We start from the raw sequence: 57,106 nt of genomic DNA on the forward strand, positions 1-57,106 counted from the left end.
GCGTATCTGTGCCTTTACATGACGGAGCTGCTAAATTCTACAAAGAAAAAGGAATGAAAATTCCTGAATTTTAAGAGATAAACATATAAAGTCCATGAAAGGGGGCTTCCTGGTATCAGGAAGCCCCCTTTCTCAAGTAAGGACAAAAAGGATCCTATTATCTATTTACAAAATAAACCTGAAGTTCCTCTACCCATCGAGCAAGGTACGTACATTGAGCCTTCCCGCTCACCCAATCTTTTCGTCCGCCGCCTCTGATCCCTAACGTCCTATTGTTCTTCACAAAACCCTGAAGATCAAGGGATGTTTTTTCTCCTCCTCCTAAAAGGAAATGACATCCTTCCTCGGCTGGTACTATACAAAGACAAATCGCCTCTGGTATCTCTTTAAGTTTTCGACTTACACAGGAAGAAACTACTTCTATAGGAATATTTGGAAGTTCAAAGGAATACAGAGGATGCCCCCCCATAGACTGCTCTACCCAGGGGAAGGAAACATATTCTTTAAGATGATCCAATCCTTTGATAAGAGCTTTGTTTCCCATTTGAAGTCTTTTAAAAACTTCTTCGAGTTTTTCAAGAGGACAACCAATGGTACGAAGCAATTTTCGCATAACATAGCTCTCTTTCCTCATTGCCTCTTCTCTATGGACCGTAAAGCGAAACTCCCATTCAGGAGCTCTGCCGTTGAATCCTTCTATAAAAACACCTCCAATATCGGAAGTTCTGCAAACGTGGGTCCCTGAGCACGCAATCATATCGAAGTCGGGGATAGTCACCACACGAACCAAATCATTTTCCCCTATACGCTCCCAGTTTGCTTTCAGATCTATCATCTTTTTTGCATCTTCAGGAGACAATACATTCACAGTGACAGGAAGATCTTTTTTAACAACTTCATTTGCGTCTTCCTCGGCCTTAAAAAGAATTTCCCAGTTCAATTCGTGAGGATAACGCAAATATACCGCTGTGGATTCTGTTCCTACGTCAACTTTATAAATATGCAGTTCTGGGTATGTGTTCTCAAGTACCTTTGAAATAACATGTTCCCCGGAATGCATCCGCGAAAGAAGCCACTGGCGCTCCAAGTCAACAAAACTTTCAACTTGCATATTTTCATGGATGGTACCACTTTTGACTTTTATATAAAGGACAATCTCTTCTCCTTCTTTTTGGCAATCTATGACATGGGCAAGAAAATTTTCAGCCCTTAAACAACCCGTATCTCCTGGCTGACCTCCTCCTGCAGGGTGGAAAGGATTGGGATCAACTATAATTTTTATTACTTTTTCAGTAGAATCTATTATTTTCATAATCTTGGTCTGCCCGATCATAAAAATCACCTCCGTAAACAAATACCTAAGCCAGAGAAAGACGCTGAAACTAAAAGTCCAAGAAAAAGCGGGGGGACATTAGTAAATATAAAAGGCGCTATCAATACTGCCAATAAGCCTCCACCAGCAGAGCATAATGCCCAACAGGGAGAAAGCTGAAGGGGGAACAGAAGGGCAACGATGAAAGGGAAAAAAGTTCCAGCCCCCCGCAGGCTCATACTTAAATAACTCCACTGAAGAATCATATCACCACTAAACAACTCTCCCATATAAGCTGCGCTTAGAACTATAAAAATCACAGCTGCCCTACTCATAAAAAGAGCTCTTTTTTCATCCATTTTCATATATGGCAAGGCTTTCAGAAAATCTTGCACTAGATTTGTAGCAATACCAAAAGAAAGACCTGCAGCAGCACCAACTACAGTTATCAATATTCCTGCCCAGAATATTCCACCCAGGATGGGAGGAAAGTACAAGCGTATGAACATTGGCAGAGCTTGTGACGGTACAATAGAAACACCAGCAGTCCTCATAAAAAGACCTATGTAAATCCCCATTAAGCCAAGGGGAGGAATAAGGATACCAGCTAATAACGTCCCCTTACGAGCCGTGTCTGGATTTGAAGCTGCAAAAACTCCTTGTATATAAATTTGAGTACAGAAAATACCAACTATCATCGACAGAAACGCTCCCAGTCCCTTTCCCACGCCAAATCCGAAGGGGCTGAATAAAGTTTTATTTCCAATATTATGATAAAGCCAGGAGGGGGTTACTCCTTTACCCATACCAAGTAATACCGAAACTGTCAGAATAAGGAAGAGCATCGCTATCTTTGCTTTCCCTATAACGCTGTAACTTTTCAGACCGCCTAAACACAGAAATCCAAGGATCAGACAAGCTACACCAATGGATGCAACAAAAGAAGGGAAAGGAAAAACTGTCTGCAACAAAGCAACACCTGAAAGAAATTGAGCAACCACAGAAATATATGTTCCAACTGATGATGCCACCATGGAAAGCATGCTGACTGATCTGCCATAATGTCTTTTAAGAAATTCTGGAATGGTCACAACACCAGAACTTCGCAAAGGAGATGCAAATCCCCATCCCAAAATGAGACACCCTATGCCGCCACCCAGAGTGAACCACCATGCTGAAAGGCCATATTCGTAAGCCATCTGAGCGGTTCCCACCGTAGAAGCCCCTCCAATAAGAGCCCCCATAATAACACCCGCGACTCCGCTTACCCCTGCTTTTCGTCCTGCAACTGTATAATCACTGGCTTCCTTTATTTTACGGGCAACGATCGTACCAAGTCCGAGAAAAACAAACAGCACAAGCAATGCTGAAGCAGTAAAGAGTTTCACCCTAATCATTTCCTTTTCAATCCGGCTTACGTCACAAAATGATGTGCCTGCGAGGATTTGAACCCCAGACCTTTATTTTCAGAGCTTCGTTTTTTTCAAAGCACTGATTAACGGCTTTCTTCATATGAATCATAGTCAAAAATTAAAAAATCACATTACATGTTTCTTTTCTTTACGCTGCTAAAATAGAAAAATTTAAAAAGAAAACATACGCCATATTAAAAATCAAGGCTACTAATTTACCCCAAAAAACTTGAAGTCACGACGTATTCTTGAATTTCGTAAATCGTAGTTTGAGACACTCAACTTGGAGGCTCTTATTTTGTCTACCAGGTTGAAGATGCAATAAAGGAGCCACCTACTCTATCTGTTTATAAAGACTCACACAATCTATTTAATATATAGTATTCATTTAAATTACGATCAAGCAAAACTGGATTATTAAAGCGACATTCTCTTACATCGTCCAAGTCTATCTCTGAAAATATTATCCTCTCTTTTTCATCTACCTTACCTGAAACAACATATCCCTTGGGATCAATCACGGCAGACCTGCCAAGAAACTCCCTCTTATCATTAGCGGGGCCTATCCTGTTCACTGCCGCCACAAACACAACGTTATCAATAGCTCTACATACAATGTTCACATCCCACCATTCCTTGAGGTTGTCCCCTTTTCTCCAAGCCGCTACAACCACAATAAGTTCTGCCTCCTACTAAATGCTCTTTGTCGCAAAATTAAAATGTAGATTGATCTCTTCTTTTATGTCCAAAACAGCAGAAATAATTTTCTCGTTAACATCTTCTGTGGCACGTGAGTCTGGTAAAACTACAGAAATGCTCGCATAGTTCTGTTCATGAGGAAAATAAAGTCCGGTTGCTATACCAGTAACACCATCATCCTTTTCCCCAAAGCTTATGACATAGCCCTTTTCTTTTGCTTCAGCGTATTTCCTTAGAAGTTTTTGCGGATCAATCAACGTGCGTGCTGTATAAGTTTCAAATTTACGTGTATTAAATATTTGCGCAACCATTTGAAAAGGCATTGTAGTAAGAACCGCAAAGCCAGATGCTCCCGCATGAATGGGGAAAGATTGATTCAACTTCGGTGTGACGCTAATTTGCTGAGATGCTTCAATTTTGTCGACACAAATAACTTCGTTATTATTCCACACGTTAAGCAATACCGTTTCTTTAGTAATATCGGCTAGCTTGCATAAAAAAGGGTGAACTTCCCGACATGAAGCAAACTCCTCGCGCGCTATCCATGAGAGGGTGACAAACTTCATTCCCAAGCAATACTTGTCGTTATCAGGCAATCGTTTTAACCACCCTCTGCTCTCTAATGTCAAAACTAACCGATGGGTTGTACTTTTGCTTAACCCTGTCAATCTACTAATCTCACCTATTCCAAGGGGAGTTTTTTCTTTACCAAGGGCTTCAACTATCAAAAGTGCCCGCAAAAGAGACCTGTTAAAATATTCTTCGCGCGCCATGAGGGCACCTTCTTTTTATTGCAAATATGTAATCGTTGTCCATGAAGCTTTCTCCTAATTATTATTCGCCATTTTTTCCCATAAGCTCAAGAAGCCGGAGCTCAAGGACCTGTGAGGGGTCGAAGTCTGCAATTTGTAAGTAATAAGCTGCACTATCAATAAGAGCCTTGGCTGGAATCATACCATAGATTTCTGTCTCGAGAACCGACACACCCCAACGCTTTGCTTCCATACGAATTGTTTCGAGTACCCTGTAAAGAGAGTTTGCCTCGTAGTCAACCAAATTCATACTGACTTGTGTAATTCCACGCTCTTCAAGTGCAAGGCCAATGCCTTTAACATGACAGAAGCCACCTGAAGACGCACGAACAGTGTTTGCGATCTTCTTTGCTATCTCAACATCTTCTGTCTTAAGGTTAACGTTAAAGGCAACAAGAAGTTTTCTTGTTCCCACTGCCGTTCCTCCAGCTGTGGGATGAAGCCCTGGCCCACCAATATCAGGATAACGATCTGGATTATTCTTTGCCTCATCCTTAAGAACCTCGTACTGCCCCTTTCGGACAACTTCCAATTTCTTTCTTGCAGGCATCTTTGCCGCATCTTCGTAAAAGTAAACAGGAATACCTGTATTTTTAAAATAGCACTCACCAAAAGAGTGTGCCAAGTCGACGCACTCTTTCATAGTGATACCTTTAAGCGGAGTAAAAGGAATGACATCAACTGCGCCAATGCGAGGATGCCCTCCATGATGTAAATTCATGTCAATATGTTTCAGTGCAGTTTTTGTTGCTTCGATAAGGGATTCTTGGATCGGAGCCGGTTCGCCCACAAGACTGATAACAAGGCGGTTGTGATCTTCGTCAGCTCTGTAGTCCAGAAGATAGAGTCCTCTCTTACCGCGAAAAGAATCAACGATTGCCTCGATAACATCCTTGCGGCGACCCTCACTAAAATTAGGGACACACTCAATCAATTGCGTTGTCATAACATACCTCCTACAATCTTTATATTTATAGTTATAGTTATAGTTATAGTTTTGAAAAGTATTTATTGTGTTCGCATAGAAATTAGCGGATTCATATCTGCCACCCAACACTCATAAACTTAAAATAAGGCCAATAATACTAATGGCGTACCATCTCGCGGGACACTATCCCATTAATTTAATACAAAGTATAGGCATGGATACCTGAAGTGTCAACGTTGATGGCACACCGGGCAAAAAGTCATCTGTTATTTTATAATTTAAAAAAGGGGGGCTTTTCTTACCCATGGAAGAAGCAATGAAAGTGGCACTTCGTGACAGGATTGTGAAATAAGGGCAAGTAGCTCAAGTTGCTGCTATACAGGCTATACATAAGAACATAATAAAAAAACCGGCCCGCTTAAGCGACCCGGCTATTTTATTAAATGGCGTGCCTGCGGGGATTCGAACCCCAGACCTTTGGCTCCGGAGGCCAACGCTCTATCCGCTGAGCTACAGGCACCTAATGAACGTCGAAAATATTACCACGTGCCAGGATTTACTGCAACTGAGTAAGTCTGAACATTATTACTTTTTAAAAGTTACAATTGTCACCCCATGCCCGCCCTCGCCGGGGCCGCCAAGACGATAGCTTTCAACATAACTTAGATGTGCACAAAATTGGTGAACTTCCCGACGGAGAATGCCTTCTCCTCGGCCATGTATAATTTCTACACTCAGATATCCTGCGCGCATTGCTCTGTCAAGATATTGCTCTACCAGAGGCATGGCTTCGTCTACTGTCATCCCCCTGATCATCAAGGAAAGGGGCACGCCCTGAGGCTTAGTTGCGCTCATGGCTGGGCTTTCCGGCAAGGCGTCTCTGACCTTTTTTGACGTTGGTGTCAAAGAGATCAAGGGAACATCCATACGTGCAGCACCTGCCTGCACTTCTGCTTTATTTCCTTTCAGAGCCAGTATAGTGCCTGTTATAGAGGTCCCCGCAATTGAAACAGCATCACCTATTTCTAAATTGCGTTTTTCATCCTTCATTTTTTTAATGAATCTCTTTTCCTCTTTTTGCTCAAGTTCTTTTCTTTTTTCCCGTATGTTCTCTCTTTTCCCATGTAAATTCCTTTGAACCACAGACCTGGCTGCTTCGTCCAGGTCACGTATCATCCGCCTTGACTCTTCTTCTGCTGATGCAAGAACAGTTGCAGCCTGTTGTTCTGCTTTGGCTATTATTTTCTCTCTTTGTTCTTCAAGCGCCTTCATTTTTTCAGAATACTCCTTGCTCAAAAGGTCGGCCTTTTGACGTTGCTCTTCCATTTTTTCCCACTCATGGTTTAGCAGAGCCTTCCTCTCATGAAGATCTGCAATGACTTCCTCCATGGATATTTCCTGCTCTTTAAGGGTCGCCCTGGCCTTCTGAAGCACTTCTGACGGCATGCCGTAACGCTCTGCAATATAAATGGCATTACTTCGCCCCGGGATGCCCATGAGAAGATGATACGTAGGCGCCAGGGTCTCTACGTTAAATTCCATGCTCGCTGTTTCCACATGGGGAGTAGTTAAAGCGTAGCTTTTAATAGGATTATGGTGGGTCGTCGCTAAAGTAATGCTTTTCTTTTCCCGTAAAGTGTCTATGAGAGCTATTCCTAATGCCGCTCCTTCCTGAGGGTCGGTCCCAGCCCCAAGTTCATCGAGAAGAACAAGAGAAGATCGCGTTGCTTCTGAAAGAATATGGATAATGTTTTTAAGATGAGCGCTAAATGTAGAAAGATTCTGCTCAATACTCTGTTCGTCCCCTATGTCTGCAAATACGTTGTCAAGATTACCAACTACAGTTCCTTCCTTTGCTGGAAGGGGAAAACCGCACCACGCAAGGATTATGCCCATACCAACAGTTTTAAGGGCTACTGTTTTACCACCAGTATTTGGCCCAGTAACAACAAGGACATGGAAGCTTCTCCCGCATTCAATTGTAAGAGGGATTCCCTTTTCACCCAAGAGTGGGTGAAGTAGATCATAAAAGACAAAAAAAGGCTTTTTTGAGAGTTCCGGAAGAGTCCATCCATATTTTCCCATAACGTCAGTAAGAGCATAGAGTATATCTATCTGACCTAGAACACCTTCTGCGTCGACTATTGCTTTTTCTCTCCCAAGAATCATTTGAGTGAGTTCTGATAATATTCTCCTCTTTTCCTCTTCTTCATCCTGTATAAGAAGTACAAGGCGGCTATTAAGCTCTGCAAGACTTCGAGGTTCCATGTAAACAGAGTTACCGGAACCAGAGCGGTCGATAAACGTGCCGGGGAAACGAGATGCGAATTCTTGCCGGACAAGAACAGTAAATCTATTCTGTCTAAAAGTGAGCAAACGTTCCTGCAACATATTATTTATTCGGGAATTAGCGAAAAGGGCCTGTGCCCTTAATCGAATTGATTGACGAACTGCCTCTTCACTTTTTCTAATTCGCAACAAAGTCGGAGTAGCAGAATCAAAAAGGTTTCCATCTTCATCCAAGACGGCAAGTGATTCAATCTCGTATTTGAAATCTCGTATTTTCTTAAGCACGCCTGCAAAAGGAGCGAACTCATCTTTCACTTGGTTTAAAACATCTTTGATTCTGGTCGCAAGCAACAGAAGCATGCGGACAGCAACTAGCTCCTGACCTGTCAAGAGTGCAGTTTTTCGAGCAGCATGTATTTCTTCCGCAACACTGCTTACATTCTGATTCCAAGGAAAATCTCCATAACGATCAACATAATCACGATAAGCAATCAGGAGGTTCTGGCGGTTGCGAAGGGTGTCTATTGTTTCACAGGGAGTTATAGCTGTGAGAACTGATAAGCCAAGATCGCTGCGTAGTGATTTAGCAAAGATAGAAAGAATTTTATCGATTTCAAGGAGATTCCAAACTTCCTTACGTACTTTCATGGGATAGGTTATCCCCTTCCGCAGAATAAAGAAATGTATTGACATACGGCCATGCCTGAGAAGCTAGTTTCATAGCAATGCTCTCCTTAAACCACTGAGGAGATATAAAAGAGGAAAACGCCATCAATACTGCATAGAGGAAAAGGACAAGGAAAACTCCCTTCAGAGCTCCAGCCATCCCCCCAAGAATCCTATCAATGAAGGATAAGGCAGACCATCTTAAAAAAATCTGAACCATACGGCATGCAAGGGTCGCAATGACAACAACAAGAATAAACAGCAGGGCCATTGAAATGACAAGAACAATCGAAGGGTTACCGGCCCATTTCTCTAAATACCAGCTGGAAAGGGCAGGGCCTAAATGCCATGCAAGAAAAGCCCCCCCAATTACTCCACCAAGAGAAAACAACTCACCTGTAAGCCCCCGGAAGAGCCCACGTAAAGAGAGAAAGATCAATACAAAAACAATTGAAATATCAATACCTAACGCCAGAGTCATGGTCTGGAATTTTCCCCTGGAGAATATTTTTGAATAATATCTTCAAAAGTCTCATTGGCGTGGTCAAGACAATAGGCAAGATGGAGACTTACCAGAAGCAAAAGATGCTCCTGGCCAGTCTCTTTGCCAATCTTATCAGCAGACTCTTTCAACAATGAAACAACTCGCCCATATGATTCCTCGTTCAATGTTGTTTTCAAGTGGTATTCCTTTTTACCGAGCTTGAGCGTTACATCCCGCACAGGGATAGACAAAGCATTCAGCTCCTCTGTTAGGAATTATGACCTTGTTCTGATTGTTCTGGTAACAAGGCATTCAGTTTATCGTAAACGCTCTTCATCTGATTGTCTAGCTGAGCCTTTTCTTTTTGCAACATCATTCTCTCTCGCTCAAGTCTTTCTATTGTTCGCTGAAGCTCTTTCGTTTCTCGTATATGCTCCAGATCTTTTTCTGACACTTTTTGCCTGAGAGAGTGAGCTTCTTTTTTTAACTGCTCGTTTTCATCTTTTAACTTTGTTAGCAATTCTGCTAAACGATTAGCCAGTTGTTCGATAGAATTCAGAGTTATCATAGCCAGTGCCTCCGTTCCTGAACTCATCATTTAGCGAAGAGTATACCCTTTTGACGCCATTTCTTCCCTTACTCTATTATGCACTGCATCAACTTCTTCATCGCTAAGCGTGCGTTTCATATCCCTATAGGCAAGGGAGAAAGCCAGGCTGCGCGATCCTTCCGGAACGCCATGGCCCTTATACACATCGAAAAGACGAAGGTTCCAAAGCAAAGAACCTGCTGCTGAACGAATTTCATCTTCTACTGTCTTTCCTTCTTTATTTTCAGGCACTAAAAGAGATATATCCCGGTGGACAGCAGGATATGGCGGATTTTCGCAGAACAAAGGATGGACATCCTCAATAAGTGGATCAAGGGATATCTCAAAAGCATATATAGGGGACCCCATGTCCAGTTCTTTTTCAAGGGATGGTTTAAGCCGGGCAATGTAGCCAACTTTTTCATTGCCAATACATATCTCAGCTGTTTGTCCCCCGTGTCCGAAGGGTTCTGCCCCCAACCTTAAGATGTAATTTACGCCCCTGCTCTGAAGAAAAGCTTCTACATCGCTTTTGACAGACATAAAATCTTCTACTAGACATTCTTTATAAACATTACGTATGTCACGGCCTGGGTAGATAAGCCCTGCTAACCTCTCTACTTCTTTTTTCCCCGCGTCTGATTCTGAATCCCGCAGGAATACCCTGCCCAGTTCAAATAGGCGAACAGCCTCTCTCCACCCGGATCGGAGTGAAGAAGCAAGAGCGTTAATCAGGCCTGGAAGCATCAATGTCCGCATTGCCGAAAGGTCTGCGCTAAGAGGATTGGATAAGACAAAGGGGTGTGCCCTTTCATCATCTTCCGGCAACCGAAGAAGTTTTATATAAGACGGTGACAGGAAAGAGTATGTTACAACCTCAATGTATCCTCTTGCCAACGCTATTTGGCGCAGACCTGCCTGGAGTTCCGTCCATGCCCCTCTTTCTCCTGGATGGCTCATCTTTTGAGGGAGACGACTTGGCATATCGTTATATCCCCGAATTCTGGCCACTTCTTCGATAAGATCTTCCTCTATTGAGATATCTGGCCTGTAAGAAGGGATTTTAAAAATACGCATGTTCTCTTTTTCTTTTGACACCTCTCTGATACCAAGACGCCCAAGAATTTGAGAAGACTCTTGAAGATCATCCCATAACAATAGTTTATTGAGTTTTTCCCGGGTCAATACTACTTCACGGCCGCTGATGGATCCTGTTGTTGCTTCAAGGACTTCCCATTCCGTGGTAGCGGCGCCCCACTTCTTCAGTAGAGAAATAACATAGGCCATAGCTGGGTATACGAGTTCTGGATCTACTCCCCTTGAGTACCTGAAAGCCGCTTCACTATTAAGCCCAAGGCGGCGAGAAGTGCGGCTAACCCTTATTGCATCAAAATTAGCGCTTTCTATGACAACATTGCGAGTCGTTTCACAAATTTCAGTATTCTCCCCTCCCATAACTCCAGCAATACCAATGGCTGATCCTCCACTTGTAATGAGAATATCAAGGGGATCAAGGACTCTTTCTTTGCCGTCAAGAGTAATGATCTTTTCTTCTGGCGTGGCAGAGCGAACTGTAATTTCGTTCTCTGGTAAACGGTCTAGATCAAAGGCATGGAGAGGCTGACCCATTAAAAGCATGGTCAGGTTGGTAGCATCGACTATATTGGATATGGGGCGCATACCCATAAGAGATAGTAATATGCGTATAGGCAATGGAGATGGTTCGATCTTGACATCTGTAGCAAGTCCCAACAGATAACACCGACAACCTTCGTCCTCCAAAGATATAGAGCGGAAATTAACAGGCCACTCCATACCTTCATTTGAACGATTCTTAAAGTTTTTCCTGCCTACAACATCTGGGAAAAGAGCGTACACTTCCCTGGCGATGCCAAGAGCACTCAACAAATCCCCTCTATTCGGTGTAATAGAGATATCAAGAACCGCATCGTCCAGGCGTAGATATTTCTTTACGTCTTTTCCGACAGGAGCATCCGAAGGTAGGCGTAAAATGCCAGATTCATCAGCTATATCAGGGAGACCAATTTCATCAGCCGAAAGCATCATCCCCTGGCTCACCACACCATCAAAATCCCTTTCTCCAAGCACTGTTCCATCAGCAAGTACGGCACCTGAAGGCCCATAAGGTACAAGATCTCCAATTTTTAAATTGGTAGCAGCTGTGACACAGACTGCTGCCCCCTCCCCATAATTGAGAGAGGCTACTCGAAGGGAATTTTTACGAGAATGCGGTTCGAGAGCAATAACCTGGGCAACCCGCACACCTGATAACCTTTCGCATGGACGAGTTATTGCCTCTACTTCGCAACCAGTGAGAGTAAGTTTTTCCGCAACCTCTTCAAGAGACGCGGGAATAGATACAAGGCCATTAAGCCAATTCCAGGACACTAACATGATTTGCACCTCCCAGAAAGAAGATAGGGGACATTCCCCTCAAAAAGAACGCGGAGGTCTGTCAGTTTGTACTTTAGCAGAGCAAGGCGATCAAGCCCCATTCCCCAGGCAAAGCCGTTGTAAACATTAGGATCAATACCACCAGCTCTCAAAACATTCGGGTGAACCATACCGAGACCGCCTATTTCAAGCCAGCCCGTACCTTTACAAATACGGCACTGGGGATTCTTCCCAGAGCATTCAACACACTCTACGTCCAGTTCAAGAGAGGGTTCGGTGAATGGGAAATAGCTAGCTCGATATCGCGCTTTGAGCGGCCGACCAAAAATACTGTTAACCAGCACTTCTAAGCATCCCTTTAAGTCAGCAATGGCAATATCTTTATCCACAAGAAGGCCTTCCAGCTGATGGAACATGGGTGAATGAGTCGGGTCACTATCCCGTCGATAGACCTTTCCTGGACATACTATTCTAAGAGGTGCCCCATATTTCAGCATAGAGCGAACCTGCACTGGAGAAGTATGTGTTCTAAGCAAATGTTTTTCATCAAAATAAAAAGTATCCTGCATATCCCTTGCCGGGTGAAAAGATGGAATATTAAGGGCCTCAAAATTATGAAAATCATCCTCGATCTCGGGGCCCAAAGCAACAGAAAAGCCTAATCCTGAAAGGATATTTATGACATCAATAGTAACCTGTGCCACTGGATGAAAAGCACCCCACGTCCGGCCGCGAGAAGGGAGGGTCACATCAATGAACTCTTTCTGTTCTGCTTCCTCCCATTCTTTTTCTTCCAAAAAAGTTTTGCGTATTGAAAGCTGTTCTTCTATTTCATCTCTCAGCTTGTTGACCAACTGCCCCACCGCTGGCCTTTTCTCTGGAGGCAGTGATCCAAGAGTTTTCAAAAGCGACGTGACTTTCCCTTTTTTACCAAGGTACTTCACTTTCAGATCCTGAATTTCATCAGCAGAACTGGCCTGTTCAAGCTGATCCAGAAATTCAACACGACACTTTTCTATATTGTTATGAATTTCGCTCACGCTCCATTACCCTCCCTTTCACGTTCTTCCTCAATGGCCAATAAAAGTTTATCCAAATCATTCTTTTTACCGGCGATAAGAAGGAGATCGTCTTTATTTATAACCGTATCTGCCGACGGCAAAAATCGTGACCCTTTCCTATCAAAAAGCAAAACCATTGCATTATATTTCTTCCGAAAATCCAGTTCGGCAAGGCTTTTCCCCAACATTTCACGCAATGGCATAACTTCTCCCACCAAATAGTCTCCACCCGGAAGTTGAGAGAAACTTGAAAGCCAAGGATGGACAAACTGTTCCGCTACTTTTTGCCCCATATCCCGTTCTGGGAAAATAACTCTATGTGCCCCGACCCGCGAAAGGACTCTGGCATGAAGTGCCGTCTGAGCACGAGCTACAACAAGGGGGATATTAAACCCCTTGATTATAGTGGTTGCAAGAATACTAGCCTCTATGTTTTCTCCTATGGTAACGACAGCGATGTCCGCTTCTTTCGCCCCAACTTTTATAAGAGCATCTTCATCAGTAGCGTCAAGCTGAGCTGCTAAAGCTATAATATCTGCTACTGCTTCAACTTTGGCCGGGTCTGCATCAACTCCAACTACATACTGCCCCATAGCAGCCAGCTTTTCACATAAGGAGAGGCCAAAACGTCCCAATCCAACCACAAGGACCATTTTTCTTTTCTCAGCCATACCCATTAGCCTCCTAGCCTACCGGGATGTTTGTTGCAGCGTAATTCACATTATCCCGTGTTTCTCGAGTTATTACTACGTACATAAATGTAAGGATACCAACCCTTCCCCAGAACATCAACATTATAAGAATAATTTTACCCATTGTAGAAAGGGACGACGTAATTCCCAATGAAAGTCCCACCGTGCCCATAGCGGAGAAGGCTTCAAAGATCAATGTGTGGAAGGGAGCCGTTTCCGTAAAAGACAATAACACTATACTCAAAAGGACGGTACTAACGTACAGAAGGCTTAACGAAAGAGCTCTGCGCACATTATTAAAGGATATATTACGATTAGCATAAACAATGTTATTTCTTCCCCTCATCTCACAAAGAGCCGAATAGACTAAAAGTCCCAAGGTCGTCGTTTTGACCCCACCACCAGTAGAGCCAGGAGAAGCCCCTATGATCATCAATAGGCAGGTAACAAAAACCCCCAAAGCTGTAAAGTTCGCTGTTCGTATAGTATCAAACCCCGCAGTGCGAGGGGTGACGCTCTGAAAAAGAGCGTTCCATACTTTAAGAGTTGGAGATAGTCCTCTAAATGCCCCGTTCCAGTCAGAAATAAGAAATAGAAAAGCTCCGCCAATGATCAGGATACCTGTAACCTTTATGACAAGGTGGCAGTGAGGTGTCAATGGTTCACCCCTTCTCATATATCGGGCTATTCCCAAAAGAACAAGAAAGCCTGCACCACCTAAAATAATTAGAAGCATAATAGTGGCGGGAACAAGAAAAGTATGAGCATAACCTTGCAAGCCCGTTGAGAAAGGAGAAAAACCTGCGTTGCAGAAAGCACTAATGCTATGAAATAAAGCCAGATATAAAGCCCGCGCCGGGTTGTAGTCCCGAACAAATGCTATGAAAAGGGGGACGGCCCCAGCCACCTCTATTGCAACAGTCATCTTCAATATGAGGATAAGAAGCTTAATGGCTCCTGCCGGCGTATCGAGTCCAAGACCTCCCGCAAAAAGCAAACGTTGGCGTATCCCTATTTTTTGTCTGAAAAGTAGTAGAAGGGTCGTAGCGGCAGTCATAACCCCAAGTCCTCCCAGTTGTATAAGGACAAGGACAACCCATTGAGACAATAACGTCAGATCTTTACCGGTGTCTACAACAGTCAATCCTGTAACACAAACAGCAGATGTCGCCGTAAATAAAGCGTCTACAACTGCGATAGAGTGCTCTCCCTCCAAATTAAAGGCCCATATAAGCAGGGTTCCTATCACTATCAGCGATAGGAACCCTGCTACAATGGTTCTCTCTACTCGGAGAGAACTATACGTTTTCAAAACTACTGTCCTAACGCATTACGGGCTTGTTCAACCAATTTTGCAAAGGCCGGCATATCGTTGATGGCCAGTTCTGAAAGCATTTTTCTGTTAATTCCAATGCCCGCTTTTTTAAGTCCGGCTATAAGCGAACTATAGCTCATCCCCTGGGCCCGCGCAGCCGCATTTATACGAGTGATCCACAAACGCCTAAAATCTCTTTTCTTCAGTTTGCGGTCATCATAGGCTCTAGACAGAGATTTAAGAAAAGCTTCCCTCGCTCTTCTATAAACATTCTTCTTTTTGCCCCAATACCCTTTTGTGATGGAAAATAGCTTTTTCCTTTTTTTATTACTAACGCTACCACCCTTAACACGAGGCATAGCATGTCACCTCTCTTAATCATAAATTCTTTATTTTATACGTGAAATCGACCCCTAGCTATAGGGAAGCAGCTTTTTTAGATCTCCAGCCAATGTTTCTGGAACATACCCCGTTTTACGGAGACGACGAAGACGACTTCTGCTCTTTCCTGTCAAAAGATGCCCTCTTCCATTTTTTCTATAGCTGAACTTGCCTGTTCCGGTTGAAGAGAATCTCTTTTTTGCTCCTGAATGAGATTTCAACTTAGGCATAGTAATACCCTCCTTTCACACTGTTAAGTATACTAAAACACTACACCAAAGAGTTGTTCTGTAAGATTATTACTCTGACTGTTCAACTTCTTCCTGATTTTTATCCTGTTTGTTTGTTTCCTTTGTTTTTGTCGGCCCTAAAGGTGTGAGCATCATTCTCATATAACGACCTTCCATACGAGGTTCTGCTTCTACCTTGCCTAAACTCTCTGTGTCATGAACCACTCTTGCAAGGACATTGCGCCCTTTATCAAGGAAAGCCATCTCACGACCTCTGAAAAAAATAGAAACTTTTACCCGGTGTCCGCATTTCAAGAAATTCATAACAGCCTTAACCTTAAAATTATAGTCGTGTTCATCGATTTTCGGACGCATTTTGATTTCTTTTAGGGTTTGTCCCTTCTGTTTCTTTCGTGCATCTTTTTCTTTTTTCTGCAGTTGATAACGATATTTGCCATAATCAAGGATACGGCAAACTGGCACTTTAGCCTGGGGAGCCACCTCAACTAGATCAAGATTTCTCTCTTCTGCCATACGTAAAGCATCCTCTATTTTGGTGACACCTATTTTGACTCCGTTATCGTCAATCAATAACACTTCACTCACAGTGATTTCATCATTGACGCGGGGTTCCCCTGCTTCTCTTTTGGCTATAACACTTCACCTCCGTGATAATATAAAAAAGGGCCGATGGATTTCCACCGACCCTCACACATACAAAGCAATACTCTCAAAGAGTGTTATGGTTTCGACCAGACAACAACGCCTTGCGTCGTCAGGTGAGAGGGTGGGCCTCTTCTTTAGACTAAGAAACTATATCACAGCTGCTGAAATCTGGCAATTACTTGTTAAGTAGCGGATTCTTTTCTTCCATTAAAACATCAATAAAACTGTTGATTGACATTGCACCAAGATCCCCTCTGCTCCGCTCTCTAGGCGCGACCTGATCGCTGGCAACTTCTTTTTCTCCGATAACGGCCATGTATGGGATTTTCTGAATCTGGGCATCTCTGATCTTCTTCCCCAGCTTTTCATCTCTGCTATCTATTTCAACCCTGATATTATTAGCAACCAATTTCGCCTGAACCAATCGTGCATAATCAAGAAAATCTTCCGAGATAGGAAGCAAACGGACCTGTACAGGCGCTAACCAATAAGGAAAAGCTCCAGCGAACTGTTCTATGAGTATTCCGAAGAACCGTTCCAGACTTCCCAGAATTGTTCTGTGAAGCATTACGGGCCGATGTTCTTTTCCGTCAGCTCCGACGAATGTCAAGTCGAATTTTTCAGGCATCTGGAAATCAAGCTGAATTGTTCCACACTGCCATGTACGTCCGATACAATCCTCAAGGTGGAAATCTATCTTGGGACCATAAAAAGCGCCGTCACCAGGATTGACGCGATATTGCATATTAGTTTCTTCCAGAGCTTCTTTCAAGGCAGTTTCAGCTATATTCCACTGTTCTTCTGACCCCATGGAGTTCTCAGGACGGGTAGAAAGCTCCATTGTATATTTAAAGCCAAAGATATCCCTATATATGTACTGGCAAAGATACATAATCCCTTTGATCTCATCTTTAACCTGCTCTGGTGTGCAGTAAAGATGAGCATCATCCTGCGTAAAACAACGTACTCGCATTAAACCATGAAGAACACCTGATCGCTCGTGGCGGTGGACTATCCCTAATTCCGCCATCCGCAAGGGAAGATCACGATAACTTCTTATCTGACTTTTATAAATAAGAATTCCACCAGGGCAATTCATTGGTTTAATGGCAAAAGGCATCTCGTCGATCTCTGTAAAATACATGTTGTCACGATAGTGATCCCAATGCCCAGAACGAATCCAAAGACTGCGATCAAGAATAAGAGGGGTTCGAATCTCGCAGTACCCGTTCTTTTCGTGAACTTGTCGCCAGAACTCAGTGAGCTTGTTCAGTATAGCCATGCCCTTGGGGTGGAAGAAGGGAAATCCAGGACCTTCGGGCTGAATACTGAAAAGGTCGAGTTCTTTGCCTATTTTACGGTGGTCTCTATTCTTCGCTTCTTCAAGTCTTGTTATATAAGTTTGAAGAGATTCCTCATCTGCAAAAGCCGTTCCGTAGACACGGGTCAACATTATGTTTTTTTCATCGCCCCTCCAATAAGCTCCGGCTACTGAAAGAAGTTTAAAATGCTTTATCCATGAAGTATTCGGTACGTGAGGCCCTCTGCAAAGGTCTACATAGTCTCCCTGCCTGTACAGACTCACAGTCCCATCTTCTATCTCCTCTATCAATTCCACTTTGTACTTTTCTCCACGCTCTTTAAAAAAGGCAATCGCTTCTTCTTTTTTCAAAATCTGGCGCTCTATGGGGAAAGCACGCTTCGCAAGACGTTTCATTTCCTTTTCAATTTTTGGAAGCGCTTCCTCCGAAATTGATTCCGGGAGTTCCATATCATAGTAGAATCCGTTTTTAATGGATGGGCCTATCCCAAAGTGAGCTTCCGGATAAAGAGATTGAAAAGCCTGAGCCATAAGGTGAGCTGCTGAGTGCCGTATAATATCAAGCCCCTCTTCGCTGGCGCCATCTATAGCTTCTAACAATCCGCTCTCTGCGATCTCAGCTGAGAGATCAACATAACGACCGTTAATCTTGGCTGCCACAGCCTCTTTATGCATCTCCCAGCGCTTCAATACATTAAGAACACTGCCACTTTCAATTTCTATCATATCCTCATTGGCGTTTTTAAGCTCGAACATGCGTATCACCCCTAAAAAATAATGCCCACATCTCTCCTTCTGGAGACGATGTGGGCTATATCGCGGTTCCACTCCAGTTCCAGCTTATAAAGCTGGCCCTCTTTACGCTGTAAGGGGCGTTCCCCTGCATCTTACGCCAAAAAGCTTCAAGCTTCGATGCCGGCTCAGGAATGGTCTTCGGTCTACCCTGCTGCATGAGGCTCTCAGCCCATGGCCTCCACTCTCTGTTCAGTGGTCGTAAAACTACTCTTCCCTTCATAGCCTTACATATTCTATTTGGCGAAATTTATACTACCTAAAAGTAAGAATGTCAACTCTTTTACTTCACACCGGTACTGCCAAAGCCACCTTCTCCACGTACTGAATCTGAAAGGGATTCATTTTCCTCCCATACTAACTGAACCACAGGGGCTATGATCATTTGTGCAATCCTATCCTGTGGCATAACCTGAAAAGGTTCCTGTCCGAGATTAATAAGGATAACCCGAACTTCCCCCCTGTAATCAGAATCTATAGTCCCTGGAGTGTTAAGCACCGTAACACCGGAACGAAGAGCGAGACCGCTTCTTGGTCTCACTTGAGCTTCATAACCTTCTGGAAGCTCAACATAGAGACCAGTACCCACACTTCCCCTCTCTCCAGGCTTTAGAAGAAGAGGCTCCGCCGCACGAAGATCCACCCCGGCAGAAAAGGGAGTTCCATATTCCGGTAATGGTATTTCTATGTTTCGCCGGGCGACCTTAACCATTACACGCTTCATCGACGAGGTCCACCCTGCCTACGGTCCGGCCGTTCCTGACTTCCACCACGACGCTGGCCAGGAGCGGGACGGGGAGCAGAAGCAGCTTTGGCTTCAATAGCGGTTTCCTTTGCCTTCTCCTCTTCAAGGGCTTTGCCGAATCCCTCTTTTATAACCCTTTCTTCCTGGTCATACAGTTTCTTGCGTGTCAGATTAGTCCGTCCCATATCGTCTATTTCTTTGACCATGACAAGGACTGTATCCCCAACACCAAAAACATCTTCCACTTTGCCGACACGGTGAGGGCTGATTTCGCTTATGTGGAGAAGACCTTCTTTGCCTGGCAAACACTCTATAAAAGCCCCGAAATTCATAATCCGAGTGACTTTGCCCAGATATATTTCCCCTGGCTCCAATTCTTTTGTAAGCCCCTTTATTATTGCCAGTGCGCGTTCAACACCCTCACTTGATGTTCCGGCTATATATACTTCTCCATTATCTTCCACATTGATCTTCACTCCTGTTTCCTGGGTAATGCCTCGGATGACCTTACCGCCAGGGCCTATGATATCTCTGATTTTTTCAGGATCAATATGGGTCACATAAATCCTTGGCGCGTAAGGAGAAAGGCCGGAAGGCTCTTCTATGGCAGATTCCATTTTCTCGAGTATAAACAATCTTCCTTCTTTTGCCTGATTGAGGGCCTTTTTAAGAACTTCCCTAGTAATGCCACCTGCCTTGTTATCCATCTGAAGGGCCGTCACACCTTCGCGGGTTCCGGCCACTTTAAAGTCCATATCACCATAGTGGTCTTCAAGACCCTGAATATCACTCAAGATCTCTACTTTTTCCCCTTCCTTTATGAGCCCCATGGCAATGCCAGCGACATGTCTGTTAATGGGAACTCCGGAGTTCATAAGAGCAAGGCTTCCCCCGCAAATAGATGCCTGAGAACTGGATCCGTTCGACTCCAGGATATCTGAAACAAGACGGACCACATAGGGGAACTCAACCTCATCGGGAATTATAGGGCGAAGAGCCCGTTCAGCCAAGGCGCCATGCCCTATTTCACGACGTCCCGGACCCCGCATGGGACGAACTTCTCCAACTGAATAGGGGGGAAAGTTATAGTGAAGGATGAACCTCTTGTTCGGTTCGTCCTGTTTAAGGCCGTCAAGAATCTGGTCATCTACTCCCATCATCCCCAAAGTAGCCACAACGAGGGCCTGAGTTTCGCCCCGGGTAAAAAGAGCTGAACCATGCACACGAGGCAAAACTCCCACTTCACATGTAATCGGGCGAATCTCATCCATTGCCCGACCATCAGCCCGCTCTCGCTCATTAAGAATGCGGGACCGCATTGTTTTCTTCACCATCTCGTCAACTGCCGCAGAAATATAAGCCTCCGTACCAGGATAATTTTCTGCGAAATGCTCGATAGATGTGGTTTTAACGTAACGAATTTTTTCTGCCCTGGGTTTTTTCTCGTGAATACTGACTGCCTCTAATACATGCTTTTGCATTTCTGCTCCTAGCCATGAATCTATCTCTTCAAAAAATTCTGGTTCAGGAATATCTATCTTTTCCTTGCCAATCTGCTTCCGAATCTCTTCTTGCATGGCAACAATCTTTTTAATTTCAGTGTGGGCAAGATCCAGAGCATCTACGAGCAACTCTTCTGATACCTCGTTAGCTCCCGCCTCAACCATGGTAATGCCGTCCTTATGGCCAGATACGAGCAAATCCAATTTGGATTCCAACATTTGCTCTTCAAGAGGGTTGACTACAAACTGGTCATTAATATAGCCGATGCGCACAGCTCCTATGGGGCCTCCCCACGGAATTTCAGAGATCATAAGAGCTACAGACGCTGCATTAATGGCGAGTACACTGGGGGGGTTAAGCTGATCTACTGATAGCACAGTAGCAACAACATGTATGTCGTAGCGAAGATTTTCATCGAAAAGTGAACGTATAGAACGGTCAATGACACGTGCACTCAAAATGGCGTTTTCAGTTGGTCTTCCTTCCCGTTTGATAAACCCTCCGGGGATTTTACCTGCTGAGTAATATCTTTCTTCAAAGTCAACTAGCAAGGGGAAAAAGTCAATCCCCGTACGAGGTGTGTCAGAAATGCAGGTAGTGGTCAAAACCACTGTATCCCCGCTCCTAGCCACTATGGAACCATTTGCCTGTTTGGCCACACACCCCGTTTCGAAGGTCATTTCATGACCCCCGATCTCAATTGAAAATACTTTTTTCATCCATTGTTCCTCCTCTAATTTTCTACCTCTTCGTATTGTACTTGATAAGAATAACACATCCCACAAAAAAAGTGCGAGAGCGGATATCCGCTCTCGCACAGAAAAACCTTTGAATAAAAATTTATTCTGTTTTTTTAGTGACGAAGACCAAGGCGTTCAATTAAAGTCTGGTATCTGTTGAAGTCTTTCTCCCTCAGATAGCGAAGAAGCTTACGCCGTCTTCCGACCATCTTAAGAAGTCCCCTCCTGGAATGGAAGTCCTTTGTGTGGTTCTTCATATGCTCTGTAAGCTCACGAATCCTCACGGTCAACATGGCAATCTGAACTTCTGGAGACCCTGTGTCCACATTATGGGTGCGGTACTCTTCAATGATCCTCTGTTTCTGATCCTTCTCCAACATAATTGTTCACCTCAATTAATGAAATCCCGAAAACCAAGAAATACAGCTTTGTGTAGATCCTAGTAATGGGTTAAAGAATATTACCACGGATATTTCTATATGGCAATGTTTTGACTACCTGCGCACATATTCAGAAAAACTACATAAATTTTCAAAAAATCTAATTCTGCACTCGACATGGGTTAAAGTATATGGTTAAATAATAGAGAGTTAACAAAAGCATTTAATATAAATTGGTTCGGGGGGGAGGTAATAAGCATGTCACTGCTTATTATTGAAGATAATAAGGATCTTGTTCAGGTTCTCGCCGAGGGCTTTGCAGAAAATGGGTTTTCTGTAGAGCGCGCTTATACAGGAGAAGAAGGGCTGGAAAAAGCGAAGAACCCGGAGTGCGAGTGTATAGTTCTGGACCTCATGCTGCCTGGCATAAGCGGACTAGAGGTTCTTGAAAGACTTCGTTCAAATGGTGCTACTCTTCCTATCATTATTCTCACGGCGAAAGACAGTGTAGACGAAAAGGTAGAGGGCCTTAATAAGGGTGCCGATGATTTTCTGGTTAAACCATTTGATTTCAGAGAGCTTCTTGCAAGAGTTCGTACCCTTTTAAGGAGAACTTCTGAGTTGCAGCATAATCTCCTTCATTGTGGATCTATGACAATAGATCCAGTAGCTAGGGAATGTAGAGTGGATAACACCATATTACCACTGCGTAGACGGGAGTTTGATATTCTGGAATTGCTTCTTCGACATGAAAACCAAGTTTTTACCAGGGAAAAGATAATTTCTCAAGTCTGGCAAAAAGAATATGACGGGACAAGTAATGTAGTTGACGTACATATAAAATATTTGAGAGACAAGCTGCGCGAGCAAGGATTAGATACAGTGGTTGTAACTGTACGAGGAGTTGGGTACAAGGTAACTTGCCCAGACTGTATCTAAACATTAAGTGGAAAGCCAGGGTATCAGGCATTGAACTTGCAACTTCGCAAACTTCTTAGGTCTTTTAAAATACGTTTAACAAGGGCTTCAGCAAACCAAAGGGGCAATCTGAAACTCCTCAGGTTGTCCCTTTTTTCCATTTCTTTTTTTATAATTATGTCCCTTGCTGTGTTAGCGTCATCCTTCACTTTAACTTCCTTTTTTTCCTATATGGGAGGATTGTTTGCCGGTTGCGCACTATCTTTTTTTATATCCCTCTGGTTTCTTGAGCTTCGCATTTACACTCCCTTACGAAAAACGTGTCAATCCTTACGAAAAAAGAAGAGAAAAAATGACCGCGTAACAATACCCTTTCTTGGGGATCATCCCCAACTTGTAGAGCTTCGCGAATCTCTTAATAAACTGCTCCGCCAGTACGAAGAATCCCTTGCTCAACTTAAGCAATTGTCAGCAGATACGAGCCATGAGCTTAGAACTCCTATTGCCGTCATCAAGGGAAAGATCGAAATAATGCTCATGTCCACTAGAGAACCTAGTTATTACGTGGAACGGCTTCAGCAAATAATGGTTCAGATCGAAAATATGCAACAAATTGTAGAGTCTATACTCGAGTTGTCCCGGTTTTCAAAGTTCTCAGGCCCAGAATGGATGGAATCGGTGGATTTACTTATGGCAGCTGATGAAGCCTGTGAAAACATGTTTCCCCTCATTGAAAAAACAAGACGTCAGCATCTGGTGAAAAAACTCTCTTTTGCCCCAGTTTTCGGGAGCATTGAACTTCTTACAAGAGTTGTTACAAACCTCCTGGACAATGCCAGCAAATACACTCCTGAAGGCGGAACTATCGGTGTGGAAACATGGAGTGATATAAAAAAGCAGAAAGCCTATTTGCGTATTTGGGATACCGGCCAGGGGATGGATGAATACGCTATTCAAAAATGCAGAGACCTCTTTTGGCGTGCGGACACAGCTCGAAGCGGAGGCGGATATGGGCTGGGACTTCCCCTTGTGCAGAGAATATCTGAATTGCACAAAGCTGAAGTGGACATCCAATCTACTTTGGGAAAAGGAAGCTCTTGCACTTTGACTTTTTCCCTTGATACAAACACCCTTTCCGAATATGAGATATCGTGATAATAAAATATTTTTAATCGAAGTAAAGGGGCTGTCCTTCAAAGGACAGCCCCTTTACTTATAAGTATAAGTTTGCGTTTTAAAAACTCATGGAAACAAAGAACGTTCTCCCGCCCCGGCCTAAAAGAAGCACTAAAGAATTGTCCTTATTCCCCACGGCTTTATTTAAGTCGCTCACATCAGACACTTTTGTGCCATTTACCTCCAGAACCAGGTCTCCTTCACGAATCCCTGCACGAGCAGCAAATGATCCCTGCTCAACAAAGGTTATAACCACTCCATCCTTTGATCTTAGTCCGTACTGGGAACGAAGCTGTGTGGTAACATTACTTGCTTCAACACCAACTTTTTTAAAAAGCTCTGAGGTTTTAGGCGATCCTTTTTCCTGGCTTTCTTCTCCTGCAGGAGCAACTTCTGTTAGTTTAACAGAAATATTTTTCTTTTCTGCTTTACGCACTATCTCAAGATTAACTGTATCCCCTGCCATAAATTGGCGTATTCTAAAAACAAGATCCTGATGATTGTCTATCTTGTTACCATTAACAGCAATAATCACATCGCCACGCTGCAATCCTGCCTTATCCGCTGGCGAATCTGACACCACATCGCTGATAACGGCTCCTTTTTCTTCTTTTAAGCCATAAGCTGTGATAAACTCTTTCGTCACTGGCTGCACGTACACACCAAGCCAACCTCTTTTGACCTTTCCATATTTTACAAGATCATCCATTATCTGCTTCGCCATGTTAACAGGAATAGCGAATCCTATTCCCTGAGCATAAGGGACAATAGCGCTGTTTATCCCCACAACTTCCCCCGAAAGGTTGATCAGGGGACCGCCACTATTCCCCGGATTAATAGCTGCATCAGTTTGCAAAAAACCGTCAAAATTTACATCTCCAGCGTGAATGCTCCTGTTTTTTGCAGATATGACACCAACTGTCACAGTGTGCTCCAGGCCAAAAGGGTTACCTATGGCAACAACCCACTCTCCCACGTCTATACGGTCAGAGTCACCAAGTTTGAGCACAGGCAGATTGCGGGCGTCTATCCTGATCACGGCTAAATCAAAAGTAGGGTCAGTTCCTAGGACTTCAGCGGGAAAGGTCCGTCCATCAGAAAGAGTTACTGTAATCTTATCCGCTCCCTCTACAACATGACTATTGGTGAGAATTTGGCCGTTGTCTGTAACAATAAAGCCAGATCCACGCCCTTTCATTGGTATAGTTCTAGAAAAACGCTGAAACTCTTCTCCAAAGAAACGCTTGAATATGGGATCATTCGGGAAAGGAGAGACTGACCGTGTAACTGTAGCCTCTACATCTATGTTGACCACGGCTGGAGAAGCATCCTTCGCTATGACCGCTATAGGGTTCCCAGTGAAAACATCTTGAGCAAAAGAGGAAGTGCTTATCGCACTCAGAGCAAAAGCTATTATGGAAAGAAGAGCAATTGTGTTGTACATCCTTTTCATATTATTTCACCTCCGTTTACTTTCCATATCTATTGTATCCGGCTTTTTGAAAAGGACATCGTTTCTTTTACTGATACTTTAATCATAAATTTTACGAATAAGTTTCCAGCAAGAATAAGAAAGCCAGATTCCACCTACAATTACCATGGAAAAACTACCTCTATGAGATGCTTCTATTCCAGAAAGGTACCAATCAATACGAAGTGGATCCACAAAAATACGCAAGAAACCCCAAAGGATTAAAAATAGGGGCCAGAGAAATGCAGCTTTTACAAAGCGCTCGCTTTCCCCTAAACGAAACTCAATCCATTGCAACGCAAGGAGAATTGCAAGAGCTCCGAAAGAATAATAAAGCTGAGTGGGATGGCGGATTAAAGCTTCCGGATCAATAGCGAAGCGTACTCCCCAAAGGTGAGATGTTGGAATTCCCCCACAACAACCATTCAAAAAACAGCCCCACCGGCCAATAGCTATTAACGCAGCGGAGGGGAGGGATGCCGATTCTGCAACACGCCATAGAGACAATTTTGTACGGAAGATATAAAAGAAGGCAAAGCAACAGCCGCCTATGAAACTGTAATAAGAAGACATTCCTCCTTTCCAAAAATGAAGTATGCTAAGGGGATCTTGAAATACAGCTTCTCGACCAAGATGAATACCCATGCCAGTACATATACCCGCAATAATTCCCAAAGCAACCATTCCCAACAAGTGCCCCATTTTAGAGGGAGGGATGCCGTAGTACTGAATTCCTCTTTTATACGTCCAGAGAAAAGCCGTCACTAACGCAACGATCCACAGCACGTAATAGCTGTGGATCGTAAAATTCCTTATAGAGAATAGTTCCGGATACATAGTGTGTTAACGGCGTTTGCTTCTTGTAGAATGGGCTGGGCAAACTACTACTTTGCGAGACGGCTCTTCTCCTACAGAGCGTGTCATTACGCTATCTGTATCTTTCAATGCCAAATGGATAATGCGTCGTTCCCAACTGGACATGGGTTCAAGATAGGCAGGTTTGCCCCTTTTTTCCACTTTTCTGGCAGCTGCTAGGGCCAGGCGTTTCAGACTTGCCTCCCGTCTGGCTCTATACCCGTCACTATCTAATTTGATACGGGTCTCTCTGGTCTCGTCACGCATCATAAGATTGAGGAGATACTCCATGGCTTTCAGAGTTTCGCCGTACTTTCCAATAATAATTCCAGCATCATCACCAGAAAGGTTCAAAAAACCATCTTCCTCGTTTACAGAGAGGGAAAGTCTCATACGTTTAATAAGATCCCCCGCCAGTTCTTGCCCCTTTAAGACTGATACCGGCAGCTCAGTCCATACTTCTACCCTTAATTTTCTCCCCAATAGACCAAAAAAACTTTTTTCTTCTTCGATTATCTTAACAAGGAAGTCCTCCGGATTTAATCCCAGCTTGGCCGCGGCCAATGTTTTAGCTTCGTCTATGGAGCTGACTTCCATAATAAACTTGTCTTGCTCGGTCATGTATAATCCCCCTTCGACACTCTACCATGCCCGGGATACCTTTAATTTTCCTCTTTGCCTGCGGGTTTAGATTTATGTAAGACTGGCTTCTCCTGCATTTCCTGACTTGTTTTTTTGGTAATCCACCACTGCTGAGCTACTCCCAGGAAAGATGAAACTCCCCAATACAACAAAACTCCCCCAGGCAGGCTAAGGCATATAAAGGTGAGAAAGAGAGGCATAAACCAGCTCATCATCGCCATCTGCGGATTCCCCGTAGAACTCATCTGCTGCTGTGCCCACGTGAGAATACCAACAACAACAAGGAGCATGAGGTTCCCCAGATAAAGGCCTACTTGAGCCAACCCCGCAGGGTTGGCGAGAACACCAGATAGCACAGCCATAACACCTATTTTAGTTGTTTCTGGAAGAGCTACCGCCTGAGCCAGCGTTGAAAGGACAGATCCTTCAAGGCTAATGAAGCCAAGGAAAGGAACACTTCCAAAATTATAGTTCATCAACAAACGGAATAATAGAATAAGAATAGGCAATTGTACAAGAAGAGGCAAACATCCAGCCGCAGGGTTTACTTTGTTTTCTTTATACAAGCTCATAATTTCTCTATTCAGTGTTTCTTTGTCATCCTTATACTTTTCCTGCAACATTTTCATGCGGGGCTGAAGCTTCTGCATCCTTTGCATGCTAACCATTTGTTTATGGGTAAGAGGGTGAAGAAGAATTCTTACCGCCAGTGTCAGCAAAATAATTGCAATTCCCCATGAACCCGTTAAATTATGAAGGGTTTCAAGGATAAGAAGTATAAAATCCCCCGCTGCTTTCCAGAGAGTACCCACACCATTCACCATCCTCAGTCAGAATTGTAGATTTTAGGAGATATTTTTCTCTTAAGTGGAAAATCTGGCACTGGATCATATCCCCCAGGATGCCACGGACCACATTTCATTATACGGATTAATCCAAGCCAACTTCCGATCAAGATACCATGCATTTCTATAGCCTCAAGGGTGTACTGAGAACAGGTCGGATAAAATCGACAATTCTTTCCTAACATTGGAGAAATCCATTTCTGATAAAATCTAATAGCAGTCACGGCTATTTCTGTCAACATTTTAATCTATCCGTCATTTTTATTCTTTTTCTCCCACATATTCCCCGGCCACGACTCATCAAGTAACCCTACACGCCCTAAAAGAGCCACCATATCATCATACACGTCATAGGCATTTGCTTCCAGCCCTGCTGTTCGAAGAGAAAAAACACACCACCATGTTCCTTTTACCCATGGTAGAATACGACGTATGCTCTCTTTCAGAATGCGCCGTCCCCTATTGCGCACACAAGCCGATCCTTGGCGTTTCCCTACGGCCAGCCCTATCCTAGTTCTATCGTCGGGGGCCTCCACAAACAGCAACCGCACCAGCTCGCCTTTGAAGCGACTGCCGGTGCGGAAAACATAATCATATTCCCAACCCTTCTTGAGCCGCACAGAGCGTGAATATCCGAGCTTCAAAGCTACACAGCCAAACGCTTACGCCCCTTGCGTCTCCGGTTGCGAAGAATTCTCAATCCGCTGGGGGAACTGGAACGAGAGAGGTATCCCATTTTTCTCTTTCGCGGTCTATTATGGGGCTGAAAAGTACCTTTATTCACGACTACACCTCCCAGTTACAAAATAAAACATCAATGCAAAAGACCGGAAACCGATCAACCTTGATACTATATCACACCGTTTTCTCATGAGCAACAGAATTACTCTTGACTGTAAATCGTTGTATTGGAACTAAGGGCAAATCTTTCCGTATCCGCCAATCCTGTCTATCAATAATTCTACCATCAAGAATAACAACTCTGCCCTGATCACTTTTTGATCGGATAAGGCGTCCAAGAGCTTGACGTAGAAACATTTTGGCCTGAGGGAGAATTACTGTTACAAAAGCTTTTCTTCCTTCCAATTCGTTTCTTGATTGTACAACTGGATCTTTCGGGTGAGGAAAGGGGATTCTGTCAATAATAACCTGGGTCAACCCTTCTCCCGGCACATCTACTCCTTCTCTGAAGGAAACACTCCCAATCAGCACGCTTGAAAGATCTGATCTGAAACGTTCAAGAAGTTCTGTTCGGGGTAATTCGTTCTGAACATACACTGTGTAAGGATGTTGGCTTCCCTTAAGCCAATTGCCCACCTTCTTAACAAGTCTCATGGAACTGAGGAGAACCAAAGAACTTCCCCCGTTGTCATTACAAAGACGTTCTACTACACGACAAACCCGCTCGTCATAGCCTTTTTCTATGACTTTCAGACCAAGATCCACCACGAGTATTTTCATTTGTTTTTCAAGATCAAAGGGAGACTCTAGGACATACGTATCTGTAGGGATAATTCCTGTTTCTCTCTTCCAAAAATCAAAAGATCCCTCTACTGTCATCGTAGCAGAGATTGCAATGATCTTTTCTGCTTTTTGAGAAAGAATCCCCTCTGATACCTTATCCGAGCACAGGGTAGGTTCACTTACGAGGGCATCTCCTTCTCGCCAATACGCCCACTCAGGGAAATGGCCCACTGCTAAACACCACTGAAGAGAGTGGGAAAAAAGCCGAACCTCTTCTATCCATGCAAGGGCGAGAGCCAGAGGACCGTCATCCACGTCATAAGGTTTCTCATTGCACAGCTCTTCAATAGAACGCAACATTTTTAAGGCCGTCTCTATATGTGAAGAAACCAGTAATCCGCAACGGTAAAGCTCTTCGTTACGAACAGGGATAAGCACTCCGTCGGCTATGGAAACCTCAAGGAGCTCAAAAAGTTTTCTTCCTTCTTCTTGGACAGAAGAAAGTTCGTCCCGCAACACACCTTGTTCTTCCTCTCGATTTGAGAGGAACGATTCGGCAGTTGCGGCCCCTTTGCTTCTAAGAAGCCGAACCAGATCTTCCCATGAAACCCTTACAGATGAAATCGACCGAGCTGCATCGACCATACGGTGGGCCTCATCGCAGATCAACACATCAAAATCCACAGGGAAGGTTCCCTTCCCGTTCATTACATAGGCAAAATACATATGATAATTCGAGACAATTACATCCCAATTCTGTGCTTTCTTTAAGGCTTTTTGAATAAAGCACCTATCACGATAAGGACAACGATGTCCAAGGCAGCCACGAACTTGCGCGGCAACTCTAGGAAATATTGGAAAATCGGAAGGAAGTTTTAACTCTGAAAGATCACCTGTTTGAGTTTTTTTTAGCCACTCAGAAAGGTATATGGAGGCGGCACCACTATCTCCAAAAGAAAGAAAACCTTCATGTTCGAGTTCAAGGGCTCTTCTGACACAAACATAGTTGCCCCTCCCCTTAAGAAGACCAAAGGAAACATCATATCCCAATAGCTCTTTAAGGCGGGGGAGGTCTTTTCGTATTAATTGTTCCTGAAGGGTAATTCCGGCTGTGAGAAAGAGGATCCTTTTCTCCTGAGGCAAGGCCCACTTTAAAGCAGGAGCCAACAGCGCAAAGGTTTTACCTATTCCAGTAGGGGCCTCAGCAACAAACACTGTATTTCTCTGTTGCATAAAGGAGTCCCATATTTTTTGAGCTAAAAGAAGCTGGGGCTCTCTATATTCATAATCCTCAAAATTTTTTTCAAAAAGCCCTGAAGGGGCAAAAATTTTATCCATCGGATGCATGTTGCTGTTCATTTTACAACCTCTTCTCTATGGCGAAAGCATTGTTCTATTGCTAATATATCAGAGAGCATGTTAAAATGTGGTGCGTTTTATGGGAGGAGGTGAAGGAAATGCCCAATAAGAAATCCGCTGAAAAGAGAATGAGAACCAGTGAAAAGAATCGTCTCTACAATCGTTACTGGACAAGCCGATGCAAAACGGCTGCCAAGAGGGTTCTCGAAGCTGTTAATAATCAGGATGCCGAACTGGCTGGAAAACGGCTTCAAGTTGCCCAGAGCGTTATTGATAAAGCTGTTGTGAAGGGTGTTATGCACCGTAGCACTGGGGCTCGCCGTAAGTCGCTTCTTACCAACAAGGTAAAGGCCCTAGCGGGGGCAGCTCCTGAGAGCAGCCAGGAATAAAAGGCTTCCACCCATAAAAATTCTGAATTTTTTAGCTGAGCCAGGATAGGGATATCCACGACTCAGCTTTTTTCTTTTTTTATGCTGCCAATCAAGCGAAGAACTATGGTTTCAAGGCCAGCCCAACCTGCTCCGGCGCCAGTTTTTTCCCCATAAGAAAGACCAGTTAATTCCACAATGAAGGCAAAAAGGGTTTGTTTATCATAATTTTTTCTTGCTTCCGAAGCCATTTTACCTGCATAACTGCGAACCTTGAGCATCTCCAGTATATCTTTTTCTGAAAGAGATGGGAAAATATATTGATAAATAACTGGTTTTAAACGATTGTAAAGGGCCGTTACTAACATTAAAAACGGGACATCTTGATGAAGATGAGGGAAGAGGATCAAAATTTCTTTTCGATTTCCCTGACACACCCCATCAAGAAAACGAAGCATAGAGCTACGCCCCTCATCAAAAGAAAGTGCCCTTACCATTTCTGAAGTCACTGTCTGACCATCAGAAAAGGCTGCAATCTTTTCAATCTCGCTTCGCAGCTCTTCTCCATCTTCTATCCAGTCTATGAGCAAAGCAGCTGCCTCTTTTTCTAAATTTATGCGCCTGTCCCCACAAAAATTTAGGAGCCAACGCAGCCTGGCCGATGGCCAGAAAGGAATTTCTTCGGCCTTCAAAATTTCTGCTCGCTGGAGGGCCTCTTTAGGAATATATTTAGAGGGACTACCATCATAAACGAGAAGGACAAGGCAAGATTCTTCTACAGAATTGAAAAAGGTAATCATAGATTCCGGCAATACCCCTAGATTTTCTGCATTTTCAACAAGAAGCATTTGCTTCTCGCTAAAAAGCACCCGGTTTTTTCCCAGTGATAGGATATCTTGCCAGGAACCTCCTTCCTTGCGGCCACTAAGGCTATATCCCTGAATCGTGTATTTTTGAAGGGTCTTAGAAAGAAGACGCCTCTGAGAAACCTCAGAGGCGCTTATAATTACGATTTTGGGCACTACTCCTTCACCACCACATTCACCAGCTTATCTGGTACTACTATAACCTTAACAAGATCTTTCCCCTCTATGCGCTTCTGTATAGTGGGTTCATTCAAGGTTTTTTGCTGCAACTCATCTTTAGAGAGCCCCGCTGGCAAGTCTATTTTATGGCGAACTTTTCCATTTACCTGTATAACTACAGTCACAGAATCAAGGACAAGAGCTGCTTCGTCTTTAATTGGCCATGCACTCAAAGCCAGCCGATTCTGATTTCCAAGCATCTGCCAAAGCTCTTCTGTAATATGAGGACAGAAAGGATTAAGGCACATAAGAAGAACTTCTACACCCTCACGAAGAAGACCCCAGTCTTTTTCATCCTTTGGTGAACATGAGTATATGCTATTTAACAACTCCATTAAACGAGCAACTGCCGTGTTAAACTGCCTTTCTTCCTGAATATCCCGGGTCACATCCTCAATTGTCTTATGTATCTTTCGTTTAAAATCCCGACGATCTTTATTGACGAGGGAGCCCATTTCAACCCTTTCCATTGAGGCGTTCTTGAGCCCCTCGAGATTTTCTTCAATATAGCGCCACACTCTATTTAAAAACCGATGTACCCCTTCTACTCCCTGTTCAGACCACTCAAGGTCATTTCCTGGAGGTGCGGCAAAAAGGATAAAGAGCCTTGCCGTATCGGCACCAAACTTCTGAATAATCTCATCGGGATCCACTACATTGCCAAGGGATTTCGACATTTTGGCCCCATCTTTAATCACCATCCCTTGGGTAAGGAGATTAGAAAAGGGCTCCCTGGCATTACAAAGGCCCAGATCTGCAAAGACCTTGGTGAAGAAACGGGAATAGATTAGATGCATACAAGCATGCTCTATTCCTCCAATATACTGATCTACAGGCATCCAGTAGTTTGCCAGGTCCGTTTCAAAGACTTTCTTGTCGTTACGGGGATCTACATATCTAAACTGGTACCATGATGAACAGATAAAGGTGTCCATGGTATCCACTTCTCGCCTGGCATGCCCTCCACAAACCGGACACGTGGTGTTAACCCAATCATCCGCCTCCGCGAGAGGAGAGCGCCCCCCCTCTTTAACAGTGAGATTTGTAGGCAACAAAACAGGAAGGTCCTTTTCCGGTACTGGAACCATACCGCAATGGTCACAATAAACGATAGGAATAGGAGCCCCCCAGTAACGCTGACGGGAAATAAGCCAGTCGCGAATACGGAAATTCACTTCTCGCGTACAAAAACCTTTTTCCTCACCCCAATCGAGCATTCGGCCAATAGCTTCCTGGGTGGGAAGTCCATTAAATTCTCCTGAATTGAAAGCTATGCCATTATCCACAAAGGCCTCTGACATCGTATCCCCGTCGAGATGGTCCCCCTCGGCAGGTTGTATGACTGCAACCACAGGGATTTGGTATTTACGAGCAAAATCAAAGTCGCGTTCGTCATGGGCAGGCACACCCATAATTGCCCCGGTTCCATAGTCCATAAGAATATAGTTTGCAATCCATATAGGAACATCTTCGCCTGTAGCTGGGTTGGTGGCGTAAAACCCTGTGAAAACACCGTTTTTTTCCCCACCAACCGCTGTACGGTCTATTTCACTTTGGCTGATACATGTTTTTACAAAAGTTTCCAATTCTTCTTTATTAGAAGCTTTTTCAAGAATCGTATCTACTAGGGGATGCTCAGGAGCAAGGGCCAGGAAGGTCACGCCAAAGATCGTGTCGAAACGTGTGGTAAAGGTTTCAATTTCCTCTCCCAATTCCTTGGCGGTGAAGGTCAAACGAGCTCCTTCAGAACGGCCAATCCAATTTCTTTGCATAATACGCACTCGTTCCGGCCAGCCTGGAAGCTGATCGAGATCGTCAAGAAGTTCCTGAGCATAATCAGTAATACGGAAGAACCATTGCTCAAGTTTTTTCTTTATGACTGGAGAATTACACCGCCAGCATTTCCCTTCGCTATCAACTTGCTCATTAGCAAGAACCGTATTGCAACTTTCACACCAATTAACAGGAGCTTTTTTACGATAGGCCAGCCCTTTCTTAAAAAACTGCAAAAAGATCCATTGGGTCCAGCGATAATAATCCGGGTTACATGTTTCAACCCGCCGATCCCAGTCGTAACTACAGCCCATTCTCTTGAGCTGGTCTGTCATTTGTTCAATATTTTTATGGGTCCACTCATGAGCTTGCACACCATACTTGAGAGCAGCGTTCTCTGCTGGGAGGCCAAAAGCATCAAACCCCATGGGATGAAGGACGTTGTACCCATTCATCCATAAGAACCGTGCCATCATGTCGCCGATGGAATAGTTCCGAAGATGTCCCATGTGAAGAGCCCCGCTAGGATATGGGAACATCTCAAGGCAGTAAAACTTCTTCTTAGACGGATCTGCCTTTACTTTGAAAGTGTTCTCTTCCTCCCACACTTTCTGCCACTTTTGTTCGATAGAAAGAAAATCATAAGCCATGCATCTGCCTCCTCGCACCAGATACCTCTGAAGTCATATCAGGGAATTATATCCCTCATATGTTATATGTGCAAAGTATCCTATTCTTTTTCCTCTTTTTCAAAGCGCTTAATAAAGGGCTTGATAATATCCATTGGCAGAGGGAAAAATGTGGTGGAATTCTTTTCACTCGCAATTTCTTTTAATGTTTGTAAATATCGAAGTTGTAATGTAACAGGAGAAACCTCCATTTGCTTTGCCGCATCGCTCAGTGTCTTGGCTGCCTGCAGTTCTCCCTCGGCATTAATTATTTTTGCCCGCCGTTCCCGTTCTGCCTCTGCCTGTTTAGCCATAGCACGTTTCATCCCTTCAGGAAGTTCAAGCTCTTTAACTTCAACGGCACTGACCTTGATTCCCCATGAATCAGTTCTTTCATCAATAATTTTCTGAAGTTCGCTATTGATCTTTTCTCGTGAAGAGAGAACTTCATCTAATTCTGCTCCTCCGATAACAGAGCGCAGTGTCGTCTGAGAAAGCTGGCTCGTTGCCAACATATAATTTTCTACTTCAATTACTGAATTAGCAGGATCCATAACTCTAAAATAAACTACAGCATTCACTTTGATCGGCACATTATCCTTTGTTATGACCTCCTGGACGGGAACATCAAGGGTTACAATTCGAAGATCCACGCGGATAACACGATCAACCACAGGAATAACGATCACAAGACCGGGCCCCTTTGCCCCTATAAGACGACCTAAACGAAATACCACAATTCTCTGATATTCAGGAACGATCTTGATAGCAGACATAAGGATCAAGATCAGAATGATAACAAACCCAAAGGAACTTCCCAAATTAAACAAGAAATACAAAAGTCCATCCAACATAATTATATACTCCCTCCTTCTTTAAGAGCATTTTCCCTATCTTCTTTCTCTACGTAAAGGACCAATCCTTCCACACGCACAACCCGTACAGGCGAACCCTCAGGTAAGGTCTCTCCAGATTCTGTTCTGGCCTTCCACAGTTCACCATGACATTTGACGAGCCCTTCCGGTTGAAGGGTTTCTAGAACTTCTGCCTTATATCCGATCAATCCTTCCTGTCCTGAGTAAACCTGTCGTTTCATAGATTTCCATATAAAAACGACGGCTATAATAAAGAAGAGAGAAAAAGCGACAGTCATTCCGATAATAACGCTTTTAGAAACACTCAAAAGCTCACCTCCCGGAGCGCGGAAAAGAATCAGCCCACCAGTGACAAGAGCTGCCATGCCAAAAAGGCTCAGTATGCCTATACCACCTACAAGCAGGTCGACAATAATAACAACAATGCCAGCTAAAAGCAGTATCAAGCCAGCCCAATTAAAAGGAAGCATTCTGAGCCCATAGGCCCCCATCAGGACCATTACAGCACCAGCAGTCCCAAGAATAAATCCTCCAGGAGAAAGGACTTCCAGAACTATTGCAAAAATACCGGCGGTCAACAAAAGATATGCCACGTTAGGATCAGATAAAAGCTGCAGCATTCGTTCCCTTGGCGTCATTTCCACATTGATAACCTGATACGATTTGAGTGAGAGGGCTCGTTTATCCCCGCGCACATCAACTTTCCACCCCTCAAGATTCTCTAACAGCTCGTCAATATCTGCAGCCAAGAAATCAACGACTTTTTCTTTATGGGCCTCATAAGCGGTAAGAGATAAACTTTCGGTAACCATTTTTTCAACAACTTCTGCGTTCCGGCCTCGAACCTGGGCAAGCGAACGCATATGGGCCGCTAGATCATTCGTAATCTTACGTTTCATCTCTTCATCGGGCACATCTTTTCCTGACGCGACAACTGGGTGTGCAGCCCCTACGTTCGTCCCTGGCGCCATTACGGCCACATGGGCAGCCTGCAATAGAAAAGCCCCTGCTGACGCCGCCCTGGCCCCTTCTGGTGCAACCCACATGACCACTGGAAGAGGGGCATCGAGTAAAAACGATGTCATTGCCCGCATAGATGTAACAAGGCCTCCCGGGGTGTCCATAGTAAACACAACAAGACCTGCCTTGTTTTGGTAAGCTTCTTCAACAACACGCTTCATATATTCTTCCATGGTAATGCCCACACTCCCCTGCAAGGGGGTAACAATAACATTAGTAGCAGCAAAAGCCGCTTGTGAAAAAAGGGCAAAAACACTTAAACATATTATCAGAACAGACAGGTTTTTAACCTTCATGGCATCACCTCCTGTAGGGCATCTCGAATGTTCACTGCCCGACAGATACGTATCTCTTTCGGGAAATCCCCTTTCTGCTGATGACTTACAATAGCTTTTCTAAATCCCAGGCGCGCTGCTTCTCTAAGACGAGTCCCAATACGCCCTACCGGGCGAATCTCTCCAGCCAATCCAACTTCTCCTAAAAAACAACAGTCTGAAGGCAGAGAACACTCGTGAACAGAAGAAGCAAGCGCAACAGCAAGAGCCAAATCCGCACCAGGGTCTTTTACGACAAGGCCCCCCGCCACATTCAAATAGATATCAAACATGTTACACGTTGTCTTTGCTCTCTTTTCTAGCACAGCAGTGAGAAGATGAACCTTATTAACATCAATACCACGAGACGTTCGCTTGGGATAGGGAAAAGTCGTAGCGCTGGCAAGGGCCTGAATTTCAGCCATGAGAGGAATAGATCCTTCCATTACGACTGTTACCGCTACCCCTGGCACACTTACATCCGCCTTATTCCAATAGAGGCCACTTGGATCCTCCACAGCAATAAGCCCTTTTTCCGTCATTTCAAAGATACCAAGCTCATCAGTATTGCCATACCGATTCTTAGTTCCCCTGATCATTCTGTACGCTGACGTGTCTTCTCCAGAAAAAAGTAAAACTGCATCGACCATATGTTCTAAAAGCATGGGGCCTGCTATGCGTCCTTCCTTTGTAATATGGCCAACCACTACAAAGGGTATCCCAGTCTTTTTGGCGCTATCAATACATTGCTGAGCCACTGCTCGAACTTGAGACGGCGTGCCCGGCCAGCCATCTTCCAGGGATGACCTCATGGCCTGAACACTATCGAGAACAACAAATCCATGACCTTCCACATGACTTAGTGCCCCGTCGAGGTCTGTGTCACAAAAAAGATCAAGGTTATTATGAAGAGCTAAGAGACGTCTAGCTCTCAAGGCTACCTGAGAAGCCGATTCTTCCCCTGAGATGTAAAGTACCCGTTCTCCTCGCGCTGCCATTGCTCCGCATACCTGCAAAAGAAGCGTTGACTTCCCAATGCCAGGCTGGCCTCCGAGAAGCACTACCCCTCCAGATACCCAGCCGCCACCAAGAACACGGTCAAGCTCTGGAATCCCGGATGTAAAACGTTGCGGAGGCCTTACGTCAATAATATTAACAGCCATCAAATCTGAAGAACGGGGCTTCTCGCAGCCTGATTCGTCTATTTCTTCTTTCTCATAGGTTCCCCACATATCACAGGCAGAACAGCGCCCATTCCATGTTAGGCTTATGTTTCCGCAGTTTGAGCATACGTAGCGTACCATGTTCTTTTTAGCCATAGCTCATATTCCTTTCATAATGTGCCTAAATTGTATCCTTATTCTATTTTCATGTCGATACTTTACACTTCTAAAATATCATGATATCATGCCAACTAAACTTGATATCGCTCTAATAATTTATCATAGTAAAGGATGGCAATGATGCAATTCCTAAAAAAAGCATGCTCTTCTCAGAAAAGCATTTCTGATTATGTGAACACAACTGTTTCTCTCATTGTCAATCGTATCCGTGAAGAAGGCTGGAAAGCAGTAGAAGAATACGCACTTGCCATCGACAGCTATAAGGGTGCATTTCGAGTCTCTCAGAATGAGATGGATGAGGCACTGCAACAACTTTCGCTAACCACAGTAAAGGCACTCAAAAGAGCTATTTGCAATGTGAGGACATTCCATCAGCGCCAGAAAAAAATGTTTGAACCTTTTTTCTGCTCTATTGAAGAGGGTGTAACCGCTGGACTTCGTTTTTTACCTGTAGAGCGAACTGCTGTTTACGTTCCTGCGGGACGCTACCCATTGCCAAGCACAGCTATTATGGGCGTAGTCCCGGCTCAGGAAGCTGGTGTCTCTGAAATAGTCCTTCTTTCCCCTCCTACTAAAGAAGGAAAGATTGCTTCTGTCATCGCTGCTACGGCTTCTCTTCTTGGGGTTTCAGAAGTATGGACCCTTGGAGGAGCTCATGGTATCGCTGCCATGGCCATGGGCGCCGGCCCCATTAGAAAGGTAGACATGATTGTGGGCCCTGGAAATGCGTACGTCACAGAGGCCAAACGCATTCTTTTCGGGGAAGTTGGAATTGACGGGCTTGCTGGCCCAAGTGAAGTTCTTATTATTGCCGATGACAGTGCCAATCCTGCCTGGCTGGCTGCTGATATAGCGGCCCAATCAGAGCATGATCCCATGGCTGCAAGCACATTGCTTTGTACTGATGAAAAAATAGCAGCTCAGACCAGCAATGAACTGAGTATCCTTTTGGAAACTCTGGAAACTGCTGAGACAATCAGGCGAGCATGGGAAGTCAATGGCACTCTGGCAATATGCTCCCTTGAAGAAGCCATAAACGAAAGCAATGTACGCGCGCCAGAACATCTACAACTCTGCGTAAGAGCACCTGAAAAAGTTCTGGATAAATGTATGGCTTACGGCGCCGCATTTATTGGCAGTACAACACCCGTACCCTTTGGAGACTATATAGGAGGGACAAATCACACCCTGCCTACTAATCGACGGGCCCGTTTTGCCGGAGGGCTATGGACCGGCACATTCCTTCGCCCTCTTACATCTCTTTGTATTGACAGCAAGGGAGCTGCTTCTTTAGCGGAAGACGGGATAAATCTTGCACAAATGGAAGGACTTAAGGCTCATAGTCTTGCCATGGCCCTTAGGAGGAATCTTTCATGAACCGTCTACCCAGAGGATGTATGAATGTAGGGGGGGCGTTGGCCACATCTATGGACCGCAGCAGAACACACTTCATGAAACTTTTTTCTTCCTTTGGCTACCATCCTTTCTGGCCATCAGCGTTACAGCTCCTAGAGTCAGCGTGGCCTCATCTTCCTGAAAATTATAGACGGCGTCTTATAGCGCTTACCACACCTTATGGGGAACCATCCTGCCTCAGAGCTGATATTACCCTGGCCGCAGTAGCCTTTCTTGCGTCTCACTATGCTCCCGAACAAAGACCCCTACGTTTATGTTACGCTGATAGGGTCTTTAAACGGGCTGAAAAGCATGAAAACCGAATAGAAAACTTTCAGGTAGGAGCTGAATTGCTAGGATGGGAAGGGGAGGGAGCAGACACAGAAATACTCTGGCTCTTGCTGCGTTGGCTTGATGAAATAGGCCTTGACAAAAGCATTCTTGTAATTGGGGATGTTACCTTTTTAAATTATGCCATGGCTCATGTTGGATCCGCAGCATCAAAAGGGCTTTCAAGCTGTTTGCTGGGAGGCAATTTATCTGGATATCGCTCCATTTTAGCAACTGCCGATATTCCAGAATATAGCCGCAACATACTAGAGCGCCTTCCCGATCTGAAAGGTGGAATAAAGGTTCTTGACGAAGCGAATATGCTCCTAGGATCTTCAGAACATCTTATGCCTCTTCATAATATTCTAAAGGCCCTTTCTGGCCTTGGCTATGAGAAACGCCTATGTGTAGATCTGAGCCTTGCCCGCGAACTCAATTATTATAGCGGACCAGTCTTTCGCCTTTATTCAAGCCCTCAAGGGCAGGAAATAGGGGGAGGAGGACGATATGATGGTCTGCTGAATAGTTATGATCTAGAAGGACAAGCTATTGGATTTGCTGTGAATCTGGAAGAGACGGCTGCGCTCTCTATTCCCCCTGCAGAGCCCAGACGTGTTATGATCTGGAGTGCAAGCCTCTCCCCTGATGAAGCTCTGAAACGTGCATGGACCATATTGTCTGTTGGCTTTGACGGAGAAATGAGCTGGAATAAGAACAGGGATCAATCCTATGAGTCAGCCCGGATGAGAGGATGCCAATGGTGGGTCGATTTGGAAAAAGAAACAGTAACGCACCTGGAAACCGAAAAGATCATGGCTCTTTCCCAATGGATTAGGGAGGAGTATACGTGTTAACTCTTGCCCTCCCCACCGGTCGAGTTATGAAAGAAGCCATAGATCTGTGTGATAACATGGGATTACCTACGGCCGAGCTGCGAAAAGCGGGCCGTAGGCTCGTGGTGCAGGAAAATAATTACCGCTATATTCTTGCAAAGCCAACTGACGTACCCTTATATGTAAGTTATGGCGTTGCGGATCTGGCTCTTGTGGGAAATGACGTTCTTCAGGAAAGTGCCATCGATCTGGTGGAACTTGCAGACACAGAACGTGGGAAGTGCCGAATTGTGGTGGCTGGACCAGAGGAACTCCGCTCCATCTTTACAGGGCACCCATCTGAACTTATGTGGCTAAAAATAGCTACAAAATACCCACGTATCGCTGATATATATTTTTCTTCCCTTGGCGTTCAAGTAGAGATAATCCACCTCCACGGGTCTATAGAGCTGGCTCCTGCCCTAGGAATGGCCCATTGCATCCTCGATATTGTGCAGACAGGAACTACTCTTCAGGCAAACAAGCTTGTAGTACTACAGGAAGTTGCAAAGGTTTCTCTCCGTCTTGTAGCCAGTCGACAAAGCACTTCTCTGAGATGGCCCCAAATGTCGGAGCTTCTTCAAAGGATAGGACGACAGAAAGGTGTGGTAAAAGATGTCCACTGAACTTAGCAGGGAAAGCACTGAAACATCTATCAGTTTACAACTTTCTATTCCAGGGAAAGAACGCCACCTAGATATCCCTTGCGGCTTCCTTTGCCACATGCTTGATCTTTTTTTCTTTCATAGCGGCATTTCGGTGAAGATCACCGCTTCCGGCGATATTGAAGTAGATGCCCACCACCTTACTGAGGATCTTGGGATTCTTATAGGTCGGGCATTTTTAAAAGAACTGGAAAGCCGACCCCTTGCCCGTTACGGCTGGTGTGCCATGCCCATGGACGGTTCCCTTGCTCTCGTAGCTGTAGATATAAGTGGTCGAGGACAGTTTGTCTGGGATGGCTGTTTTCTTTCTTCTTCATGCGGTACATTTGACCTGGAATTAATTCCTGAGTTCTGGCGGGCTTTTTGCAGAGAAAGCCATATAACGATTCATGGCCGCCTCCTTGCAGTGGATAACAGCCATCACGGAGCGGAAGCTCTTTTTAAAGGCATTGGGCGAGCCATGAAACAAGCTCTTGCTTCAGAAGAAGAACTTCAGTCTACGAAAGGGGTTCTTACATGATCGGCATTATTGATTATGGAGCTGGAAATGTAGGAAATGTCCAACGAGCCCTATCTTTTCATAATGAGCGATCCACAATCCTTCGTTGCCCTGATCAGATCAATAACAGCATAGATCTTTTAATACTCCCGGGAGTAGGCGCCTTCGCTCCTGCCATGAGTGCTCTGGAGAAAGAAGGCTGGCCCTTCTTTCTTTCTCAATGGGTTGAAAAGGGGCATCCTCTGCTCGGAATATGCCTCGGGCTGCATCTCCTCTGTGAAGGAGGGGAAGAAGGCGGATATCGCAAGGGATTAGGCTTTTTAGAAGGGGTTATCCGGCATCTTGGAACTCAAAAATATCCCCACATGGGGTGGAACTCTCTAGAATGGATCCGTTCTGCCCAGGGCCTTGAAAAAAGTTGTCATAGTAATGACTACTTTTATTTCGTACATAGCTACGGCCTCCCTCAAACTAATGATACCGTAGCTATTGCAAGAGTAGAAGAACGGGAGGTTTCTGCCATATGTCTTCGTGATTCTGTCGCCGCCTTTCAGTTTCACCCAGAGAGAAGTGGCTCAGCGGGACTCTCCATACTTAAAGGCGCTATTGATCTTTTACGGAGGCATTCATAATGATCCTTTATCCGGCTATCGATCTCTATAAAGGGAAAATCGTCCGCTTAAAACAGGGCGACTTCAATCAGCGTACTGACTACGCTCTTGCTCCCATAACAGCAGCAAAGGCTTTCCTCAGAGCTGGCAGTTCATGGGTCCACATTATTGATCTGGAAGGAGCGCAAGCAGGGCATCCGGCCCACCTTCAAGTGATCGAACCCTTAAAGAACCTTGGCCTTATGGTTCAATACGGAGGAGGCCTGCGGTCTCTTCAAAATGTGGAAGAAGGTTTTAGAGCGGGTGCCAATCGTCTATATGTAGGCAGTCTCCTCGCAGAAAATAGAGAAATTGCCCCCGAACTTTTCTCTTTATGGGGAGACAGGATCATTCCAGCTGTTGATATTAAAGATGGCAAAGTAGCTGTCAAAGGGTGGACTTGCACTTCTTCCTCCTCTCCCCTGGCCTATCTTTCTTTTTTATATTCAGCTGGTTACAGGACTGTCCTTGTTACATCTGTAAATAGAGACGGAACAGGGTTGGGACCGGATCTTTCCCTCTACTCCAAACTATCACTGGAATTCCCAGGTTTTTCTATTATTGCAGCGGGGGGCATATCTTCAATAAAAGAACTGGAAGACCTCCGGGCTTTAAACATTGCTGGAGCAGTGCTTGGAAAAGTGTTGTATGAAAAAGATTTTAATCTGTGCGAAGCATTGAAGAGGGTGATGTCATGTTAACAAAAAGAATTATTCCCTGTCTCGATGTAAAAAACGGACGGGTTGTAACTGGAATAAATTTTGTAAATCTTAAAGATACAGGCAACCCCGCAGAAATGGCATTGCGTTACATGGAGGAACAGGCCGACGAGCTTGTCTTTCTTGACATCTCCGCATCTGTAGAAAGACGTTGCACCATGAAAAGCTGGGTAAAAGAGGTGGCTGACCGTATCTTTATTCCTTTCACCGTAGGCGGAGGCATCTCTTCTGCAGAACAGGCTCGGGAAATTATTGCCCTTGGAGCAGACAAGATTGCCCTCAACACCGCCGCAGTTAAAAATCCCGAAATAATCGAAGAATGTGCCGCACTGCTGGGACGGCAGGCTATTGTTCTTGCTATTGATGTAAAAGAGGTGAAACCGGGCCGCTGGGAAGTTTATATTGAGGGGGGACAAACACCCACTGGGATTGATGCTCTTCAATGGATTCGTCAGGGTGTAGACCTGGGATGTGGGGAAATTCTGCTCACATCCATGGATCGTGACGGTACCAAAATAGGTTACGACATCCCTCTTCTCTCGCAGGTCGCAACTATGGTTCCTGTTCCCATAATAGCGTCGGGAGGAGCGGGTACGAAAGAACATATCCTCGAAGCTTTTAACGTTGGTTGCGATGGAGCTTTGGCCGCATCCATCTTCCATTTTGGAATTGTAGACATACCCGACCTTAAAAAGTGGCTGAAAGAGCAGCATATTGCCATACGTTATCTGGAGGCATAAGCCATGATTGATTACACCAACATCAACTTCGATGAAAAGGGACTCATTCCCGTAGTGGTGCAAGATGGAGAAAGTGGAGAGGTCCTTATGGTGGCCTATGCAAATCGTCAATCCCTTGAGGAAACAGAAAAAAGAAAAGAAATGGTCTTTTGGAGCCGTTCCCGACAGTTACTTTGGCACAAAGGAGAGACAAGTGGCAATACATTGAGAGTCATGGAATTACGTCTAGATTGTGATGGGGATGCTATCCTGGCCGTAGTCGAGCCAGCAGGTCCCGCATGCCATACAGGTGAGGTGTCATGTTTTTTCCGCACACTTACAGAGGAAATGCCCGGGAAGGCAACATTCCCTGGCCAACTTTGGAAATATCTGAAAGAACGTCAGCATCATAACCCCAAAGAAAGCTACACTGCCAGTTTAATTCAATCGGGCCCCAAAAGGGCAGCACAAAAAATAGGGGAAGAGGGAGTGGAAACTGCTCTAGCTATTGCTGTCGGTGAGAGAGATGAAGTGATCTATGAGGCAGCAGATCTAGTGTATCATTTGATGGTCGGCCTTCTCTCATCTGGCGTTTCTCTGCAGGAAATCTGGGCCGAATTAGAAAAACGCCATTCCAGTCATTAGAAATAATTGGGCCAGGGACCAATTACACATCGGCCATCTTCTTTTCTGATAGCTTTTGCAATTTCATCGAAAGTAGGTTCCGCCAGAAGAAGGACCGAACAGTTTTCTACACAGAGGCTTCTCAACCAATGGGAGTCCGAGGAACGGATAAATGTCCATTCTGGATATTCCTCTCGGAAAACCTCGACTTCTTCTGAGGAACATCGCCAGGAGATCTCAAGGGCATCGGCGGGAAAGGAGGAAGGGATTGGCCCTAGTACTGCCGTATAGGAAAAAGATGGCCTGTCAATATGGGCAAGGATCACAAGGCCTCCCCTTCCCTTCGCTTCGAGGGCTACTTCATCAACAGAATATCCCACCCCCTGGACAAGTAATATTTCCTCTTCGTCAAGAATATCGTCCTTCTCGGAAATCACCAATTGATCACCAAACACCTCCGGGCGGTTTCTAAGGCCTGGCATACGCTCCCACAGCCACCGCTGATAATCTGAGGCAACCTGGCAATCTCTGAAAAGGGTGACTATGTGTATATCTTCTGCCGTTTGAACTTCAAGACCGGGGATCACTACTGGGCTCCCACCTGCAGCCTTTGTAATAGCAGGCACGTTCAGAGCAGAATTATGATCGGTAATGGCAATGATCTGAATTCCTTCCTGCCGCGCTTTTGATACAATATCATGGGCTCCCATTTCAAGTTCGCCACAAGGGGATAGCACCGTATGGATGTGAAGGTCTACATAATAAGGCCTTAACTTCAACTTCGTATCACAAAGCACGTAGGCCCATTTCATAAAGCCGTCCGCAAATTTCATATACAGAAAGGGACGAACTGGCGAGGGTCAGATCTTCTTCCTTGCAGCGTTCTATAAGATCTTCTGCCGGCCTGCGGCCTCCCGCAATAATAATAAAAGGAACATCCTTTAGCACGGCAACTGCAGCGATGTTCAAATGGGTCTGAATAGTGATCCATACCCATTTTTCCCTTGCTGAAGCCATAATAAAACTGAGCAAGTCACCCGCAAGAGCACCGCTGATCTCTATTTCTGGTCGCCCAAGGGACACAACTTCAAGCTCCAGGCTATCAATAATGTACTGAATATTCACACTCCTTCCCCCCTTTTATGATCTATGATCCGTAGGCATGAGGCACTTTCCCCGAAAGTTCCGAGATCTCCTTGCTCAAATCATGGATCCGGTCTCTAAGTTTAAAAATGCAGTCTGTCATTTCTCCTTTGCCTCGCACAATATCCTCAGCCATGGCTCGACAGGAAGGTCGTCCGCAAGAACCACAATCAATGTGAGGCAACTCAGCGTAAATAGCATTCATTTCCTTAAGCTTCGCCATGGCTTCTCCCAAATCACTGGAAAGTGGGAGACGCTGTTTCGGTTGAATGGCCTGTTCTAGCTCCCATACGCCTTTCTTATACCATTTTTCAATGTGAGTCTTTTCCTCATCTGTCACTTTCCAATCTACTTTCATTGCGTCAATACGAAGGCGGGATAAAAAACGGGATTCATGGGTCCCTACCCCTCCAATACATCCAAGGTCACAGGCCCTGCACTCCACATAATCCACTCCTCGCAACCTTCCTAATTCAAGCTCTGTCAGGAGGTCTATAGTATTCCTCAAACCGGAAACGGAAACCGTGCGAAGAGGACGGCGGGCGAAAGAAGAAATATGGCGAGATTCACCGCCAGTAATAGACCACTTAATCCATCGATCATTGATCTTATGGGATTCTTCACCAGACATTTTAGGGCTTCCCGCCAAAATATCATGAACTACCCGTCTTATTGAAACAGAGTAGGCTATAGAACTGAGTTCGCGCCCTACAGGATTTCGAACGAGGGTTGTTTTTGCTGGACATGGCGAAATGAGAGTTAGTTCATCTTTTCGGCCAGTCACTTGGCGCCAGATAATAACACTTGATTCCAGTGGGGATTCTACGGGGACAAGACGACCTATAAGCTCTGGAAAATTTATCTGTATCAGACGAATAACTGCTGGGCAATAGGTAGAGATAAAGGGGAGATGCTCTTGTCTTTCTGATTCCACAAGGCGCGCAATAGCATATGCCGCTACATCAAAAGCTAATGCTTCACAGTCGAGGATATCCTCCATTTCCGTTGCATGAAGAGCTTCTTTCATGAGAAAGGGTGACCCGCAGGACCCTATCTGAACATAAAAACAGGGATCAGCAATGAGAACAAGTTTTTTTTGGGATCTCAGAAGCTCCCATTCATCTTCATTGAGTATGATAGCCTTTTCTTTGCATTTACGAATGCATTCTCCGCAATCTATGCAAAGATCAGAGATAATGTGCACACATCCAGTCAACACTCGCATTGCCTCCGTGGGACATGTCTTTATACAATTGGCACAGCCTCGGCATCGAACTTCCTGTACTCTTACCCCTCCAGCCATGAGCTTACCTCCTACTCTTTTTGAAAGAAAATAGTCGCGCTCAAAACCGTCCCTTTCCCTACTGCAGAATCAATGGACATTTCATCAGAATGTCGTTTAATATTAGGCAATCCCATACCAGCACCAAAGCCTAGCTCTCGTATTTCATCTGTCGCAGTGGAATATCCTTCCTGCATAGCAAGACCTATATCAGCTATTCCTGGCCCCCTGTCAATAGCCCACACCTCAAGTTTGTCTGTATAAACTACAAGGCGTATAACACCGCCGCCACCGTGGAGGACCAGGTTCATTTCCGATTCGTAAGCCACAATAGATGCCCTGCGGGCCACTATAGAGGGAATACCTAGCATTTTCATTGCTGCCTTGAATTGGGTAGATGCCTCGCCTATAGTGCTAAAGTCACGGCCTGCCACTACATATTCTTCAATATATGGTTCATTCACAACTTACACCTCTCTCGCCGGGATATTGCACGGCAACACTCCTTCTCTGAAAAGAACACCACAGGTCTCAAACATGCTACAGTGACTTAGTATCACTGGCATGCCTAATTGGGATGCCAGTTTGATAGCAGGCTCCTGGGGGCGCTTCCCCCGAACAAAGACCACTGCTGGAATATCAAGCATTTGGGCCGTTCGAATTATTTGGACATTCGTAAGCCCAGTAAGCAAAAGAGAACCTGGTCTCGCAAAGGCTAAGACGTCACTCATCAAATCTGCACCATAAGCATACTCTATCTCGATAGAATCGAGCAGTTCTTCGCCATATAGAACGTCTCCATTAATATGCTCTACCACTTCGCGGAGCTTCATCCTCAGACCCCCTAGTTAACCATTTCTTCTACTATACAACCGTCGCTTTATCCCTTCCTATCGCTTATATCCTATAATGTCACGCAATAACCCTTTCCGCGCTGCTATATGATCGTCACCTTCTACCCCTTTGGGAAGAAAGCCATCTATGACCCCCACAACTCCACGCCCCTGGTGAGACTCACAGATAACAACCTGAATGGGGTTAGCGGTTGCAGCAAAAACATGACATACTTCCTGACAGTTCTTGATACGATCCAGAACATTAATAGGATAACCATTTCTCAAAACTATTATAAAGGTATGCCCCGCACTCAATCTTTGAATGTTTTCTACGGCTATTTTCTTAAGGTCTTCTGCATTTCCGTCGTGCCGTATAAGACAGTCTCCAGAAGCTTCACAGAAAGCGATGCCAAACTGAAGGGAAGAAGACGCTGTGATAAGGGCTTCGTATAGGTCTTCAATGGTTTTAATAAAATGGCTTTGCCCTAGAATAATATTACAATCCTCTGGAAATTCCATTTGTTCAAGAACCCATTTTTTAATCTCAGCCATGAGTATCCTCCTTATTAATTATGGTCGGAGAGTTAATTATTTGCTTTTTTATAATACTACACGTTTTGTTCTACTGCTATTGGTCCAATGGCCTGAAAGTAGAAAATCTATAAGGCGGACAAACCCCTGCGCATGGGCAGGGGGCATCACTACATGGGCACGCTCCAGTATTTGCGGCACAGCATCACGGGGCGCCACCCTAAGATGGGCTATATCGAAAAGAGCCAAATCATTACAGTGGTCTCCTGCAGCCACAAGAATCTCAGGGCCTGGTTGAAGCTGATCCACGTAATGAGAAAGTGCTGCCCCCTTAGAAACGCCAAGAGGAACAACATCAAGAAAATTCTTTCCAGAACGCATTACGTCAACATGGTCATGCAATGTCTCTCCAATGCGCTCTTCCAATTGCAGAACCTCATGTTCGCTGCCATAAAAAATAATACGAAAAACCCGTTCGTCTACATGGGGAGTCTGCAAATTATCGTATACTGGCACGTCTGCTTCTGTCAAAAAAAGGCGGGTTTCCTTGTCTTTTTTTCTGCATATAGCCGCCTCATCTGTAAAGATCTGAAGCTCAAGAGGGGCACTCCAGCCCTCTGTCAGCACCATATCGACAGCACGAGAAGACAAAGCAGCTTCCCACAGGGACTTTCCCGTGAGAGGATCCATGAGACGGGCTCCGTCATATACTATGGCAGGAAGCCATGCTCCAATGGCTTTAATATGGTTCTTAGAAGTGGCAAGGATCCGACCTGTCGCTACCATAATTTCCCAGCCGTTCTCTCTGAGACGAGTACAGGCGGCCGCCACATCTGGATGAACCTCTTCTCCATGAGAAAGGGTGCCGTCTATGTCCGTTACAAGTATCCTTTTTTTCATATTAAATCCCTCTCTGTAATTATTACCATATATAAAAACAGGGTTGCGCCGGCAAGGGGCACAACCCTGAACAGTTCCTAACTTATTAATTCAACCTACTTGGTTGCTGCGGTCTTCTTGAGCTCTTGAATAACATCGTCAGTAATATCTATGCCCCCAAAGTAAACTGCGCTTTTCTCAATAACAACAGTAATCCCCTTGACCTTTGCCACAGTTCTTACTGCTATTTGAGATTCTTTGAAGAGAGGCTCCATTAAACGTTGCTCTTCCGTGGCAAGCTCTCTACGTTTCGTCTGGTAAATTTCCATTTTTTTGTTCTGATCTGTTTCTTTGTCTACGGCGGCCTTCATTTCGTTCTCTTTTGTCTGGCTGATCACCTTCAGCTGCTGGGTGACACTTTCAAATTTTGGGTGCTGGAAAACGATCTTCTGTGAGTCGATCACACCAATTTTTTCTTCAGCCATGGAACACCCTGCAACCATGACCACTGCCAAAACGGCAAGAGAAACTATAAAGACCAGTTTTTTCGAAACTATCATTCAATGACCTCCTCCAAGACGGGAAAAGTTACTCACCTTGGCAAATTGTAACGTTGAAAAAGCAAGAAGTCCAGGTGAAAATACTGATTCTGGATTCTATTTAATCAAACTAACCAGTTAAGCTGCCAAAACATGCCAGCTCTATATATTAGCGATAATAACGAAGGGATGTCGACCACGTTATAGCTTTTTTTACAGAGATGGAGTGTTCACTCAGTGTACAGGCTGCCCGCCGCAAAGTTGTGCCAGTAGTACTCACATCGTCTATCAAAACTACTGCTCGTACCTGCTGGCGGCCTCTTCTCACTCCCTTAAAAACAAGAGCATTCTCCGCCATTAACCGCCGTTCTATAGAACTATAAGAAGTCTGAAAGCCAGCCTTCGGATTCCAGACAAGCAACTCCACTACTGGCACTCGCCATTCCATGGCTATCCCTTTTGCTATGAGTTTCGCCTGATTCCACGGACGCCGGCTCTGTTTATGAAGAGGGATGGGCACAAGGGCATCACAGTCAACAGGTGGCAGGACCTTTGCCAGGGCTTGACCCATTACAACACCTAACTGACCATATCCCCTATACTTCAAACGGAGAACAAGATCCCTGCACGTATCGTGATGAGTGGATCCAGACATGAGAGTTAGATCTCCGCCTAGCTCACGTATTATGGGATTATGAATAAGATTTTCAAGACAGGAGAGACAACCTGTTGAAGCGATCCTTCCACAAACAGGACATTCTACAGGCCATAAAAAATGCTCTACCCACCTCTTGAGGTTTCTCCCCAGGCTAAGAATATTCAATGGGGCGCCGTAAAAGCATAAGGGCTCCTTCTTTGCGCTCAAAACCATACTGAGTGAGGAAAGGTTCAAGTTCACTCGTGTAGGTAATAATAAGGGGGATGGCACGAATCGCAGGATGGGTAAGAGCATAATTGATGAGTGCAGAACCGATGCCTTTCCCCTGAAAATCAGGATGGACCATTATATCCCACAAGGAGCCGCGAAAAATAAAATCTGTCAATATACGGCAAAAGGCTATCAGTTTCTCTTCATGCCGTACTGAAAAACACATAGTGGTTCCCTCAAGCATCCGCTCTATGTCCTCAAGAGAACGGCTTTTACCCCACAAGGTAAAACGATAGAGTTCTCTGAGCTCTGATGAAGTCACCGCCTTCTTGCTATCATAAAAAGCATAATCAAGCTTTGTTTTCATGAGATTCTGTCACCTTTGGAAAGGACATTCCGTGAACTATTTTTCTTAGATCACTCTTTCTTGCGTCAGCTGAAACCTGGAGCTGCACAACCTGACCAGTCCCGCATCTAGGGCAAATCCACATGGCACGGGCAATGCCATCTACGTCTGGGGTTCCCGCTAGAACTTTTGTTTCTCCACATATCTGACACGCCACAATAAGCATAAATTATTCCCCCTGTAACCTATCTCCCAAGGGCACTACTTCAAATTTTATTTTCACTGGCCCTTCAGTGTAAATATCTTCTGCCACAACTACAACAACTTCCACTTCCTGCCGAGTTTCCTGAAGTATTTCTACAGTCTCAAAGAAGTGTGTGGCATCCATAGCGCCAATTTTTCCACTTGCAGGATCAGGCATTATCCCCTCGGTCACAGCCCGTTGGTTTAACTCTGCGAGAAGGTCGTGTAAAAAAGACTCTGCATCAGCTGCATCAGCTGCATCAGGCTGCCATAGTCGGGAAGCGACCACTTTTCCTTTCTGATAGACAAGCTTGCTGTCATGGACCTCATATCTGACTCGGACATCTTCACCAAGCAAAGCATTTGAACCGGCCAGAATTCTTATAAATTTACGCTCTAAAGCATTGACACACTCTTGTATTTTAGTTCTTTCCACTTTCAAATCAACATCAAGAATAATAGTATCAGCAGATATGCCTGTTCGAAGGGACACCATAAGCTCGGCCCTCCGTCGCAGGCTCTCAAAAATGGCCTCCACCTCTTTTTGAGAACTTCCAGGTGGAACCACCTGCTGTCCAAGAAGCTCTCCGGCAAAAACGGCTATCCTGCCACTTCGCACCTGAACCAGACCTTCCCGAAGATGGTCGGCTTCCTGACGGAGACGGGATACTTCCTGGTCAAGCTTGACCTTCTCTTTTTTTAAGGAGTCTTTTTCTCCTTTCAAGCCAGTCAGCTCTTTTTGAGCCTTTTCGAGTTCAGGTTGAACCTTGGCAAGCTGACCCTGTATTTCGCGGAGCTTCTTTTCCTGTTCTTCCAGTTTACTTTGACTTTCCATCAGGCGAATTGACGCAAGCTGTGCTTCATCCCGACTTTCCTGCAGCTCTGCCGTAAGATTGATAATCTGACTCTGTAGAAACTTCATAGAGAAGAGAGCTGTCCGTACATTTTCTGATACAACTGACATGGTGAGCAATATCCCCACTGAAATAACCACTCCTGTGAAAGCAGTAATTATCTGACTTGTGTGGCGGGGACGCAAACCAAAAAGGGAAATGCGCTTTTTCCCTATACGCATCCCCACGCGGTCTCCAAAATAAGCTAAAATGGCGCTCACCATGAGAAGAGTAATGATGAGTTTCCAGTTCATATCAGACCATATCTGGGCCTGCACACTTCTTCCTCCATTTCAATAATGATAATAATCTGGTTGAGTATTTCAACGTCACCTCTTACAGTTGAAGTTGGAGCTAGTCTTTTTATAACATGAAATGGAGATCGCCACATAGGACAATCCTCATTTTCAGCAAAACTACAGAGATGGGATTGAAGCGGGAAACTGTCTGAGCAGGCTTTCAATCTCTAAAGCAGTAAATAAATGCCCCTCGTTCATTCCTGGACAAAGAGTCGCTGCGCGATCCCAGCTTTCCTTTGTTGCCAAAATAGAAGGCCAAAAAGGGAAAAGAGAACACTGTGAAGGTCTTACGGGATAAATTGAGCATCTTGCCCCTTCTCGGTTATAAAAAATACAGTCTCCTCCACACTTCTCTTTTAGGCTTAAAGGTCCCCATCGTCTTGTTTCATAACTATTCCTAAAAACTTCAACAGATAAATTCAGTCAGCCACGCTGCTATAATTATTTCTTCTTCTTCGGAAACCCAGATTGCGCCAGGTTCTCCTCTACAGCATCGACCACACCCCAAACAGGCAAAATGAAGGCCATCACTCCACCAAATCTGTGGATTATCCATCTTCCCCTAACGCGCTTTCTTTCGCCCTTTGCGGGAGGATGTCATGAGAATGCCACTTCGCCCAGTGGTCTTAAGCTTGTCTATTTCAGCCAGTGCCTTACCTGTTCCAAGGGCAACACTCTCCATGGGATCATCAGCGCAAAAACAGTTAATACCTGTCTGTTCCGTAATAAGCTCAGGAAGACCACGGAGGAGGGATCCACCGCCGGTTAAGACTATTCCACCATCTATAATATCAGCTGAAAGTTCTGGAGGCGTTATTTCAAGCACATTTCTGACGCCGTCAACAAGTGTCTGGATCATTTCCCCAATAGCCTGGCTTACCGCAGTACTGCTTATTTCTATCTGCCGAGGCAACCCCTGAACGAGATCTCTGCCTTTAAGAACCATGGACATTTCCTCATCCTGCTGGCCACAAGTACCAATCATAATTTTCAAATTTTCAGCTGTCTGTTCCCCTATGGCAAGGCTATAGTGTTTTCTAAGATAACGCATAATAGCTTCATCAAATTTATCCCCGCCAATGCGCAGGGATTTTGAAACTACGATGCCTCCTAAAGAAATAACAGCAATGTCACTTGTTCCCCCTCCGATATCTACGATCATTTTGCCTCTGGGTTCTTCCACGTTGAGGTTAGCGCCAATTGCGGCAGCCATAGGTTCTTCAATTAAGAAGGCAGACCTCGCTCCAACTTCTACTGCTGCTTCCAGCACCGCCCGTCTTTCAACATCTGTCGCCCCTGAAGGGACACAGATCATCACTCTATTTCTAAAGAAACGTCGAAAACCTTTATTGATCCTCTTCATAAAATACTGAAGCATGGCTTCTGTCATGGAATAATCCGCAATAACCCCGTCTCGAAGGGGTCGCACTGAAATAACATTTCCTGGTGTTCGTCCCACCATATTTTTGGCCTCGTTCCCAACTGCAAGAATTTTACCGTTTTCAAGGTCAATCGCTACAACAGACGGTTCTCGCAGCACTATACCCTTGTTTTTAACGTAAATAATGACTGTAGCTGTTCCCAGGTCTATGCCTATATCGCTTCCAAACACGAACGTAGCCTCCTTATCAGAAAAACATTCCCACTCTCAGGAAAATATTATATGTGTTTCTACGCAAAATCAGAAGGGATTAATACGTCTGTTATCTCCCTTTCTCGTATTTCCGGAATAGTAAGAAAGCAATGGGCATTATAGCAGACCTTCCAAAAATAAAGCCCATGGGCTGGAGCCGTCATTCCTGCATAAGTGCGATCCTTTTTTTCGTCATCAAGAAGTTCCTTTATCCACTCCGGATCATTTTTCCCTTTACCAACAAGATCAAGACTTCCAACTATTGATCGTACCATATTCATAAGAAAAGAATTGCCTCTCACTGTAATTACAGAAAGATGTCCGCTCCTTAGATATTTTATGCGTAAAATTGTGCGAACTGTATCTTCAGGGCACTCCTTGATCGGACAGAATGCTTTAAAATTATGGGTTCCCTCTAAGTATTCGCACGCCTTCTTTACTGCAGTTTTGTCCCATTGCCAACGATTCCACCACGCTCTTTGTGCCAGGTAGGGGGGGAAAGCTGGACCATGCCAAATATAATAGCGGTATTCCCGCCACAAGGCACAGAACCTCGCGCTAAAACTCTCTTCTACTGGGAAAACTCCCATTATACGCACAGTTTCAGGCAAATAGAAATTAATGGCGAGGACGAGTCTTCTTGGTTCCCAAAAGGAAGGTAGAGAGAAAGAAATAACTTGCCCTCTTGAATGGACTCCCCCATCAGTTCTGCCAGCTGCGACAATGGGGATAGAAGTTGCGCAAAGTTTGGACAAGGCTTCTTCCAGGCTTTGTTGGACACTGGCTACTCCTAGTTGCCTCTGCCACCCGCAAAAAGCTGTCCCATCGTAGGATACAACTGCTGCATAACGCATTAGAGAATTACCATACGATCAACATAGATAAGAAGGGATAAAGAGAAAACGAGAAGAAGCAAAGCTACAGTATCGCGCCTTTTCCAGAGAAGCGGATTTAGACGAGTACGCCCATTACCACCTCTGTAGCACCTGGCCTCCATGGCCGTGGCAAGATCCTCCGCCCTTTGAAAAACTATAACAAAAAGAGGAACAAGAACGGGGAGCATAGCGCGTAAACGCTGCCAGAGATTTCCTTTATCAAGGTTTGCTCCACGGGCTAACTGTGCCTTCATTATACGATCTGTTTCATCAAGAAGAGTGGGAATAAAACGAAGGGCTATGGTCATCATCATTGCCAGTTCGTGGGCAGGAAAACCCATAGGGGCCAAAGGTGAAAATAGTTTTTCTAACCCATCGGCCAACTCCATTGGGCTTGTTGTTAGAGTTAGAAAACTAGCAAAGAGGACAAGAAACAACAGTCGGAGGCCCATGTAGACACCCATTCGAAAACCCTCTTTTGTAACAGTAATAATGCCCCATTGAAAAATGGGTGTCCCCTTGGTAAAAAAAAGATGAATCACTGCTGTAAAAACGACAAGTATCACCACAGGCCGCGCAGAACGAAGAACAAGAGAAAGAGGCAGCCTGGATAAATAATTGATGAGCAGAAGCAAAAGCCCCCAAACACCGAAGGCTAGAGGGTGTTTTACAAGGAAAATCCCTGTCAAAAGAAATATAGTTCCTATAATTTTGCATCGAGGGTCAATAGCATGGATAATAGATTGAGCTGGAACGTATTGTCCAAAGGTGAGGTGATTCATAAACTTCATGACAATCTCACCTGCTTTTTCAAAGACTCAAAAAGGTCGTAATGACTCCATGTCAAGGGAACTGCCCAGCCCTTTTGCTCAAGACACATAGCTAGTTCAAGGACTTCTGGCATACGAAGGCCCCTTATTGCCCCACGGCTCAATTCCTCTATTATTTTGCCTGGAGCACCTTGCACTACTTCCCGCCCTCCTTCAAGCACCAAAATGGAGTCGCTGGACATAAGCGCTGTTTCAAGATCGTGAGTTACAAAGATAATGCCTCTCCCCTTCTTCTTCTGTTTTGACAGTAATTTAATAAGGTCCTTACGGCCAGTCGCATCAAGACCGGCTGTCGGCTCATCAAGAACCAGGTAAGCAGGTTCAGCGGCAAGAACAGAAGCCAGCGCAATTCGTCGTTTTTCTCCTCCTGATAGTTGAAATGGATTCCTGTCAAGAAAATCTAATGGGATACCTACCTCTAATAAGGTTTCATTAACTACTTTTTCCAAATCTTCTTCTGAGACACCCCAATTTCTTGGAGCAAAAGCTACTTCGTCAAAAACAGTTTCAGCAAATAGCTGCTGTTCCGGGTATTGAAAGACAAGGCCCACAAGTCGTCTGATCTTCCGCAAATCCTGGCTTTTGGGGCGAGAAACGAAGCCTTCCACGATAACCTCGCCTTTTTCAGGAACGATCAAAGCGTTAAGGTGTTGTGCCAAAGTAGATTTTCCACTACCGGTATGGCCAACTATGGAGAGCCATTGCCCCTTTTCTGTTGTTAGGTTAATCCCTTCTAAGGCCACTGTTTCAAGCGGCGTAGAAGGGTGATATGTATGGGTGAGATTTTTTATAATAATTGACATAAAGCCTTTTGTACTCCATCCACTGTTGCAGGCGTTTTTTCAGAGATCAGCCGCTCTGCAACCAGCATTTGCCATAATTCAATAAAAGGCGGACATTCCAAACCCCATTCATTGAGTTTTTCTGTGTGGCGAAAAAGTTCTGAAATGGTGCCATCCCATTGAACTTTCCCACTTTTTAAAACAAGCGCTCTATCACAATGAACTGTTTCTTCAAGGCGATGAGTAATGTAAATTATCGTTCTACCCTGAGCATGAAGTGTTTTTAACACGTCAAGCAGGTCTCGACGCCCTTGTGGATCAAGCATGGCTGTAGGTTCATCAAGCACAAGGCACGGAGGGTCTAAGGCTAATGCCCCCGCCACAGCCAATCGCTGTTTTTCACCGCCAGAAAGAGAATACGTTGGATTTTGCATCTTATGGGACAGCCCTGTCACAGAAAGAGCCCAGTCCACACGCTGTCGAATTTCGAGAGGAGAAAGTCCTATGTTTTCTGGTCCAAAGGCAGTATCGTCCTCCACGACAGTCCCTACTATCTGATTGTCGGGATTTTGAAAAACCATGGCCACGTGGCTTCGAATCGCCCATAGATTTTTCTCTTCACGAGTATCCATGCCATAAACAAAACAAGCGCCCTGCGAAGGAAGCAGCAGGGCGTTCAAATGTTTGGCAAGCGTTGATTTACCTGAACCATTGCTGCCCAATAGTGCCAGCCATTCCCCTTCCCTGACCTGAAAGCTCACCTGGTCAAGTGCAGAACTGTCCGCTTCAGGGTAGGAAAAACCTACACCCTGAAGCGTACAGACTATCTTTGGGGTCATTGCTATTCAACCAGCTCTATAATTGCCATAGGCGAGCCATCGCCGAGGCGGGGGCCGGTCTTAATTATTCTCGTGTAACCACCTGGGCGATTGGCATATCGTTTTGCCAAATCTTCAAATAGTTTTATAGAAGCTTCCTTATGCCCAAGACGAGCACGTATAATACGACGGTCGTGAACTGAGCCGCCCTTGGCCCTTGTAATAAAT

General features: G+C 44.8%; 65 protein-coding genes, 1 tRNA gene and 1 other annotated feature (2 of these 67 only partly in view). Of the genes, 12 read left to right on the forward strand and 54 right to left on the reverse strand.

The features are described from left to right. Positions 1–74, forward strand: partial view of a TAXI family TRAP transporter solute-binding subunit gene (locus BUC50_RS08840; protein ID WP_273015709.1) — the end only. Its footprint begins 892 nt before the window's first position; only the last 74 of its 966 coding nucleotides appear in the window; its start codon lies off the left edge, out of view; the stop codon is at positions 72–74. A gap of 83 nt (positions 75–157) precedes the next feature. Here BUC50_RS08840 and BUC50_RS08845 read toward each other — a convergent pair whose 3' ends face one another. The 21 genes from BUC50_RS08845 to rpsO all read right to left on the reverse strand — a co-directional run bounded on the left by BUC50_RS08845 (position 158) and on the right by rpsO (position 21,432). After that, positions 158–1,333: an alanine--tRNA ligase-related protein gene (locus tag BUC50_RS08845; protein ID WP_286677360.1), complete on the reverse strand. Its 1,176-nt coding sequence runs from the start codon at positions 1,331–1,333 to the stop codon at positions 158–160. Positions 1,334–1,338: 5 nt separating this feature from the next. Further along, entirely contained in the window at positions 1,339–2,709 is a 1,371-nt protein-coding gene (locus tag BUC50_RS08850; RefSeq protein ID WP_286677361.1) for a sodium:solute symporter family protein, read from the reverse strand. A 362-nt stretch (positions 2,710–3,071) separates the two neighbouring features. Then, positions 3,072–3,398, reverse strand: coding sequence for a nitrilase-related carbon-nitrogen hydrolase (locus tag BUC50_RS08855; protein WP_213700312.1), 327 nt, complete (start codon positions 3,396–3,398; stop codon positions 3,072–3,074). An 18-nt stretch (positions 3,399–3,416) separates the two neighbouring features. Continuing rightward, positions 3,417–4,196: an IclR family transcriptional regulator gene (locus tag BUC50_RS08860; protein WP_273015425.1), complete on the reverse strand. Its 780-nt coding sequence runs from the start codon at positions 4,194–4,196 to the stop codon at positions 3,417–3,419. Positions 4,197–4,257: 61 nt separating this feature from the next. After that, positions 4,258–5,181 carry a glutamate formimidoyltransferase gene (gene ftcD / locus BUC50_RS08865; RefSeq protein ID WP_013048116.1) on the reverse strand — a complete coding sequence of 308 codons (924 nt, stop codon included), beginning with the start codon at positions 5,179–5,181 and terminating at the stop codon, positions 4,258–4,260. 426 nt (positions 5,182–5,607) lie between these two features. Further along, positions 5,608–5,683, reverse strand: a tRNA-Arg gene (locus tag BUC50_RS08870). Between the two features lie 65 nt (positions 5,684–5,748). Next, positions 5,749–8,100 (reverse strand): endonuclease MutS2, encoded by a 2,352-nt coding sequence (locus BUC50_RS08875; protein ID WP_013048115.1) that lies wholly within the window; start codon positions 8,098–8,100, stop codon positions 5,749–5,751. Then, positions 8,087–8,599 carry a CvpA family protein gene (locus BUC50_RS08880; protein ID WP_013048114.1) on the reverse strand — a complete coding sequence of 171 codons (513 nt, stop codon included), beginning with the start codon at positions 8,597–8,599 and terminating at the stop codon, positions 8,087–8,089. Before BUC50_RS08880 ends, BUC50_RS08875 begins: the two co-directional genes overlap by 14 nt. Further along, positions 8,596–8,853, reverse strand: a complete 258-nt coding sequence (locus BUC50_RS08885) for a cell division protein ZapA (RefSeq protein ID WP_013048113.1) — start codon at positions 8,851–8,853, stop codon at positions 8,596–8,598. The genes BUC50_RS08880 and BUC50_RS08885 overlap by 4 nt, the downstream gene beginning before the upstream one ends. 17 nt (positions 8,854–8,870) lie before the next feature. Next, positions 8,871–9,200 (reverse strand): hypothetical protein, encoded by a 330-nt coding sequence (locus BUC50_RS08890; protein ID WP_286677362.1) that lies wholly within the window; start codon positions 9,198–9,200, stop codon positions 8,871–8,873. Further along, a complete protein-coding gene (gene pheT / locus BUC50_RS08895) occupies positions 9,201–11,606 on the reverse strand; it encodes a phenylalanine--tRNA ligase subunit beta (protein ID WP_013048111.1) in 2,406 nt (801 codons plus the stop codon). Next, positions 11,600–12,646, reverse strand: coding sequence for a phenylalanine--tRNA ligase subunit alpha (pheS, locus tag BUC50_RS08900; RefSeq protein ID WP_013048110.1), 1,047 nt, complete (start codon positions 12,644–12,646; stop codon positions 11,600–11,602). The genes pheT and pheS overlap by 7 nt, the downstream gene beginning before the upstream one ends. Then, positions 12,643–13,338: a potassium channel family protein gene (locus BUC50_RS08905; RefSeq protein ID WP_013048109.1), complete on the reverse strand. Its 696-nt coding sequence runs from the start codon at positions 13,336–13,338 to the stop codon at positions 12,643–12,645. Before BUC50_RS08905 ends, pheS begins: the two co-directional genes overlap by 4 nt. Before the next feature lie 13 nt (positions 13,339–13,351). Then, positions 13,352–14,671, reverse strand: coding sequence for a TrkH family potassium uptake protein (locus BUC50_RS08910; RefSeq protein WP_013048108.1), 1,320 nt, complete (start codon positions 14,669–14,671; stop codon positions 13,352–13,354). A gap of 2 nt (positions 14,672–14,673) precedes the next feature. Beyond that, a complete protein-coding gene (gene rplT / locus BUC50_RS08915; protein ID WP_013048107.1) occupies positions 14,674–15,033 on the reverse strand; it encodes a 50S ribosomal protein L20 in 360 nt (119 codons plus the stop codon). Positions 15,034–15,087: 54 nt separating this feature from the next. Next, a complete protein-coding gene (gene rpmI / locus BUC50_RS08920; RefSeq protein WP_013048106.1) occupies positions 15,088–15,285 on the reverse strand; it encodes a 50S ribosomal protein L35 in 198 nt (65 codons plus the stop codon). A 69-nt stretch (positions 15,286–15,354) separates the two neighbouring features. Next, positions 15,355–15,939: a translation initiation factor IF-3 gene (gene infC, locus BUC50_RS08925; RefSeq protein WP_083775765.1), complete on the reverse strand. Its 585-nt coding sequence runs from the start codon at positions 15,937–15,939 to the stop codon at positions 15,355–15,357. Between the two features lie 187 nt (positions 15,940–16,126). Next, positions 16,127–18,028 (reverse strand): threonine--tRNA ligase, encoded by a 1,902-nt coding sequence (gene thrS / locus BUC50_RS08930; protein ID WP_286677363.1) that lies wholly within the window; start codon positions 18,026–18,028, stop codon positions 16,127–16,129. Positions 18,029–18,066: 38 nt separating this feature from the next. Then, positions 18,067–18,296 (reverse strand) — a binding site (T-box leader). A 51-nt stretch (positions 18,297–18,347) separates the two neighbouring features. Then, complete coding sequence (gene dut, locus BUC50_RS08935; RefSeq protein ID WP_013048103.1) at positions 18,348–18,788, reverse strand: dUTP diphosphatase; 441 nt, start codon at positions 18,786–18,788, stop codon at positions 18,348–18,350. Further along, positions 18,785–21,031, reverse strand: coding sequence for a polyribonucleotide nucleotidyltransferase (locus BUC50_RS08940; RefSeq protein WP_286677364.1), 2,247 nt, complete (start codon positions 21,029–21,031; stop codon positions 18,785–18,787). Before BUC50_RS08940 ends, dut begins: the two co-directional genes overlap by 4 nt. A gap of 134 nt (positions 21,032–21,165) precedes the next feature. Further along, positions 21,166–21,432 carry a 30S ribosomal protein S15 gene (rpsO, locus tag BUC50_RS08945; protein WP_013048101.1) on the reverse strand — a complete coding sequence of 89 codons (267 nt, stop codon included), beginning with the start codon at positions 21,430–21,432 and terminating at the stop codon, positions 21,166–21,168. Positions 21,433–21,690: 258 nt separating this feature from the next. On the opposite strand from rpsO, the gene BUC50_RS08950 reads away from it, so the two are divergent. Beyond that, entirely contained in the window at positions 21,691–22,371 is a 681-nt protein-coding gene (locus BUC50_RS08950; RefSeq protein ID WP_013048100.1) for a response regulator transcription factor, read from the forward strand. A gap of 210 nt (positions 22,372–22,581) precedes the next feature. After that, complete coding sequence (locus BUC50_RS08955) at positions 22,582–23,505, forward strand: sensor histidine kinase (RefSeq protein ID WP_286677365.1); 924 nt, start codon at positions 22,582–22,584, stop codon at positions 23,503–23,505. 79 nt (positions 23,506–23,584) lie between these two features. Here the strand turns inward: BUC50_RS08955 and BUC50_RS08960 are convergent, their stop codons facing one another. The 8 genes from BUC50_RS08960 to BUC50_RS08995 all read right to left on the reverse strand — a co-directional run bounded on the left by BUC50_RS08960 (position 23,585) and on the right by BUC50_RS08995 (position 30,162). After that, positions 23,585–24,979: a Do family serine endopeptidase gene (locus BUC50_RS08960; protein WP_013048098.1), complete on the reverse strand. Its 1,395-nt coding sequence runs from the start codon at positions 24,977–24,979 to the stop codon at positions 23,585–23,587. Positions 24,980–25,057: 78 nt separating this feature from the next. After that, complete coding sequence (locus tag BUC50_RS08965; RefSeq protein ID WP_083775764.1) at positions 25,058–25,834, reverse strand: prolipoprotein diacylglyceryl transferase; 777 nt, start codon at positions 25,832–25,834, stop codon at positions 25,058–25,060. 6 nt (positions 25,835–25,840) lie between these two features. Next, a complete protein-coding gene (gene jag, locus BUC50_RS08970) occupies positions 25,841–26,473 on the reverse strand; it encodes an RNA-binding cell elongation regulator Jag/EloR (protein ID WP_013048096.1) in 633 nt (210 codons plus the stop codon). A gap of 41 nt (positions 26,474–26,514) precedes the next feature. Then, on the reverse strand, positions 26,515–27,306 hold the full coding sequence (locus BUC50_RS08975) for a YidC/Oxa1 family membrane protein insertase (RefSeq protein WP_013048095.1): 792 nt from the start codon (positions 27,304–27,306) through the stop codon (positions 26,515–26,517). 14 nt (positions 27,307–27,320) lie between these two features. Beyond that, the gene (gene yidD, locus BUC50_RS08980) at positions 27,321–27,581 is read right to left on the reverse strand and encodes a membrane protein insertion efficiency factor YidD (protein ID WP_013048094.1); all 261 of its coding nucleotides are present in this window, start codon (positions 27,579–27,581) and stop codon (positions 27,321–27,323) included. Between the two features lie 6 nt (positions 27,582–27,587). Then, the gene (gene rnpA, locus BUC50_RS08985) at positions 27,588–27,983 is read right to left on the reverse strand and encodes a ribonuclease P protein component (RefSeq protein ID WP_052292795.1); all 396 of its coding nucleotides are present in this window, start codon (positions 27,981–27,983) and stop codon (positions 27,588–27,590) included. A 2-nt stretch (positions 27,984–27,985) separates the two neighbouring features. After that, on the reverse strand, positions 27,986–28,123 hold the full coding sequence (gene rpmH, locus BUC50_RS08990) for a 50S ribosomal protein L34 (RefSeq protein ID WP_041459327.1): 138 nt from the start codon (positions 28,121–28,123) through the stop codon (positions 27,986–27,988). Positions 28,124–28,194: 71 nt separating this feature from the next. After that, on the reverse strand, positions 28,195–30,162 hold the full coding sequence (locus BUC50_RS08995) for an ATP-dependent DNA helicase (RefSeq protein ID WP_013048092.1): 1,968 nt from the start codon (positions 30,160–30,162) through the stop codon (positions 28,195–28,197). Positions 30,163–30,260: 98 nt separating this feature from the next. Between BUC50_RS08995 and rpsT the strand changes: the two genes are divergently transcribed. After that, positions 30,261–30,551, forward strand: coding sequence for a 30S ribosomal protein S20 (gene rpsT / locus BUC50_RS09000; RefSeq protein ID WP_013048091.1), 291 nt, complete (start codon positions 30,261–30,263; stop codon positions 30,549–30,551). 62 nt (positions 30,552–30,613) lie between these two features. On the opposite strand, the gene holA is transcribed toward rpsT, so the two are convergent. The 5 genes from holA to radA form a co-directional block, all read right to left on the reverse strand. Beyond that, positions 30,614–31,552 carry a DNA polymerase III subunit delta gene (gene holA / locus BUC50_RS09005; RefSeq protein ID WP_013048090.1) on the reverse strand — a complete coding sequence of 313 codons (939 nt, stop codon included), beginning with the start codon at positions 31,550–31,552 and terminating at the stop codon, positions 30,614–30,616. Further along, entirely contained in the window at positions 31,552–34,038 is a 2,487-nt protein-coding gene (leuS, locus tag BUC50_RS09010; RefSeq protein ID WP_013048089.1) for a leucine--tRNA ligase, read from the reverse strand. The genes holA and leuS overlap by 1 nt, the downstream gene beginning before the upstream one ends. An 80-nt stretch (positions 34,039–34,118) precedes the next feature. Continuing rightward, complete coding sequence (locus BUC50_RS09015; RefSeq protein ID WP_013048088.1) at positions 34,119–34,910, reverse strand: slipin family protein; 792 nt, start codon at positions 34,908–34,910, stop codon at positions 34,119–34,121. Between the two features lie 2 nt (positions 34,911–34,912). Next, the gene (locus BUC50_RS09020; protein WP_013048087.1) at positions 34,913–36,247 is read right to left on the reverse strand and encodes an NfeD family protein; all 1,335 of its coding nucleotides are present in this window, start codon (positions 36,245–36,247) and stop codon (positions 34,913–34,915) included. Continuing rightward, positions 36,244–37,584, reverse strand: coding sequence for a DNA repair protein RadA (gene radA, locus BUC50_RS09025; RefSeq protein ID WP_013048086.1), 1,341 nt, complete (start codon positions 37,582–37,584; stop codon positions 36,244–36,246). Before radA ends, BUC50_RS09020 begins: the two co-directional genes overlap by 4 nt. Before the next feature lie 195 nt (positions 37,585–37,779). On the opposite strand from radA, the gene hisD reads away from it, so the two are divergent. From hisD to hisIE, 8 genes are read left to right on the forward strand one after another with little or no spacing between them, the layout of a single operon-like run. Continuing rightward, entirely contained in the window at positions 37,780–38,985 is a 1,206-nt protein-coding gene (hisD, locus tag BUC50_RS09030) for a histidinol dehydrogenase (protein ID WP_273311833.1), read from the forward strand. Next, positions 38,982–40,187, forward strand: a complete 1,206-nt coding sequence (locus BUC50_RS09035; RefSeq protein ID WP_013048084.1) for an ATP phosphoribosyltransferase regulatory subunit — start codon at positions 38,982–38,984, stop codon at positions 40,185–40,187. The genes hisD and BUC50_RS09035 overlap by 4 nt, the downstream gene beginning before the upstream one ends. After that, complete coding sequence (gene hisG / locus BUC50_RS09040; protein WP_013048083.1) at positions 40,181–40,831, forward strand: ATP phosphoribosyltransferase; 651 nt, start codon at positions 40,181–40,183, stop codon at positions 40,829–40,831. Before BUC50_RS09035 ends, hisG begins: the two co-directional genes overlap by 7 nt. Beyond that, a complete protein-coding gene (locus BUC50_RS09045; protein WP_013048082.1) occupies positions 40,821–41,390 on the forward strand; it encodes an imidazoleglycerol-phosphate dehydratase in 570 nt (189 codons plus the stop codon). Before hisG ends, BUC50_RS09045 begins: the two co-directional genes overlap by 11 nt. Beyond that, on the forward strand, positions 41,387–42,001 hold the full coding sequence (gene hisH, locus BUC50_RS09050) for an imidazole glycerol phosphate synthase subunit HisH (RefSeq protein ID WP_013048081.1): 615 nt from the start codon (positions 41,387–41,389) through the stop codon (positions 41,999–42,001). The genes BUC50_RS09045 and hisH overlap by 4 nt, the downstream gene beginning before the upstream one ends. Then, entirely contained in the window at positions 42,001–42,720 is a 720-nt protein-coding gene (locus tag BUC50_RS09055; protein WP_013048080.1) for a 1-(5-phosphoribosyl)-5-[(5-phosphoribosylamino)methylideneamino]imidazole-4-carboxamide isomerase, read from the forward strand. Before hisH ends, BUC50_RS09055 begins: the two co-directional genes overlap by 1 nt. Next, complete coding sequence (gene hisF / locus BUC50_RS09060; RefSeq protein ID WP_013048079.1) at positions 42,714–43,478, forward strand: imidazole glycerol phosphate synthase subunit HisF; 765 nt, start codon at positions 42,714–42,716, stop codon at positions 43,476–43,478. Before BUC50_RS09055 ends, hisF begins: the two co-directional genes overlap by 7 nt. Before the next feature lie 3 nt (positions 43,479–43,481). Beyond that, the gene (gene hisIE, locus BUC50_RS09065; protein ID WP_013048078.1) at positions 43,482–44,102 is read left to right on the forward strand and encodes a bifunctional phosphoribosyl-AMP cyclohydrolase/phosphoribosyl-ATP diphosphatase HisIE; all 621 of its coding nucleotides are present in this window, start codon (positions 43,482–43,484) and stop codon (positions 44,100–44,102) included. On the opposite strand, the gene BUC50_RS09070 is transcribed toward hisIE, so the two are convergent. From BUC50_RS09070 to rplQ, 20 genes are all read right to left on the reverse strand, one after another. Next, entirely contained in the window at positions 44,099–44,914 is an 816-nt protein-coding gene (locus tag BUC50_RS09070; RefSeq protein ID WP_244392437.1) for a PHP domain-containing protein, read from the reverse strand. The two genes, hisIE and BUC50_RS09070, sit on opposite strands and share 4 nt — an antisense overlap. After that, positions 44,868–45,206 carry a hypothetical protein gene (locus BUC50_RS09075; protein WP_013048076.1) on the reverse strand — a complete coding sequence of 113 codons (339 nt, stop codon included), beginning with the start codon at positions 45,204–45,206 and terminating at the stop codon, positions 44,868–44,870. Before BUC50_RS09075 ends, BUC50_RS09070 begins: the two co-directional genes overlap by 47 nt. A gap of 22 nt (positions 45,207–45,228) precedes the next feature. Continuing rightward, positions 45,229–46,527, reverse strand: coding sequence for a [Fe-Fe] hydrogenase large subunit C-terminal domain-containing protein (locus BUC50_RS09080; RefSeq protein WP_013048075.1), 1,299 nt, complete (start codon positions 46,525–46,527; stop codon positions 45,229–45,231). 11 nt (positions 46,528–46,538) lie between these two features. Further along, positions 46,539–46,970 carry an ATP-binding protein gene (locus tag BUC50_RS09085; protein ID WP_013048074.1) on the reverse strand — a complete coding sequence of 144 codons (432 nt, stop codon included), beginning with the start codon at positions 46,968–46,970 and terminating at the stop codon, positions 46,539–46,541. Between the two features lie 3 nt (positions 46,971–46,973). Continuing rightward, entirely contained in the window at positions 46,974–47,339 is a 366-nt protein-coding gene (locus BUC50_RS09090) for a DRTGG domain-containing protein (RefSeq protein ID WP_013048073.1), read from the reverse strand. 57 nt (positions 47,340–47,396) lie between these two features. Further along, positions 47,397–47,894, reverse strand: coding sequence for an adenosine-specific kinase (locus BUC50_RS09095; protein WP_013048072.1), 498 nt, complete (start codon positions 47,892–47,894; stop codon positions 47,397–47,399). A gap of 48 nt (positions 47,895–47,942) precedes the next feature. Continuing rightward, complete coding sequence (locus BUC50_RS09100; RefSeq protein WP_013048071.1) at positions 47,943–48,773, reverse strand: HAD-IIB family hydrolase; 831 nt, start codon at positions 48,771–48,773, stop codon at positions 47,943–47,945. Positions 48,774–48,868: 95 nt separating this feature from the next. Beyond that, positions 48,869–49,312, reverse strand: a complete 444-nt coding sequence (locus BUC50_RS09105) for an OmpH/Skp family outer membrane protein (RefSeq protein ID WP_013048070.1) — start codon at positions 49,310–49,312, stop codon at positions 48,869–48,871. A gap of 148 nt (positions 49,313–49,460) precedes the next feature. After that, positions 49,461–49,946, reverse strand: a complete 486-nt coding sequence (locus BUC50_RS09110; protein WP_148211315.1) for a ComF family protein — start codon at positions 49,944–49,946, stop codon at positions 49,461–49,463. Positions 49,947–50,100: 154 nt separating this feature from the next. Further along, positions 50,101–50,526 (reverse strand): GNAT family N-acetyltransferase, encoded by a 426-nt coding sequence (locus BUC50_RS09115; protein WP_013048068.1) that lies wholly within the window; start codon positions 50,524–50,526, stop codon positions 50,101–50,103. Continuing rightward, entirely contained in the window at positions 50,510–50,731 is a 222-nt protein-coding gene (locus BUC50_RS09120) for a hypothetical protein (RefSeq protein WP_013048067.1), read from the reverse strand. The genes BUC50_RS09115 and BUC50_RS09120 overlap by 17 nt, the downstream gene beginning before the upstream one ends. Before the next feature lie 3 nt (positions 50,732–50,734). Further along, on the reverse strand, positions 50,735–51,919 hold the full coding sequence (locus tag BUC50_RS09125) for a DUF3084 family protein (protein ID WP_013048066.1): 1,185 nt from the start codon (positions 51,917–51,919) through the stop codon (positions 50,735–50,737). Between the two features lie 138 nt (positions 51,920–52,057). Next, a complete protein-coding gene (locus tag BUC50_RS09680; protein ID WP_353743432.1) occupies positions 52,058–52,363 on the reverse strand; it encodes a YkgJ family cysteine cluster protein in 306 nt (101 codons plus the stop codon). Next, positions 52,347–52,496 carry a YkgJ family cysteine cluster protein gene (locus BUC50_RS09135; protein ID WP_286677366.1) on the reverse strand — a complete coding sequence of 50 codons (150 nt, stop codon included), beginning with the start codon at positions 52,494–52,496 and terminating at the stop codon, positions 52,347–52,349. Before BUC50_RS09135 ends, BUC50_RS09680 begins: the two co-directional genes overlap by 17 nt. 6 nt (positions 52,497–52,502) lie before the next feature. Further along, the gene (locus BUC50_RS09140; protein ID WP_013048063.1) at positions 52,503–53,552 is read right to left on the reverse strand and encodes a rod shape-determining protein; all 1,050 of its coding nucleotides are present in this window, start codon (positions 53,550–53,552) and stop codon (positions 52,503–52,505) included. 59 nt (positions 53,553–53,611) lie between these two features. Beyond that, positions 53,612–54,427, reverse strand: coding sequence for a tRNA pseudouridine(38-40) synthase TruA (gene truA / locus BUC50_RS09145; protein WP_013048062.1), 816 nt, complete (start codon positions 54,425–54,427; stop codon positions 53,612–53,614). Further along, the gene (locus BUC50_RS09150; RefSeq protein ID WP_013048061.1) at positions 54,427–55,239 is read right to left on the reverse strand and encodes an energy-coupling factor transporter transmembrane component T family protein; all 813 of its coding nucleotides are present in this window, start codon (positions 55,237–55,239) and stop codon (positions 54,427–54,429) included. Before BUC50_RS09150 ends, truA begins: the two co-directional genes overlap by 1 nt. Continuing rightward, positions 55,236–56,081: an ATP-binding cassette domain-containing protein gene (locus BUC50_RS09155; RefSeq protein WP_013048060.1), complete on the reverse strand. Its 846-nt coding sequence runs from the start codon at positions 56,079–56,081 to the stop codon at positions 55,236–55,238. The genes BUC50_RS09150 and BUC50_RS09155 overlap by 4 nt, the downstream gene beginning before the upstream one ends. Next, positions 56,066–56,899, reverse strand: coding sequence for an energy-coupling factor transporter ATPase (locus BUC50_RS09160; protein ID WP_013048059.1), 834 nt, complete (start codon positions 56,897–56,899; stop codon positions 56,066–56,068). The genes BUC50_RS09155 and BUC50_RS09160 overlap by 16 nt, the downstream gene beginning before the upstream one ends. Positions 56,900–56,901: 2 nt before the next feature. Further along, positions 56,902–57,106: the 3' portion of a 50S ribosomal protein L17 gene (rplQ, locus tag BUC50_RS09165; RefSeq protein ID WP_013048058.1), read on the reverse strand. 149 nt of this gene lie beyond the right edge of the window; only the last 205 of its 354 coding nucleotides appear in the window; its start codon lies beyond the right edge, outside the window — the gene reads right to left on this strand; the stop codon is at positions 56,902–56,904.

This window comes from Aminobacterium sp. EBM-42 (genome assembly GCF_001896635.1).
Taxonomy (GTDB): domain Bacteria; phylum Synergistota; class Synergistia; order Synergistales; family Aminobacteriaceae; genus Aminobacterium; species Aminobacterium colombiense.

Excerpts from the sequence above, each read along its gene's own strand:
- BUC50_RS08960 (WP_013048098.1), bottom strand. The coding sequence starts at position 24,979 with ATGAAAAGGATGTACAACACAATTGCTCTTCTTTCCATAATAGCTTTT.
- BUC50_RS09160 (WP_013048059.1), bottom strand. The coding sequence starts at position 56,899 with ATGACCCCAAAGATAGTCTGTACGCTTCAGGGTGTAGGTTTTTCCTAC.
- BUC50_RS08950 (WP_013048100.1), top strand. The coding sequence starts at position 21,691 with ATGTCACTGCTTATTATTGAAGATAATAAGGATCTTGTTCAGGTTCTC.
- truA (WP_013048062.1), bottom strand. The coding sequence starts at position 54,427 with ATGCGTTATGCAGCAGTTGTATCCTACGATGGGACAGCTTTTTGCGGG.
- BUC50_RS09115 (WP_013048068.1), bottom strand. The coding sequence starts at position 50,526 with ATGAAAACAAAGCTTGATTATGCTTTTTATGATAGCAAGAAGGCGGTG.
- BUC50_RS09090 (WP_013048073.1), bottom strand. The coding sequence starts at position 47,339 with ATGAAGCTCCGCGAAGTGGTAGAGCATATTAATGGAGACGTTCTATAT.
- BUC50_RS09150 (WP_013048061.1), bottom strand. The coding sequence starts at position 55,239 with ATGAAGTTTATGAATCACCTCACCTTTGGACAATACGTTCCAGCTCAA.
- dut (WP_013048103.1), bottom strand. The coding sequence starts at position 18,788 with ATGAAGCGTGTAATGGTTAAGGTCGCCCGGCGAAACATAGAAATACCA.
- leuS (WP_013048089.1), bottom strand. The coding sequence starts at position 34,038 with ATGGCTTATGATTTTCTTTCTATCGAACAAAAGTGGCAGAAAGTGTGG.
- BUC50_RS09095 (WP_013048072.1), bottom strand. The coding sequence starts at position 47,894 with ATGGCTGAGATTAAAAAATGGGTTCTTGAACAAATGGAATTTCCAGAG.
- BUC50_RS09110 (WP_148211315.1), bottom strand. The coding sequence starts at position 49,946 with ATGTCTGGATCCACTCATCACGATACGTGCAGGGATCTTGTTCTCCGT.
- BUC50_RS08850 (WP_286677361.1), bottom strand. The coding sequence starts at position 2,709 with ATGATTAGGGTGAAACTCTTTACTGCTTCAGCATTGCTTGTGCTGTTT.
- BUC50_RS09020 (WP_013048087.1), bottom strand. The coding sequence starts at position 36,247 with ATGAAGGTTAAAAACCTGTCTGTTCTGATAATATGTTTAAGTGTTTTT.
- rpsT (WP_013048091.1), top strand. The coding sequence starts at position 30,261 with ATGCCCAATAAGAAATCCGCTGAAAAGAGAATGAGAACCAGTGAAAAG.
- BUC50_RS08965 (WP_083775764.1), bottom strand. The coding sequence starts at position 25,834 with ATGTATCCGGAACTATTCTCTATAAGGAATTTTACGATCCACAGCTAT.
- hisH (WP_013048081.1), top strand. The coding sequence starts at position 41,387 with ATGATCGGCATTATTGATTATGGAGCTGGAAATGTAGGAAATGTCCAA.
- BUC50_RS08890 (WP_286677362.1), bottom strand. The coding sequence starts at position 9,200 with ATGATGAGTTCAGGAACGGAGGCACTGGCTATGATAACTCTGAATTCT.
- radA (WP_013048086.1), bottom strand. The coding sequence starts at position 37,584 with ATGGCTAAAAAGAACATGGTACGCTACGTATGCTCAAACTGCGGAAAC.
- ftcD (WP_013048116.1), bottom strand. The coding sequence starts at position 5,181 with ATGACAACGCAATTGATTGAGTGTGTCCCTAATTTTAGTGAGGGTCGC.
- BUC50_RS09080 (WP_013048075.1), bottom strand. The coding sequence starts at position 46,527 with ATGGCTGGAGGGGTAAGAGTACAGGAAGTTCGATGCCGAGGCTGTGCC.
- rpmI (WP_013048106.1), bottom strand. The coding sequence starts at position 15,285 with ATGCCTAAGTTGAAATCTCATTCAGGAGCAAAAAAGAGATTCTCTTCA.
- BUC50_RS09055 (WP_013048080.1), top strand. The coding sequence starts at position 42,001 with ATGATCCTTTATCCGGCTATCGATCTCTATAAAGGGAAAATCGTCCGC.
- BUC50_RS08845 (WP_286677360.1), bottom strand. The coding sequence starts at position 1,333 with ATGATCGGGCAGACCAAGATTATGAAAATAATAGATTCTACTGAAAAA.
- pheT (WP_013048111.1), bottom strand. The coding sequence starts at position 11,606 with ATGTTAGTGTCCTGGAATTGGCTTAATGGCCTTGTATCTATTCCCGCG.
- BUC50_RS09100 (WP_013048071.1), bottom strand. The coding sequence starts at position 48,773 with ATGAAAAAAAGGATACTTGTAACGGACATAGACGGCACCCTTTCTCAT.
- BUC50_RS08955 (WP_286677365.1), top strand. The coding sequence starts at position 22,582 with ATGGGAGGATTGTTTGCCGGTTGCGCACTATCTTTTTTTATATCCCTC.
- BUC50_RS09015 (WP_013048088.1), bottom strand. The coding sequence starts at position 34,910 with ATGTTGGATGGACTTTTGTATTTCTTGTTTAATTTGGGAAGTTCCTTT.
- BUC50_RS09135 (WP_286677366.1), bottom strand. The coding sequence starts at position 52,496 with ATGGATAATCCACAGATTTGGTGGAGTGATGGCCTTCATTTTGCCTGT.
- BUC50_RS08880 (WP_013048114.1), bottom strand. The coding sequence starts at position 8,599 with ATGACTCTGGCGTTAGGTATTGATATTTCAATTGTTTTTGTATTGATC.
- rpsO (WP_013048101.1), bottom strand. The coding sequence starts at position 21,432 with ATGTTGGAGAAGGATCAGAAACAGAGGATCATTGAAGAGTACCGCACC.
- BUC50_RS08875 (WP_013048115.1), bottom strand. The coding sequence starts at position 8,100 with ATGAAAGTACGTAAGGAAGTTTGGAATCTCCTTGAAATCGATAAAATT.
- jag (WP_013048096.1), bottom strand. The coding sequence starts at position 26,473 with ATGACCGAGCAAGACAAGTTTATTATGGAAGTCAGCTCCATAGACGAA.
- BUC50_RS09105 (WP_013048070.1), bottom strand. The coding sequence starts at position 49,312 with ATGATAGTTTCGAAAAAACTGGTCTTTATAGTTTCTCTTGCCGTTTTG.
- BUC50_RS08940 (WP_286677364.1), bottom strand. The coding sequence starts at position 21,031 with ATGAAAAAAGTATTTTCAATTGAGATCGGGGGTCATGAAATGACCTTC.
- rplT (WP_013048107.1), bottom strand. The coding sequence starts at position 15,033 with ATGCCTCGTGTTAAGGGTGGTAGCGTTAGTAATAAAAAAAGGAAAAAG.
- hisIE (WP_013048078.1), top strand. The coding sequence starts at position 43,482 with ATGATTGATTACACCAACATCAACTTCGATGAAAAGGGACTCATTCCC.
- BUC50_RS08860 (WP_273015425.1), bottom strand. The coding sequence starts at position 4,196 with ATGGCGCGCGAAGAATATTTTAACAGGTCTCTTTTGCGGGCACTTTTG.
- BUC50_RS09120 (WP_013048067.1), bottom strand. The coding sequence starts at position 50,731 with ATGCTTATTGTGGCGTGTCAGATATGTGGAGAAACAAAAGTTCTAGCG.
- hisF (WP_013048079.1), top strand. The coding sequence starts at position 42,714 with ATGTTAACAAAAAGAATTATTCCCTGTCTCGATGTAAAAAACGGACGG.
- yidD (WP_013048094.1), bottom strand. The coding sequence starts at position 27,581 with ATGTTGACAGAAATAGCCGTGACTGCTATTAGATTTTATCAGAAATGG.
- BUC50_RS09035 (WP_013048084.1), top strand. The coding sequence starts at position 38,982 with ATGAACCGTCTACCCAGAGGATGTATGAATGTAGGGGGGGCGTTGGCC.
- BUC50_RS09155 (WP_013048060.1), bottom strand. The coding sequence starts at position 56,081 with ATGTCAATTATTATAAAAAATCTCACCCATACATATCACCCTTCTACG.
- BUC50_RS09070 (WP_244392437.1), bottom strand. The coding sequence starts at position 44,914 with ATGAAATTTGCGGACGGCTTTATGAAATGGGCCTACGTGCTTTGTGAT.
- BUC50_RS09045 (WP_013048082.1), top strand. The coding sequence starts at position 40,821 with ATGTCCACTGAACTTAGCAGGGAAAGCACTGAAACATCTATCAGTTTA.
- BUC50_RS08905 (WP_013048109.1), bottom strand. The coding sequence starts at position 13,338 with ATGGCTGAGAAAAGAAAAATGGTCCTTGTGGTTGGATTGGGACGTTTT.
- thrS (WP_286677363.1), bottom strand. The coding sequence starts at position 18,028 with ATGTTCGAGCTTAAAAACGCCAATGAGGATATGATAGAAATTGAAAGT.
- BUC50_RS08995 (WP_013048092.1), bottom strand. The coding sequence starts at position 30,162 with ATGAACAGCAACATGCATCCGATGGATAAAATTTTTGCCCCTTCAGGG.